Here is a 57,097-nt window from a genome sequence, read left to right as displayed (position 1 = left end):
CCGAAGTGGCGCAGGCCGACGAGATCGAGTAGTTGATGCCCTTGATCTTGAACGGCGTAGCCAGGCATGCCGAAACGGTGCTGCCCATGGTGCGCGTGACACGGTATGGGCCGACGCGCTTGACGCCTTTCTCGCGCAGGGTGTCCAGCGCTTCCATCTGGTTCAGGGTCGAGGCGCCGCCGGAGCCAGCCACCAGGCCGGTACGCGGGTTGGACACCTGCTCTTCGGTCAGGCCGGAATCCTTGATCGCGTCCTGCATGGCCAGGTAGGCGTAGGCAGCCGCGTGGCCCACGAAGCGGTAGACCTTGCGGTCGATCAGTTCTTCGAGGTTGAGGTCGATGGACCCGGAAACCTGGCTACGCAGCCCCATTTCCTTGTATTCCGGGTTGTAACGGATACCCGGACGGCTGTTGCGCAGGTTTTCGGTGACGGTAGCTTTGTCATTGCCCAGGCACGAAACGATGCCCAGACCAGTGATAACGACGCGGCGCATGCGAATAACCCTTAGAAATTGTCAGTGGAGGTGAACACGCCGACCCGCAGGCCTTCGGCGGTGTAGATCTCGCGGCCGTCAACGCTGACCGAGCCATCGGCGATGGCCATGTTCAGCTTGCCCTTCAGGACGCGTTTGATGTGGATGTTGTAGGTGACTTTCTTGGCGGTAGGCAAAACCTGGCCGAAGAACTTCACTTCGCCCGAACCCAGGGCGCGGCCGCGGCCTGGCAGGCCCTGCCAGCCGAGGAAGAAACCGACCAGCTGCCACATGGCGTCGAGGCCCAGGCAGCCCGGCATGACCGGGTCGCCTTCGAAATGGCAGGCGAAGAACCACAGGTCCGGGGTGATATCCAGCTCGGCGACCAACTCACCTTTGCCGTACTTGCCGCCTTCTTCGCTGATGTGGGTGATGCGATCGACCATCAGCATGTTCGGCGCGGGCAGTTGCGCATTACCTGGGCCGAACAGCTCACCGCGACTGCAGCGCAGCAGGTCTTCCCGAGTAAAGGCGTGTTGTTTGGTCATGCGAGCTCCTCAATAACCCCCTGTGGCAGGGGATGAATCTTCCCGACCGACCCGAATAACCAACGGCTTCGGGGCGGTAGCCTACAGGTAGACTATTGCGTTGTGGTGAAAGTCACAGCGCACCTGGTGAAAGAAGTACAGGTGTGCACTGAAACGTCTATTTTCAGGGCCGATGAAGGTCCTGTCCAGTGTTTAAGACTGCCGCACTTTAGCATTTATCGCCAGTCGCGGTTGTCTGGCCGGGTAACCAGCGTTGCAGCACGCGCTGCAGTTCGCTGCGGCGCAAGGGTTTGCTCAGGTAGTCATCCATGCCGGCGGCCATGCATCGCTCGCGGTCGCCGTCGAGCGCGTTGGCGGTCAGGGCGATGATCGGCAGGCCTGTGCCTTTGTCCAGTTGGCGAATGCGGCGGGTGGCTTCATAGCCATCCATGTGCGGCAACCGGCAGTCCATCAGCACCGCGGCAAAGCGCTGGCGGCCCACCAGGTCGACCGCCTCGAGGCCGTCTGCAGCGGTGCACACCGTCAGCCCCAGGCTGCGCAGCATGGCTTCTATGACACTCTGGTTGACCGCATTATCCTCGACCAACAGCACCTTTTTCTGCTCGGCAGCCGCCGCCGGCGGGTCGAGTGGGTGCGGCAGTGGCGCCGGCGCCTGGCTGGCCAGGGCCAAGGGCATCTCCAGGGTGAACGTTGAACCCTGGCCCACGTGGCTCTCACCGCGCAGCTTGCCACCCATGCGCTCGGCCAGGGTGCGGGCGATCGACAACCCCAGCCCGGTGCCGCCATAGCGGCGGGAAATCGAGCTGTCCGCTTGCTGGAATGCGACGAACATCATTTCCAGGCGGTCGCTGTCGATACCGATGCCGGTATCACGCACGCTGCAGGTCAGCCAGATCAACTGCCGATCGACCACCTGCCAGCGGGCCTCGACCTGCACCTGGCCGCGTTCGGTGAACTTCAGCGCGTTGCCCACCAGGTTCAGCAGGATCTGGCGGATGCGCGTAGGGTCGCCGTTCACCTGCAACTGGCCGATGTCGGCCGGCAGTTGCAGGTGCAGCCCAAGGCCGCGTTGCTGGGCGCTGTGCTGGAAGGACTGGACGCTGCTGGTGATCAGCTCGCCGAGGTTGAAGTCGATGTGCTCCAGCTGTAGCGCGGCGCGTTCGATGCGCGAGAAGTCCAGAATATCGTTGATGACTTTCAGCAGGTGCCCGGTGGACTCGCTGGCCACGGCGGTGTAATCGGCCTGTTCGTTGCTGAGCGGGGTGGTTTCCAGCAATTGCAGCATGCCCATCACACCGTTCATCGGGGTGCGCAGCTCGTGGCTCATCATCGCCAGGAAATCGGACTTGGCACGGTTGGCCTGTTCAGCCTCTTCGCGGGCCTGGATCAGCTCGGCGATGGTTTGTTGCTGTTCAGCGCTGGCCTGCTCCAGGGCGCTGGCCAGGTTGTTGATGTGGCGCGCCAGGTGGCCCAACTCGCTGTCGTCTACCACCGGCAAGGGCGTGTTGTACTTGCCTTGCTGGATGGCCTTGACCGCGTGGCCCATGTCGCTGATCGGCTTGGCCAGGCTCAGGGCCAGGCGGCGAGCCAGCAAGAAGGTGAACAGCAGGGCGAACAGCGCGAGGATGCCCGCCTTGATCACGATTTCCTGCTGGCGCTGGCTGAACGCGTCATCGGACATGCCGACGATCACCCGGCCCAGGTAGTCGTCCCCGATGGCCGGGGTGTTGGCTTTGCCCTGTTGCAGAAAATCGTTGTCCAGGCGTATCTGCTGCAGGCGGATGGGCGCCTGGAACACTTCGACCTGCTGCGCGCGGTTGGCGCTTTCGTCGGACTGCTCCACGTAGACCAGGATGTGGTTGCGGCTGTCCTGTACCTCCAGGAAGCGGACGTGCGGGATGCTGAGGGTGGCCCGCATGAGCCCCTCGAGCACTTCGTTGTTACCGGAAATCACCCCGTACTCCGACGCGGGTGCCAGCTGGTTGGCGATCAATTGCCCGGTGTGGTTGAGTTCCTGGCGCAGGTCCTGGATACGAACGAAGGTAAAGAAGCTGATCAGCAGCAAGGTCAGCAGCAGCGCGGGGCCAAGGCTGATGATCTGGGTGCGGGTGTGAATGTCCCAACTCAGGCGTTTGCTGCTCATGGGGTGGGTTCTCCTTCGGCCAGCACCTGGGCGGCGGCGTTCGGATCGATCGGTTCAAGGCCCAGGGCCCGGGCCACTTGCTGGTTGCCGCTGACGCTGTAGCGCTTGGGGTAGAGGCTGCGCGGCCAGCGCGCCGGGGGCTGGTCGAGCAATTGGTCGAGTTCCGCCAGCCAGTCGTCCTGGTCGCTGTAGGTGCTGGCCAGTGCGCCGGCGCGGACAAAACCGGCGTTGGGGCCGATCAGCGCCATCTGCCGGCCATAGCTGCTCAGCAGCAGGTTCTTCGCCGTCTTGGAGTTGTACAGGTCAGGGTCGTCCAGCCCCAGCAGGACATCGCTGTTGCCCAGCAGGTGCTGCAATGGCCGGTTGTCGCGAGGGTCGGACCAGTCCTGGGCCACGATTTCCAGGCCCAGCGGCCGTGCCGCATGGCGCAGTTCCTCGAGCAGAAACCCGCTGTGCTGGCCGTACAGCACGCCGATACGCCGTGCCTGGGGCAGCAAGTAACGCGCCAGGCGCAACTGACGGGCCGGTGGCGCGTCATTCCACAAGAAGGTGAGAAACGCCGGGCGCGACTTTCCCAGGCGCTGCTCAGCCTGAACCCGGCTGACGCGCATGACCAAGGCCGGTGGCCCGGCGGTTTCGCTCAGGCGCCAATCGAGGGCAGCGTTGTCGAGCAGGATCAGGCGCTGGTCGGCCTTGAGTTTGCCCGGTGATGGCAAGTCGGCGGTGGTCTGGAAGTGCACATGGTCGTGCGGCCTGCGGTTTTCCAGCGCCGCCACGAAGCTGCGGATGCCGGGCTGGTCCTCGGCGCCGATCAGCAGGATCTCGCTGGCCGACAATGGGCCCAGCGGCCACAGGCACAGTACCAGCAGGCGCAACAGCAGGCTCATCAGAACTCCAGCTCCGCGCTGACGCTCAGGCGGTGGCGGCTGTCGTAGCGGTTCTGGGCTGCCGTGGTCGGTTCATCGTCCAGGCGCTGTTGCCACAACGCCGCCAGCTCCAGGTTGCTGCCATATACCCGGAAACGCTTGGCCAGGCGCAGGTCCAGGCGCTCGTAGCGGTACGCATTAAGGGCATCGTCGCCGTAGTAGAACAGCGCGCTCGACCAGCCGGCACCCCAGTCGCGCATCCACCCGGCCGAGCCGCTGTTGCGGGCGCTGAGGCGGCGATCGTCGGGGTTGCTGGCCCAGGCATCGACATAGGCGTAGGTCAGGCGCAGACGGTCGCGCAGGGTCGGGCGCCAGTCCAGTTGTGCCTCGCTGCCGCTGAAGCGGGCCTTGTTGGCGTTGCTGGCGATGTACTGGTTGTTGCGCAGCGGCTCGCTGATCATGCCGGTGATCTCGTCGTAGAACAGCTTCACGTCCATGCTCAGGTCGATGTCGCTGAAATAGCCGTTGTAGCCCAGTTCGCGCGAGCGCATGCGCTCTTGCTCGAGGTCGCCGGGGCCGCGGGTCTTGACGAAGTATTCGCCGTTTTGCAGGCCGAATGCATTGGGCGTGAGGTTCTTGACCGTGTAGCTCCAGTTGACGTTGTTCTCGAACATGTCGGGCGAGCGCACGGCCTCGGAATACACCGCACGCAGGCCATGGCGCGGGGTGATCAGGTAGTTGACCGCCACACGCGGGGTCAGCGAGTTGCCGGACAGCTGCGAGTCCTCGAACATGGCGCCGCCCTGCAGGATCCAGTGCTCGTCGGCGCGCCATTCCAGTTGCCCGAACAGGCGCCAGGTCTGGTCGTCGACGCTGCCGTTGAAGTAGGTCTGCGAATCGGCCCGGTCATAGCGGTAGTTCATGCCGCTGAGCAGGCGCAGGCTGTCGGTCAGGCTCAGGGTGTCCTGGATTTCCAGGTCGTAGCGGGTTTCGCGGGTACTCTGGTCAACATCGCCGCATACCTGTTGCTTGCCGCCGTTCTGCCATTGCTCCTGCACTTTCTGCAAAAGCCCTTGCAGGGCCGGGTCGTTCGTGGCCAGGGGGGCACCTGTGGCAATGCCGCGCGCCACGCTTTCGGCAAAGTCCGGGTTCAGTTGCCAGAGCTGGGTCAGCTCGGGGCTGAACGACTGCACCGCATCACAGGCGCGCCACACTTGCTGGCGGTCAAAATGTTGCGCCGAGGCCTGAACATAAAGGCTGTGTTCAGCGCTGAATTCCTTGGTCCAGCGCAGCGAGCCGGCGTAGTCCTTGGCGTTGACGTCGGCGTTGTTGCCGGCTTCGTACTGCTGGAAAACCGGCTGGTAGGTGTAGGGCCGTTGATTGCTGCCTTCTTTGGCCGCAAGTTGCCATTCCAGGGTCTGGTCGGTGGCCAGGGTATGACTGGCGCTGAGGTTGAAGCGGTTCAAACGGCGGCTGTCGCGGTAGTCCTGGCCGAACTGGTTCTCGTCGAAGCCGTCGTCGCGCTGGCCCGATACCGACAGGCGCATGTCGCCGCCCTCCCAGCCGAAGCCGTGGCTAAGGTAATAGTCGTTGATGCCATCCTCGCCGCGGGTCAGTTTCATCCGCGTGCCATGGCTGTCGGCCGGGTTGCGGGTCAGGATGTTGACCACGGCCATCAGCGCGTTGGCGCCATAGCTGACCGTGTTCGGGCCACGGAACACCTCGATACGCTCGATATCCTCCATGGCCAGGGGAATGTCGCTCCAGTCCACCGTGGCCAGGCCGGCACGGTACACCGAGCGGCCATCGATCAGCACCTGCATGCGCCGCGCGTCATTGGCGTTGCTGCCATGGTAGTTGACCGTGGGCTGGTTGCCGGCGCCGTAGCCGATCATCATGCCCGGTACCAGGCGCAGCAGCTCGGGGATGTCACGGGCACCGCTGGCGCGGATCAGTTCGCTGTCGATGACGGTCATGCTGCCCGGCACCGCTGCCGGCGACTGTTTCAGGCGCGTGGCGGTCAGAACCTGGGGCAGGTCGGTGTTGTCGATGAACAGATCCTCGGCCACGGCCGGGCTACCGAGCAGGGCGGTCAGTATGAGCAGACGCGGGAAAGGGGGCGTGCCAGGGAACACAGAGCAGCCTTGTCTCAGGATGGAAACAGGCATGGTAACCGACCTTGGCGCAATTGCCAGTGACCCGCCTCAAGCTTCTGGCTGCAGGCATGCCGTGCCAGGCTTTTCTCGCTGCCGGTAGCTCGAAGCTTGCAGCTTGGCTTTATAATGCGCCGGTCGCCACTTAATTTATGGCTTTAACGGATTGAATATGACTGAACAGCAACCTGTTGCAGTTCTGGGCGGCGGCAGCTTCGGCACCGCCGTGGCGAACCTGCTGGCGGAAAACGGTGTGCCGGTGCGCCAATGGATGCGCGACCCGGCCCAGGCCGAGGCCATTCGTGTCAATCGTGAAAACCCGCGCTACCTCAAGGGCATTCGCCTGCACGACGGGGTGGAACCGGTCAATGACCTGCTGGCCACCTTGCAAGCCAGCGAGCTGGTGTTCGTGGCCCTGCCATCCAGCGCATTGCGCAGCGTGCTGGCGCCGCATGCCGAGCTGTTGCGCGGCAAGGGCCTGGTCAGCCTGACCAAGGGCATCGAGGCGCAGAGCTTCAAGCTTATGAGCCAGATCCTCGAAGAGATCGCCCCCCAGGCACGCATCGGCGTGTTGTCCGGGCCCAACCTGGCCCGCGAAATTGCCGAGCACGCGTTGACTGCCACGGTAGTGGCCAGCGAACACGAAGCGCTGTGCCAGCAGGTGCAAACGGTGTTGCACGGGCGTACCTTCCGCGTTTACGCCAGTGCCGACCGTTTTGGCGTGGAGCTGGGCGGGGCGCTGAAGAACGTTTATGCGATCATCGCCGGCATGGCCGTGGCCTTGGGCATGGGCGAAAACACCAAGAGCATGCTGATTACCCGTGCCCTGGCCGAAATGACCCGCTTTGCCGTCAGCCTGGGCGCCAACCCCATGACCTTCCTGGGCCTGGCCGGGGTCGGTGACCTGATCGTCACCTGTTCGTCCCCCAAAAGCCGCAACTACCAGGTGGGTTTCGCACTGGGGCAAGGCCAGAGCCTGGAGGAGGCCGTCACCCGCCTGGGCGAAGTGGCCGAAGGCGTAAACACGCTCAAGGTGCTCAAGGCCAAGGCCCAGGAGGTGCAGGTGTACATGCCGCTGGTGGCGGGCCTGCATGCCATTCTGTTCGAGGGCCGCACGCTGAACCAGGTCATCGAGCACCTGATGCGTGCCGAGCCCAAGACCGACGTCGATTTCATTTCCATCAGCGGCTTCAACTGAGCCGAACAGAGCAAGGAGCGGTACATGAACGATACCCCGGAGCGCGCCCAGCGCGAGTCGATCATCCTGCGGGTGCTGTGGATGCTGGTGTTCCTGGTGGTTTGGCAACTGGCTGAATTGCTGTTGGGCGGCCTGGTGCTGGTGCAACTGGTCTACCGCCTGGTGTATGGCGCACCCAGCGCCAGCCTGATGAATTTCGGCGACAGCCTGAGCCAGTACCTGGCGCAGATCGGCCGTTTCGGCACTTTCCATACCGACCAGAAACCCTGGCCGTTCGCCGATTGGCCAGCAGCGCGTGCGCCGGAAGGCGAGGCGCCGCACGCCGTAGCCCCGGCCCCGCACCCTGTGCGTGACGAGGAGCCCAAGCTGTGAAACTGTGGGTACTGCGCCACGGTGAGGCCGAACTGCGGGCCAACAGCGATGCCGAACGGCGCCTGACTGCGCATGGTCGCGAGCAGGTGGTGCGCAGCGCTGCCCACCTGCTGGGGCAGCCATTGCAGGCGATCATCGCCAGCCCTTATGTGCGGGCCCAGCAGACTGCGGCGCTGGTGCATGAGACCCTGGGGTTTGCCGAGCCGCTGCGCACCGTGCCTTGGCTCACACCAGAGGCCGATGTGCAGCAGGTCATCGGCGAAATCGAGCGGCTGGGGCTGCAGCATGTGCTGCTGGTCAGCCATCAGCCGCTGGTGGGCAACCTGGTCGGGCTGCTGCAGCATGGCCACCTGCAACAGCCAGCGGCCATGAGCACGGCCAGCCTGGCTCAGCTGGAAGGGGAATGGCCCCTGGCCGGGCTGATGACCCTGAAGGCGCTCAACGCCCCTGCCTGAGCTTGCGGGGGCCTGAGGCCCCCGCACATTCCGAGATGGCAACTGACATTTTTGCCAGTTGTCGCGCGCCTCGACTGCTTGATAGCGTTGCCCGAAAACCAGCAGTCAGGGAGCGATGCATGAGCGGTGCGATGTGGGAGCTGCTGTGCTCCCTGGACCTGCAACCCACCATAGACCAGGTTGACCAAGGCGTTTCGCTGGACTTCGCCCAGTACAGCCTGCTGCGCGAGGCTGCCGACGCCAAGTTCTACCAACTGATGCGCAAGGTCGAGGGTTATACGGTGCCGGGGCCGATCGCCCGGCAACAGAGCGAGCACGACCTGCAGACCCTGCAGGATGCCTGCCTGCGGGTATCCCATCTGCTGCAGTCCAGCTGCCTGGCCCTGCGCCGGCTGCAGCTGGATTACCAGGACCAGCGCCTGGCCCGTGAGGCGCTGCAGAGCCAACTGGCCTACATGCAGGCCTGCCTTCGCCGTTCACTGGAGAGTTTCGACCACGCTTCATGGCCTGATAGCCGCCGCCGATGACCTTTCCGGGCATTGCCGAACCGGCTCGCCATGCCGACAATGGGCCATCATTCCCGTCCGGATCAGGCGCCATGTCGCAGCAGATCTTTTTCGCCCATGCCAACGGTTTTCCCTCGGCCACCTACGGCAAGCTGTTCGCCGCGTTGGCGCCGGACTATCAGGTCCAGCACCTGGCTCAGCACGGCCATGACCCGCGCTTTCCAGTGGATGACAATTGGCAGAGCCTGGTCGATGAATTGCTGCACCACCTGGCGCAGCAGGAGCAGCCGGTGTGGGGCGTAGGCCATTCGCTGGGTGGGGTTTTGCACCTGCACGCGGCGTTGCGCTGCCCCGAGTATTACCGTGGGGTAGTCATGCTCGACTCGCCGGTGCTGACCCGTGCAGACCAATGGTTGCTGCGCACCGCCAAGCGCTTCGGCTTCATCGACCGCGTCACCCCGGCCGGGCGCACCTTGGGGCGCCGTCAGCTTTTCACGGACCGCGACAGTGCCCGTGAGTACTTCGCCGGCAAGTCCCTGTTTCGCCAATTCGACCCCGACTGCTTGGACGCTTACATAGAGCATGGCCTGCAGGCGATGGAGCAAGGCCTGCAACTGCGCTTCGACCCGGCCACCGAGATCAGCATCTACCGCAGTATCCCGCATACCAGCCCCGCCCCGGCGCGACAGTTGCAGGTGCCGCTGGCCATGGTGCGCGGTGACCGCAGCAAGGTCATCCGGCGCCACCATGCCCTGGCGGTGCGTGGCATGCCGCAAGGGGAGTACCACAGTGTGCCAGGGGGCCACATGTTCCCGTTGGAGCGGCCTGCCGATACCGCCAGCCTGCTCAAGGGCCTGTTCGACCGCTGGGGCCAGGCATGAGCGCGCAGGTCCAGGAAGTTCGCCTGAGTTTGGGCCACATCGAACTGGCCGCGCATCTGTTCGGGCCTGTGGACGGTCTGCCGGTGATCGCCCTGCATGGCTGGCTGGACAACGCCAACAGCTTCGCCCGCCTGGCGCCGCTGTTGCGCGGCTTGCGCATCGTTGCCCTGGACCTGGCCGGGCATGGCTATTCGGAGCACCGCCCGCCAGGGGCCAGCTATGCCCTGGCCGACTACGCCCACGATGTACTGCGGGTTGCCGAGCAACTGGGCTGGCAGCGTTTCGCCCTGCTGGGCCATTCGCTCGGCGCCATCATTGCGGTGCAAGTGGCCGGTGCGTTGCCGGAGCGGGTCAGCCACCTGGCCTTGATCGACGGCGTTATCCCACCCACCGGCGCCGAGCAGGATGCCGGTGAGCGCCTGGGCATGGCGTTGCTGGCGCAGCTGCGCCTGGATGGCAAGCGCAAATCGGTGTACACCACCCTCGAGCAAGGTGTGCAGGCGCGCATGAAGGGCATGGTCGCGGTAAGCCGGGAAGCGGCCGAACTGCTGGCGCAGCGCGGGCTGATGCCGGTGCCCGGGGGCTACAGCTGGCGCAGCGACAGCCGCCTGACCCTGCCTTCGCCGTTGCGCCTGAGCGACGCCCAGGCCATGGCCTACGTGCGCCGGGTGAATTGCCCGGCGCAACTGGTGATTGCCGCCGACGGGATGCTGGTGCGCCATACCGCATTGCTGGAGCAGCTACCCTTTGAGCAAATGACACTGCCGGGTGGCCACCACCTGCACTTGAACGATGAGCAGGGCGCGGCCCTTGTCGCAGACTGTTTCAATCGCTTCTTTGGCTTTGCTTGACTTGCACCGGACAAGTGTCGAGGCTTGGCGGGTTGAAAGGGAGACAACCATGCAATTGCCAGACAACCTGGAGCTTCACCTCGGCGCACGGCGCCGCCTGGGTCGCCGATGAACGCGCCCCTGTCCATCCGCACCGTTGCAGCTGCCTGCCTGGCATTGGCCAGCCCGCTGCTGTGGGCTGGCAGCCTGCCGGTGCCTGCAGACGCCAACGTGGTCGACCAGCGCCCGGCCGTGGAGCAGGAGCGCGTCTACCCGCTGGGCCCATTGCGCAAGATCAGCGGTCGCCTGCGGGTTGACGACAAGGTCGAAAGCCGTGGCCAGGTCAGCTCGGTCACCTACGAGCTGCCGGTCGAACGCACCGCCCGCGAAGCCTTCACCAGCGCCCGCGAGGCGCTGCAGCGCGACGGCGGCTACCCGCTGTTCTGGTGCCAGGGCCGCGATTGCGGCGAGGCCAGCCTGTGGGCCAACGAGGTGTTTGCCAATGCCCGCCTCAACGGGGGGGACGAACAACAGGCGTTCATTCTGCTGCGCCGTTCGGCAGAACAGGCCGACACCCTGGTTGCGTTGTACAGCGTTACCCGCGGCAACCGCCGTGCGTATTTGCATGTGGAAGAGTTCGTCGCCGACAGCCCGTTGGGCGACTTGCTGCCCACGGCGGCCACGGTGCTGCGTGAAATGCGCGATACCGGCAAGCTCGACTACCCGGACCTGGCGGCACCCCAGCCTGCCTGGGCCAACCTGCTGGCACGCAGCCTGAACCTCGACAGTACCCTGCGTGCCAGCCTCAGCGGCGTTCAGGCCGAAGCCTGGCGCGAGGCGCTGATCAAGGCCGGGGTGCGCAACGGTCGCCTTGAAGTGGGCACTGCGCCCACCACTGGCTTGCACCTTGAACTGATTCGTTGAGCGGGTGCTGCGATGGTCAACAATGATCGCCTGCTGGTCCAGATTCTGCTGCTGGCGTTGCTGGGGGCCGGCCTTTGGGTCATGGCGCCGTTCATATCGGCATTGCTGTGGGGCGCTATCCTGGCCTTTGCCAGCTGGCCGTTGATGCGCCTGCTCACACGGGTACTGGGGGGGCGCGAGACCCTGGCGGCCAGCCTGCTGACCATGGCCTGGATCCTGATCGTGGCGCTACCGCTGGTGTGGCTGGGTTTCAACCTGGCCGACCACATCCGTGATGCCACCGCGTTCGTCCGTGACGTGCAGGTCGACGGCCTGCCAGATGCCCCGGCCTGGCTGGGGGGCCTGCCGTTCGTGGGCGAGCGCCTGGTCAGCTGGTGGCAGTCGCTGGACCAGCAGGGGGCAGCCTTGCTGGCCTCGGTCAAACCGCACCTGGGGCAGGTTGGCAACTGGTTGCTGGCGCGCAGCGCGCAAATCGGCAGCGGCGTGCTGGAACTCACACTCAGCCTGGTGTTCGTGTTCTTTTTCTACCGTGACGGGCCGCGTTTGTCGGCGTTCGTGCTGCGCCTGCTGCACCGCTTGATGGGCGACCGTGCCGCGTACTACCTGGAGCTGGTGGCCGCCACCGTGCAGCGGGTGGTCAACGGGGTGATCGGTACCGCAGCGGCGCAAGCACTGTTGGCGTTGATCGGTTTTCTGATCGCCGGCGTGCCGGGGGCCATTGTGCTCGGCCTGGTGACCTTCATGCTCAGCCTGATTCCCATGGGGCCGCCACTGGCCTGGATCCCGGCCACCGCCTGGCTGGTGTGGAAGGGCGAGTACGGCATGGCGGTGTTCCTCGGTATCTGGGGCACGTTCGTCATCAGTGGCGTGGACAACGTGCTCAAGCCCTACCTGATCAGCCGGGGCGGCAACCTGCCGCTGGTCATCGTACTGCTGGGCGTGTTCGGCGGCCTGCTGGCGTTCGGCTTCATTGGCCTGTTCATCGGGCCTACCTTGCTGGCGGTCGGCTACAGCCTGTTGCTGGACTGGAGCCGTAACGCCGTAGAGCAACCGCCCCAGCACTAGCCTGTACGGGCCCGCTTCGCGCAGGCGTGCGCGAAGCGGGCCGCGCCGCCGCCTCGACACCCTGATCTTTACGCATTCTTTATACCCCTCGCTGCCCCTCCATCTCGTTCCTTTACACCCCTTCCTCGGACAATTCCCCAAAGCGGCCCAAGCCGCATCTCGGGGAGAACCACACATGAACATGCTCGACGGGCTGTCACTGCTACTGGCAGTGGCCTTGGCGTTTTATCTGCTGGTGGCGCTTTTGCGCGCCGATCGCGGCTAAGGAGCGGCCATGCACAGTTACGACTACGCCTTGCTCCTGGCATTCTTCGCCCTGGTGCTACTGCCGGCACCCTGGCTAGGGCGTTTCTATTTCAAGGTCATGGAAGGCCAGCGTACCTGGCTGTCACCCGTACTCGGCCCGGTCGAGCAGGCTTGCTATCGGCTGGCAGGGGTGGATGCCCGCCAAGAGCAGAACTGGCGCCAGTACACCCTGGCGTTGCTGAGCTTCAACCTGGCCGGCTTCCTGCTTTTGTTCACGGTATTGCTGTTGCAGGGCTACCTGCCCCTCAACCCGCAGCACCTGCCTGGCCAGGAATGGTCGCTGGCATTCAATACCGCCGTCAGCTTCGTCACCAATACCAACTGGCAGGCTTACAGCGGCGAGGCGTCGGTCAGCTACCTGAGCCAGATGCTTGGCCTGACGGTGCAGAACTTCGTCAGCGCCGCCACGGGCCTGGCCGTGCTGGTCGCGCTGTGCCGCGGTATTGCCCGGCGTAGCAGCGCAACGCTGGGCAACTTCTGGGCCGACATGACCCGCGCCACCCTTTACGGCTTGCTGCCGCTGTGCCTGTTGCTGGCGCTGCTGCTGGTATGGCAGGGCGTGCCGCAGACCTTTGCCGACTATGCCCACGCGTTGACCCTGCAAGGTGCCGACCAGAGCATCCCGTTGGGCCCGGCCGCCAGCCAGATCGCCATCAAGCAGCTGGGCACCAACGGCGGCGGTTTTTTCGGCGTGAACTCGGCGCACCCGTTCGAGAACCCCACGGCCTGGAGCAACCTGTTCGAGGTGGCATCGATCATCCTCATTCCGGCGGCCCTGGTGTTCACCTTCGGCCACTACGTCAAGGACCTGCGCCAGAGCCGCGCCATCCTTGCCTGCATGCTCGCATTGTTCCTGATTGGCGGCAGCACGGCGCTGTGGGCCGAGCACCAGCCCAACCCGGCGCTTGCAGGCGAACAGGTCCAGCAGAGCGGCCCCATGGAAGGCAAGGAAAGCCGCTTCGGGACTACTGCTTCGGTGCTGTGGACCGTGACCACCACTGCCGCATCCAATGGCTCGGTCAATGCCATGCACGACAGCCTCAACCCGCTGACTGGCATGGTGGCGATGGTCAACATGATGGTCGGTGAGGTGATTTTTGGCGGCGTCGGCGCGGGGCTGTACGGCATGTTGCTGTTCGTGTTGATCGCCGTGTTCCTGGCCGGGCTGATGATCGGTCGCACGCCGGAGTACCTGGGCAAGAAGCTGCAGGCCCGTGAGGTGCAGTTGCTGGTGGCCACGCTGCTGGTGATGCCGCTGGGTGTGCTGGTGCTTGGCGCCATCGCTGCCAGCCTGCCGGGCCCGGCAGGGGCGGTCAGCAACCCGGGGGCGCATGGTTTCAGCCAACTGCTGTACGCCTACACCTCGGGTGCCGCCAACAACGGCTCGGCGTTCGCCGGGTTCGGTGCCAACACGGTGTACCACAACCTGATGATCGGCCTGGCCATGCTGATAGGCCGCTTCGGCTACATCCTGCCGGTACTGGCCTTGGCCGGCAGCCTGGCGGCCAAGAAGGCCGCGCCCCTTGGGCTCAACAGCTTCCCCACCCACGGCCCGCTGTTCACCGGCCTGCTGCTGGTGACCATCCTGCTGGTCGGTGGCCTGACGTTTCTGCCAACCTTGGCCCTTGGGCCGATCGCCGAACATTTGAGCCTGGGTTTTTGAGGATCGACCATGAATATGCCCATTCCTGAAATGAAAGCCCGGCACAGTGCCAAAGACCAGACCCGGTTTGCGGCGCTGTGGCGCCCAGCGCTGGTACAGGCCTTGGTCAAGCTCGACCCACGCCAGTTGCAGCGCTCGCCGGTCATGCTGGTGGTGGCGGTGACTGCGCTGCTGACCACGGTACTGTGTTTTGCCCCTGGCAGTGGCGTCAGCCGCGGCGTGGCCGTGCAGATTGCCATGTGGCTGTGGTTCACCGTGTTGTTCGCCAACTTTGCCGAGGCCCTTGCAGAAGGGCGCGGTAAAGCCCGCGCCGACAGCCTCAAGGCCGGCAGCCAAGGCTTGACCGCCCAGCGCCGTCAGCGTGACGGCCACTATGAAACGGTAGCTGCCGGCGCCTTGCGCAAAGACGATGTGGTGCGTGTGGTGGCCGGTGAAATGATCCCCGCCGATGGTGAGGTGCTCGAAGGGATCGCCGCGGTCAACGAGGCAGCGATCACGGGGGAGTCGGCGCCGGTCATTCGTGAATCCGGTGGCGACCGCTCGGCCGTTACCGGTAACACCCGGCTGGTTTCCGACTGGCTGCTGATCCGCATCACCAGCAACCCGGGCGAGTCCACCCTGGACCGCATGATTGCCCTGGTCGAAGGTGCCAAGCGGCAGAAAACCCCCAATGAAGTCGCCCTCGACATCCTGCTGATCGGGCTGACGCTGATCTTCCTGATCGTGGTGGTGACCTTGCAGCCATTCGCCCACTTCGTCGGCGGCAGCCTGCCGCTGATCTTTCTCGCTGCCTTGCTGGTGACGTTGATCCCCACCACCATCGGTGGCCTGTTGTCGGCCATCGGCATTGCCGGTATGGACCGGCTGGTACGGTTGAACGTGATCGCCCGCTCGGGCCGTGCCGTGGAAGCGGCCGGGGACGTGCATACCCTGATGCTCGACAAGACCGGCACCATTACCTTCGGCAACCGCCGTTGCAGTGCGCTGCACGCCGCGCCGGGCGTAACCGCACGGGAACTGGGGGAGGGCGCCCTGCTGGCCTCGCTGGCCGACGATACCGCAGAAGGCAAGTCGATCGTCGAGTACCTGCGTCAGTTGCATGACGTTGTCGAACCCCCTGCCGGGCACTACGAAGCCGTGGCATTCAGTGCCGAAACGCGCCTGTCGGGCATCGACTTCCAGCAGCGCCGCTACCGCAAGGGGGCCGTCGATGCGGTGCTGGCATTCGTCGGCATGCAGCGCCTGGACATGCCGCCAGCGCTGGCCCGTGAGGTTGAACGCATCGCCCAGAGCGGTGGCACGCCCTTGCTGGTGTGCCTGGACAAGCGCCTGCTTGGGGTGATCCACCTCAAGGACGTGGTCAAGCCTGGCATCCGCGAACGCTTCGCCGAATTGCGCAAGCTGGGTATCCGCACCGTGATGGTGACCGGTGACAACCCGTTGACGGCTGCCGCCATCGCAGCGGAGGCCGGGGTGGATGATGTGCTGGCCGAGGCCACGCCGGAGAAAAAGCTGGCGCGCATTCGCCAGGAGCAGAACGACGGCCGCCTGGTGGCCATGTGCGGCGACGGTGCCAACGACGCCCCGGCGCTGGCCCAGGCCGACGTGGGCATGGCCATGAATGACGGCACCCAGGCGGCGCGCGAGGCGGCCAACATGGTCGACCTGGACAGCGACCCGACCAAGCTGCTGGACGTGGTGCAGGTCGGCAAGCAGTTGCTGGTGACCCGGGGGGCGCTGACCACCTTTTCCATCGCCAATGACGTGGCCAAGTATTTCGCCATCCTGCCGGCGCTGTTCGCTGCCATCTACCCGCAGTTGGGGGTGCTCAACCTGATGCACCTGGCCAGCCCGCAAAGCGCGATCCTCTCTGCCATCGTGTTCAATGCCCTGATCATCGTCGTACTGATTCCTTTGGCGCTACGGGGTGTGCGGGTCCAGGCGGCCAGCGCTGCCCACCTGTTGCGGCGCAACCTGTTGATCTACGGGCTGGGCGGCATCGTGGTGCCGTTTGCCGGCATCAAGCTGATCGATCTGTTGCTCAACGCCCTGCACCTGGTCTGAGGAGGCCACCATGAACGCTTATCTACGCCCTGCCTTGAGCCTGGCCTTGACGATGACCTTGATCACTGGCGCGCTATACCCGCTGGCGGTGACCGGGGTCGCCCAGGTGGCTTTCCCGGTACAGGCCAACGGTAGCCTGGTGCGCGATGACCACGGCCAGGTGCGGGGTTCGGCCCTGATTGCCCAGAACTTCCAGGGCGATGGCTGGTTCCATTCACGGCCTTCGGCAGGCGCCTACGCCACCGTGGCCAGCAGCGCCAGCAACCTTGCGCCGAGCAACCCGGCGCTGGTGGAGCGGGTCCAGGGCGATGCGGCGCTGCTGTACCAGGCCCAGCAAGGGCCGGTACCGCAGGCGCTGCTGACCACCTCGGGCAGCGGCCTGGACCCGCACCTGCCACCGGCGGCGGTGGCCTACCAGATTCCCCGGGTCGCAGCGGCGCGGCAGTTGCCCGTGGCGCGCTTGCAAGCCTTGCAGGAAGAGGCCACCCTCAGGCCATTGATCGGCCCGCCGGTGGTCAATGTGCTGGCGTTGAACCGGGCCCTGGAAAAACTCGCCAGCAAGAGCAAAGGATGAAACATGAGTGATTCCGCGCGTGCAGACGCGTTGTTGGCTACCCTGCCGCGCACCGGCCGTGGCCGGCTGAAGGTGTTCCTCGGTGCTGCGCCGGGGGTGGGCAAGACCTTCGCCATGCTGCAAGCCGCGCATGCCCAGCAACGCCAGGGCGTGCAGGTAGTGGCCGGGGTGGTCGAAACCCACGGCCGTGGCGAAACCGAGGCGCTGCTTGCCGGCTTGTTGCAGCAGCCCATGCTGCGCAGCCAGTATCGGGGGGTCACCCTTGAGGAAATGGACCTCGACGGCCTGCTCGCGTGTGCGCCAGCCTTGGCACTGGTCGATGAGCTGGCGCACACCAACGCCCCCGGCAGCCGCCACGCCAAGCGCTGGCAGGACGTGCAGGAGCTGCTGGCCGCGGGCATCGACGTGTACACCACGGTCAATGTGCAGCACCTGGAAAGCCTCAACGACAAGGTGCGCGACATCACCGGCGTGCACGTGCGCGAAACCTTGCCTGACTGGGTGCTGCAGGAAGCCTTCGAGCTGGTGCTGATCGACCTGCCACCGCGTGAGCTGCTGGAGCGCTTGCGTGAAGGCAAGGTGTACGTGCCCGAGCAGGCGCGGGCCGCCATCGATGCGTTTTTCTCGCAAACCAACCTCACCGCTCTGCGCGAACTGGCCATGCAGACGGCCGCCGCCCAGGTCGATGCCGACCTGGCCCATGGCTACCGCCAGCGCGGGCAGGCAGCCCCCGCGTTGCGCGGCCGGCTGCTGGTCGGTGTGGCTGGCGATGACCAGGCCGAGCGCCTGGTGCGTCACGCCAGCCGCGTGGCCCAGCGCCGCCACTTGCCGTGGAGCCTGGTGCACGTGGACAACGGCCGTTTGCGTGACGAGGCAGCCCGCCAGCGCCTGCAGGCGGCCCAGCAACTGGCCGAGCGCCTGGGAGGCGAAGTGGTGTTGCTGCGTGCCGGTGAAGTGGCGCGCACGCTGATCCAGCATGCGGCTGAGCGGCGCGCCAGCCTGGTACTGGTCGGCCAGTCGCGCGACCGTGTGCACCGGCGCTGGTTCGGTGCAGGGGTGGCTGCCCGGCTGTTGCGTGAAAGCCATGGGCTGGAAATCAACGTGCTGGACCGCGATGTACAGCCCTCGGCGCCACGTTCGGCGGTGCGCCGGGTGTGGGTCTGGCGGCACTACCTGCTGGCGTTGCTGGCCACCGGGATGGCCGCAGGCCTGGCTTGGGCGGTGTCGAGCGTGCTGGCACTGCCGAACATCTCGCTGGTGTTTCTGGCCGCGGTGCTGCTGGTGGCGGTACGCAGCAGCCTGGGGCCAGCCCTGGCCTGCGCGGCACTGTCGTTCCTGGCGTATGACTTTCTGTTCATTCCGCCCAATTTCTCGTTCAGCATCCAGCGCGAAGAAGATGTGCTGACGCTGGTGTTCTTCCTGCTGATGGCCGCCCTTACCGGCAACCTGGCCGCCCGCCAGCGCCGCCAGTTGCAGGCGCTGCGCGAAACCCAGGCGCAGACCAGCCAACTGCTCGACCTGTCGCGCAGGCTGACGGTGGCCACTGACCGCCAGGCCGTGTTCAACGCCGCCGGGCAGCACCTGGGCGGCTGGCGCGACCTGCAAGTGTGCCTGCTGCAGCGCACTGCCGATGGCCAGCTGCAGGTGGCCAGCGGCGAGCACCAGGGCTTCAGCGCCACCGAGCGGGCCGCCGCCGATTGGGCCTGGCAACACGGGCAGGCCGCCGGGCACGGCAGCGACACCCTGCCGGAGGGGCGCTGGTGGTGGTGGCCACTGGCGGTGGATGAGCAACCGCTGGCGCTGTTGGGCGTGCGCCCACGTTCAGGCCAGCCGCTGAGCGACCCGCGTCGGCGCCTGCTGATCGCCCTTGGCCAGCCGCTGGCCCAGGCCCTGGCCCGAGCCCGCCTTGCCGAACAACTGGAAGCCGCGCGCTTGCACGGCGAGACCGAGCAGCTGCGCAGTGCCTTGCTGGCTTCGGTGTCCCACGACCTGCGCACCCCATTGACGGCCATGCGCGGCAGCATCGACAGCTTGCTGGCGCTGGGCGAAGCGATTCCGCTCGACGACCGCCGCGAGCTGTTGGAGGGCACCCGCGACGAGGCCGAGCGCCTGGACCGCTACATCCAGAACCTGTTGGACATGACACGCCTGGGGCACGGTGGCCTCAAGCTGGCCCGCGACTGGGTGGCGCCGGCCGATATCGTTGGCAGTGCGCTCAACCGCCTGCGCGTGGTGTTGGCGCCGCTTCGCGTGCACACCGACGTGCCCGGCGATCTGCCGCTGCTGTTCGTGCATGCGGCATTGATCGAGCAGGCATTGGTCAATGTGCTGGAGAACGCTGCGCGTTTCTCGCCGGCCAATGGTCGGCTGGAACTGCGGGTGGCGGTGCAGGACGAGCGGCTGTGCCTGACCGTGAGCGACCAGGGGCCGGGCATTCCCGTGGCCGACCGCGAAAAGATCTTCGACATGTTCTACACCGCCGCCCGCGGCGATCGCGGCGGGCAGGGGACTGGCCTGGGCCTGGCCATCTGCCAGGGCATGATCGGTGCCCATGGCGGGCAGATTCTGGTGGGCGAAGGCATTGATGGCCAGGGCACCGGCATCACTTTATGCTTGCCGCTGCCCCCGCAACCTGCAGCCGAAAGTGAAAGCCCATGAGCCAGCCCGCCACCCTGTTGGTTATCGACGATGAACCGCAGATCCGCAAATTCCTGCGTATCAGCCTGGCCTCGCAAGGCTACAAGGTGCTCGAGGCGGCTACCGGTGCCGAAGGCTTGGCCCAGGCGGCCCTGGGCAAGCCGGACTTGGTCGTGCTGGACCTGGGCCTGCCTGACATGGACGGCCAGCAGGTGTTGCGGGAGCTGCGGGAATGGAGCTCGGTCCCGGTGTTGGTGCTGTCAGTGCGTGCCAGTGAGCTGCAGAAGGTCGATGCGCTGGATGGTGGGGCCAACGACTATGTGACCAAGCCCTTCGGTATCCAGGAATTTCTCGCCCGGATCCGTGCGTTATTGCGCCAGGTGCCGCAAGCCGGGGGCTCGGAAGTGAAGGCCAGCTTCGGGCCGTTGACGGTGGACTTCGCCTTTCGCCGGGTAACCCTGGAGGGCGTGGAGGTGGCGCTGACACGCAAGGAGTACGCGCTGCTGGCGTTATTGGCCGGGCACCCGGGGCGAGTGATGACCCAGCAGCAGTTGCTCAAGGATATCTGGGGGCCCAGCCATGTGGAGGATACCCATTACCTGCGCATCGTGGTCGGGCACCTGCGCCAGAAACTAGGCGATGACCCTACGGCGCCACGCTTCATTATCACCGAGGCGGGGGTGGGGTACAGGTTGGTGGCGCCTGTTGCCTAGCGGTAAGTCGCGCTGGTTGCGGTTGGATCACGCAGCGCCGACCACGCGGCTGCCTGGGGTGGAACAGGGTCTTCGCCCGGTGAATTGAGCATCGGGTGACTTCAAGGGGCTGTTCTTGACTCCAGGTCCATTTCGGCTGGCCATTCCACTTTAGGGGCAAGACGCAGGGCGAACTCACACCAGAGTACGTCGTTGTGATCCTTCGGCTCCCCAGGTGGGGGTAAGGCGCTGGGGCCATGCTGCATGTAAGTGCAGACGTAAGCCCAGGCATGCTGATCCGCCCCCATGGTACTCAGGGGAAACCGGTCGATGACGTTGTTCGTTCCGGGTGCGACGATGGACAGCATGACCCCACATTTGAAACTGGGCGCACCGCTTCCCGGCAGGCCACGCTGAAACCAGCGCTCGGCGCGCACTTGCGACCAGTCGTAGCAGACTGGCTCGACTCTCCAGGTTCCAAAGGGGTTCCACCAACAGTATTTAAAGTTGTAGGCGTAGATTTTTTTTCGTTTCCGATTGAAACGAATGGGTTCGTCACGGGGGGGGGAAAGACTGATTCGAATGAAAAAAACGGATCCCCATATTCCGCTGACTAATGAAAAAATGCTAACAATCATGAGTTCAAAATTAAAATGATCGAGGACTTCTAATATGTCGATGGGTAGGTATGCGGTGAAAATAATCGGGGGTAGTGAGATTATTACCATTAGTTCCCTGGCTCCAATTGTAGCTCTAGCTATTTCGAGATAGATAGGATCTTGGTGATTTGGGGATTGATAACCTAAGCCTGGCTCACTTGTGCAGGGGGCATCGGGCAGGGGAAGGTCTTCCGTCCAACCAGCGCAGGGAGGGTTTAGTAGCGGGCGGGGCATTAGAAGATACTCCAGGCAGAATTAATTTTATTCTCCATTGTTATCACTTTTGCATAGTTTGATTTGTCGTGTCTGTTGGGCCAATAGGTCAGCGTCAGCTCTACCCCCTCTATGTTGTGGTTGTCCAACAGTGGGAGTGAACCAGTGATGCTAATGGTTCTGTCGAGGGGTCTGAATGTAAAGTGCTGATCGAGCCTTACAGGCTCAGCGAGGACACCTTCTAAAGCTCTTGGATTGTATTCGATTATCCCATTGCCTGAGCTATAAGCAGCGATGCGGCGTGGTCCGCCAGCGCGTGCTGGGATTATTACAAGATACCATTCGTACTCCGTCAAGTCGGAGGTCGGCTTCGGCAGACTGAGATCTACGTCTAGATAGAAACCTGCCGCCACAGCATTTCCGTCATTGAGCATCGTTTCTGCTACATATGGCGTTTTTGCGGTGTGAGAGGATTGAAATCTCGTTTCGATAGAAACGTGAGCGTATAGACCAATGACTGCTGCATTGAATGCGCTAACTGCGTTGTCGATGTCTCGTTCGTCGATCCAGCGTCGATGGCCTTCTGGCTTTCCCCATCTACTGTGTCGTGCCCATAGCTCTAACAATGAAGACTCAAGGTTTTTTGCCTTTGTCGCTAGTGTGTAGGCAGCCAGTCCAAGTAAAACACTAATGCCTATTACGATGAGAGGTGAGCTTGCCGATAAGGCGCTAAAAATACCGGCGCTAGCAGAGAATCCTGCTGCTGCGGCTGCGCGATTGTAGAAGAAGTTCGCTGACTCATCACCTTCACGGCCAGTTCGAAGGCCGGCATTCCAGTACTGCACGGCATCCATAACACCAGCCATCGCCGCGATGCCGCCGCCGTACCGCGCCATACTGATGCCCAAACCCGCCGTTAGTATCTGCCCAGGGCGCTGTGTACGTGCGAATACCTGCGCAACAACCAGTCCTGCGGCCTCAACACTGGCACCCAGCACCCCCAGCGATGAAGACCAGACCGCCGCCTGCGCCTCGGGGTTGTGCTGATGGGTCTGCTGTAACGCCCGGTAGTTTCTACGCAGGCTGTCCTGCTGAAACCACAGCCCGCCCAGCGCAAGCAGCAGGCCGACGCTGCCCGTACCGGTCGCCGCATCCCGCAGGCTACGCATTGCATCGCTGGCCACGCTTTGCGCCGCCATCGAACTGATCTGCAGCCCGGCAGACACCTGTGCCTTTACCGAGGCTGCACCGATCGCCACAGTGCGCACCAGCGCGCCGAAACCTTCGGCCGTCGACGTTTTCAGCTGGACCAACCGTGCCTGTAATTGCTCGGCGCTCTCGAAGGTCCACAGCACCACGTCGATCATCTGGTTGCGGTTACCGACCGCGGCGATATTGATTGCGCCGCTCAGCACCATGGCGCGGACCTTGCGCCCCACAGGGTCGCGGAACTGCTGGTCGACCTGCTGCAGAAATGCATCGGTACGGATTTGCAGGGCCTCGTCGAGCACGCTCAGGTACTCGCCGACAGTCAATGAAACGCGCAGCGGGGTTACGTGCTGCCCGGCATACAGCGCGAAAGCCGCCCGGTGCACATGGCCGACCAGGGTGCGGCTGCGTTCGCTGAGGTGCTGGGCGAGCGTATTCCCTGCGCTGGTGGTCGCGGCCAGCAGTTGACCGACGGCATCCTGCAGCGGCTTGACCATCAGCAACTGGCCCTCGGGGGTGCCAGCGAGGGCTTTGATGATGTCGTAGACCTTGCCGAAGTCGTCGCCTGACAAGCCGCCGATCACGCGCTGCAGCAGCGTCTGGTTCCTGGCCATCAGCGCCTGGTACAACAAGCTGTGCTCGTCTTCCAGCAGGTGCTGCCAGACGAGCTGCGTCATACCCAGCGGCTGACCTTCCTCGGGCATCAGTTCGCTAGGGCCCCCGGCTAGGCAGTCGGCCATCATCTGGATGAAGTACTCGACCGAGACCGGGTCGGCAGCGTCGTAGTCGAAGCGACCGATCTGGTGAAACGCCGGCTGGGCGTAGTGCAGCGCGTACAGCTGGCCAACCTGGTCGATCATCGACTGCCAGTGGTTCAGTTCACGGTCGTAGCCAGCCTGGAACGCCGCGCGGGCGCTTTCGTCGTAGCGCGCTTGCAAGCGGTCCCGGGCCTGCTCCCGGTTGCGAGCGGTGTTGCGGCGGGTCTGCCTTGCGATATCCACTGGCGGCAGGTGCGCCTTGATGCCGACGGGGCTGTCGTTCCACTGTTCGACCTGGCGTGCCTCACGCTCAGCTGCCTCGGCGCCCTGTGCGGCGGCCGTGGCAGCATGCAGTTGCTGGATGCCCAGCAGCGCCTGGGAGGTGAAGTACTCGAAGTGCCGCTGCGGCTGCGCGCGCCATGCCTGCATGGCCTGGACCCAACCTGTGCGCTGGGCGTTCAGTTCCACCACCATGCCGACGGGGTCGGGCAAGGTCAGCGCCAGCACACCGTTTGGCAATTGTTCCCGAGCAATGACGGTACGCAGATAGTTGTGGGTTTCGGACCACCGACCCAAACGGCTGTAGAAGCCGTGAGCACTCGTGAACCGGGCCGATGAAAAGGTGGAGAACTCGAGCACGCCCTCCATGCCGAAGCGGAAACTGTCGGTCATGGCGATGCCGAGGCTGGCGGGGTCGTTGCGTGCACGGTGCAGGTCGACTTCGACGAAGCGGGCGAGGGTGGCCGGGTCTGACTGGGCGATGCCTTTGCGGTAGCGGTCGAGCACGGTGCGCGGCCACGGATCGTTGGCGAAGGCAACCCAGGCGGTGCGGTACAGCGACGTGTCGATGTTGATGAACGAGGCGATGACGTCATGGCCTGCGGTGGCACACCATTTGGGCAATGGCCTGGGCGGCCCCAGCGGCATCTGCGATACCGGAAACCGCTGCAAGGTGGCATCGGCCGCCACTGCGTAGGCCTGCCAGGTGGCCTGGTCGAGCAGAACGTAAACGTAGCCCTGGCGCAACAGGCGGAGCTGGTCGGTGTGCATCGGGTGGTAGGTGATTTCGCTGTCACTGGCCCAGCGAAACAGGTGCCCGGCATCGGGGCGCGGGGCATAGGCCTCGCGCAGCAGCAGGATGGGCAGGCCAATACGCCCGCAGGCGTTGCAGCCGCCGTGGCTGTTGGGGATTTCTTCCTGCATGGCGGCATGGATGGTTGCACTGATGCTCATGAGTAGCCTCCTGCCTGCGGCAGGTCGGCAACGATGCGTGCCCAGGCACTGTCGCCGTAGCGGGCGAAGCAGGCGGCCAGGCGTTGCTGGCCAGCCACCGCCTGTGCCACGTCGCGCTGGATGGTCGGGTGCTGCAGCAGCAACGGGTGGACCATGAGCAGGTGCAGGCACATGCACTGGATATCGCCACGGTCGCGCAGGCCCTGCTTGAAGGCCCTGATCATCAGGTTCATGACATGGACGGGCGCGTTGGCCGGCAAGCCGGATGAGCCTGGGCATTGGCCACGGGTGGCGCCAGTTTGCGCGGTCGCCAGGCGATGCCAGGCACTGAGCAGTTGAATGATCTGTGGCGCGACGTTCTGGGTTGCGCGGACTTCACGGGTGATGCGCAGCTCGCCAGCCGGCGATGGCCGTTCGAGCACCGTGCAACTGCCGCAACCATCGGGATGCAGCCAGCTGCGAATCGGCCCGAGTACTGCGCCAGCATTGTTCAGGGTGACGCGCAGCAACGCCAGCCTCACGGGTTCGTACCAGGCCGTGATGCCATGCGGGGCGGGCTGATGCAGCACATGGCACTGCTGGCTGATATGCCGGGCAATGGCTTCGGCGGGTTGATCGCTGAGCAGCCAGGCACACACGTAGTGCCAGGTGGCTGTAGCCTCACGGGCGGCGTAGGTTGCGCTCAATGCGGCCAGAGCGCCGCACGCCTGGCCGGGGCGGGCCAGCCGCACCAGCGCAGGCCAGCGTTCAGGGGCCTGCACCAGGCCGCTGCTGTCGATGCGCGTTACGGCGTCACTGCCCAGCGCCTTGGCCAGCATGGCGATGTCCAGCGGGTGCCCGCTCTGGCAGCCAGCGAAGGGGGCCAGCAGCAGGTAAAAGGCTTCATCGGGGTGGCGGTGCCGGTGCGCGAAGTCATCCACCGACTGCTGGTAGCCGCGTGCGGCTTGGCTCGACATGAGAAGTTCCTTTTCTTCTGGATGGCGAGCGCGAATCTAGCGAGGAATCGCTTCAGTGGGCAGTTACTGGAGTCTTAGCGGGCTGTAAGAATTTTCTTTTTTTTGAATCAGGCCGCACCGTGCCGCCGGCACCCCTTGGCCTGCCCGGCGCTGGGCGAGCGCCGTTCAGGCCCTGGGCGGCTCTGCCTCGAAGCACTGGCGCATGACGTCCAGATAACGGCGGGCGCCCAGGCCCAAGGGGCGTGCCTTGAGCCAGATGATGTCCACCCACAAGCGCAGGCGGCTGGCCATGTTGTCGAAGCGCACTTCGGCCAGCGCGCCGGATGCAATCAGCGGTTCCACCAGGGGTTGTGGCAGGTATGCCCAACCCAGCCCGGACTGCACCAGATCCAGGGTGGCCAGGTAGCTGTCGGTCAGCCAGATGCGCCGCGACAGCACCATGCGCGGGTCTGAGCCGGTGGGCTTGCCCGAAGCCACGATGATTTGCCGTTGCTCGGCGAAGGCTTCTTCGGGCAGCGGCGTGCCGCTGTTCTGCCCGGCCGGATGGCGCGGCGAGGCCACCGCAACCAGCAGCTGGCTACCGGCTTCGAGGAATGACTCGCGCTCATCGATGCCTGGCCGCTCGAACACCAGTGCCAGTTGCACGCTGCCTTCGTGCAGCAGGCGAATGGCCTCGGTCTGGGTGGCCGAGCGCACTTCCACTTCCAGGCTGGGAAACGCCTGGGCGAGGGTTTCCAGTGGCTGGCTCCAGCGCCCGGTCTGCAGTTCGGGCGCCATGGCGATGGTCAGGCGTTTCTCCAGGCCCTTGTGCAATTGCAAGGCCTGGGCGTCGAGCAGGTTGAGCTGGCAGATCACTTGCCTGGCTTGAGGCTCCAGGGCCAAGGCGGCGCTGGTGGGCAGGGCCTTGCGCGTTGCCCGGTCGAACAGCGGCAGGTCCAGTTCGGCCTCGAGTTGAGCGATTGCCATGCTCACCGCGGACGGCACCCGCCCCAGCTTGCGGGCGGCGGCGGAGAACGAGCCGGCATCCAGCACTGCGAGAAAGATTGCCAGGGATTCGCTGGAGAAGGCCATGTTCGCTGAACCTGATGTGGGGGCGTTGGTAGCCAATGGTAATGGATGGGGTGGCCCAGTGGAGCATTCGGGTTTTACGGTGCTTGCGGGAAGGAGCGCCGCCGCCGCGCGCGGCGCTCCACCTCGCAGGTTCGCAAAGGCGCTCAGAACCTGCGCGTGCTCATCAGCTCATCCAGCACACGGGCAGCGACGCGGAACGGCATCGACATGTGGTCCTCGCCGGCTTCGAGCTGGAAGTCACTGCGCAGCCCATATTGCGACAACGCCTCAAGCCTGGTTTGCAAGGCCCGGGCATCCTGAATCTCCTGTGCCATTTCGCGGTCACCCATCAGCAAGGTCAGGCTGCTATGGGTCAGCACCAGCTGCCCGGCATGCGCCTTTTGGCTGAATGCCCGTTCATGCGCCAACAGGTAGCGGTCCCGCCACCACAAGCTGGGGCTGATGGCGACCACATGCTGGAACAGCTGTGGGCGGGTGAACAAGGTATAGACGCCGAACATGCCGGCAAACGAATGCCCGACCAGGCTGCGCTGGTCCTGATCGACCTTGAAGCGCGCATTCACCCTGGGCATCAGACGCTGTTCGATGAAGTCGAGAAACAGGTCCTGACCGCCTTGTGGCGGGGTGTTCCGTTCCGGCGGCTGTGGCGGTGACAAGTCGAACGCGCGCCGTTCGAAATCCAGCGGCGTCGCGCTTGGGTAGCCGATTGCGACCAGGACCGACCCGCGCAGGCGCTCCTGCGCGCGCTTGGCCGCGTGAAACGCCGGGAAGTAGGCGTTGCCGTCCAGCAGGTAGATAACCGGGTAGCCGCCGGTCCACGGTACATCGCCCTCCGGCAGGCTGATCATGATCCGGTATTCCCGCCCTGCGGCGCTTTTCATCGTCCATTGCTCGGTGCCATCCAGGGCCACCGGCTGCGCATGGGCAACCTGGGCGAGCAGCAGCGCCGCCAGCCCGGCAAACAGTGTGCGTAGCATGCGTAGCCCCCTTACCAGCGGTAGCTCAGGCTGGTGACCACGCTGCGCGCTTCACCCCGGTAGCAATAGCCTTGTTGGCAGTTGATGTAACGCTTGTCGAACAGGTTGCGGGCATTCAAGGCCAGGCGCACGCCGTCCAGGCCACCGCCGAAGTCGTAGTGCACGCCGGCATCGACCAGGGTGTAGCCCTCGTTCTTCACGGTGTTCTGAGCGTCGCCGTAGTTGCTGGCGGTGTAACGTGCGCCACCTGACACCCCCAGGCCCAGCGGCAGGCGGTAGTCGAGCCACAGCGAGGCCAGGTGGCGCGGAACGTCGAGCGGCTGCTTGCCTTCGTTGCCATCGTTGCTTCGGGTGACTTTGGCGTTGTTGTAGCTGTAACTGGCAGTCATCTTCAGCCGCTCGCCCAGGTCCGCCACTGCCTCCAGTTCCAGGCCCCTGGACACTTGCTCACCGGTGGCAATGCTGTTGATCGGGTTGGCCAGGTCGCGGGTCAGCACGTTCTTCTGGGTCAGGTGGTAAAGCGAGGCGGTTAGCAAGGTCGTGCTGCCGGGCGGTTGGTACTTCAAGCCCGCTTCGTACTGTTCACCCTCGGTCGGCTTGTACGCACCACTGCCGCTTTGCGGCTGGAACGAGGTGGCGTAGCTGGCATAAGGTGCGATGCCGTTGTCGAACAGGTAAAGCACGCCGACCGAGCCCGTGGTGGCCGAATCGCTGGTCTTGCGGTTGATGCCGCTGAGGTTGTCACTGCGGCGCACATGCACCACGTCGCGGCGCAGGCCGGCCGACAGGCGCCATTGGCCCAGGTCCACCTGGTCCTGCAGGTACAGGCCGGTGCGTTGTTCCAGGCCGTCTTCGTCTGCCAACGGCGTGCCGGGCCTGGCCACAGGCTGGTGGTAGTCGGGGGCGAAGCGGTCGATCGAAGGTGCCGGGCCACTGGCATACAGCAGCGAGGTGTCGATCCAGCCATAGTCCAGGCCGGTCAGCAGCGTGTGGTGCAGCGCACCGGTATCGAAACGGCTGACCAGGCGGGTGTCCGCCGACAGTGTCGACATGTCTTCGTATACCCCCACCGCATAGCGGTCGAGGATGTGCCCCTCACGCTCCTGGTAGGGTTGCAGGTACTGGTTGGTGGTATCGACCTGGCCGTAGCGCAGGTTCTGCTGCACGCTGAACGTGTCGTTGAAGGCATGCTCGAATTCGTAGCCGAAAGTCCATTGGCGTTGCTGCAGCTTGTCGAAGTATTCGTCGCCTTGCCAGAAGTTGGTCAGGTGCTTGCCTTGTTGGTACAGCATTGGCGAAGCGGCGGTTTCGCGTTCCTGGTAGCGCGCCAGCAAGGTCAGGCTGGTGTCCGGGTCGAGCTGCCAGGTGAGCGAAGGGGCGATCATGCGCACATCGTTGTTCAACTGCTCGATGTAGTTCTCGGCATCGCGGTAAACCCCGACCACCCGGTACAGCACATCGCCTGCCGGGTCCAGCTTGCCGCCCAGGTCGAACTGGCCTTGCTGGTGGTTGTAGTTGCCTGCCTGCACCTGCACTTCGTTGCGAGCCTGCAGGCTGGGGCGCTTGCTCACGCGGTTGATCATGCCACCCGGGCTGATTTGCCCGTACATCACCGACGACGGGCCCTTGAGTACCTCGATGCGTTCCAGGCCATAGGCCTCGGTCTGGTACAGCGATAGCCAGCCGCTGCCGGGCTGGCGCAGGCCGTCGAGGAAGTCGGCAGCCATGGTGGTGTCGAAACCGCGGACGCTGATGGTGTCGAAGCGTGGGTCCAGCCCCGAGGCCCCCACCCGCACGCCAGCGGTATAGGCGACGGCATCCTCGACGCGATCAACCTTTCGGTCGGCCATCTGTTCGGCGGTTACCACACTGACGCTTTGCGCGGTCTCCAGGATCGGGCGGTCCGTCTTGGTCGCGCTGCTTGCATTGCTGGCGAAATAACCGGGTACGGGGGCGAAAGCGCTTTGCGAGGCGCTGGCATCGATGCTGATCGGCTCCAGTTGCAGGCCGGTATCCTCGTGCGCGGGCAGCACCACATAGCCCGAGCTGGTTTTTTGCGGCACCAGGCCGCTGCCCTCGAGCAGTTGCGCCAGGCCGTCATCCAGGGAACCTCCGCCGGCAAGGCCTGGGCTGTTCAAGCCCTGGACGGCTGCCGGCGAGAACGACAGGGTGATACCCGAGCGCTCGGCAAAGCGGCTCAAGGCCTGCCCCAAGGGGCCTGCCGGTACGCTCGGCGCGGTGGCCGGCGCGGCATGGCTGCTGGCAGCCAGCAGCGACAGCGCCAGGCACACGGCGCGGGACAAGGGGCGAGAGGGGAAGGGCAGGCGGACAGGTAACATGCGAGGGTCCATTCAGGGAGCGATCTGCCCTAACCGGATCAAACGGCAAAGTCCGCCATTTTTTTTCAAGCCTGCGCCACCACGCGCACCCACCAGCGGGTACGTTGCTCAACGCGCACCGGCAGCAGGTGGGTGAGGTTGCCGAGCAGAACGTCTGGCTGGTCCAGGCGAAAGACGCCGGACAGGCGCAGGTCGGCGAGGCGCGGTTGGCAGTGCAGCCAACCGCGGCGGTAACGCCCGGCTTCGAAAAGGAAATCGGCCAGGCGGATGTCGTCGACCACCAGCAAGCCGCGCGCCCATGCGAATGGGTCCAGGGGGCCGGGGCCCAGGCGGGTGAGCTTGCCAGGGTAGAGTGCCAGGCCCTGGCCGGCAGCCACGTGCTGCTCACCGGCGGCGGTTGTCACCCGCACTTCGCCGTGCTCGACATGCAGTTCACTGTAACCTTCACGCTCGCGCAGCGCCGCCCGTGCCTGCCTGGCGTGGCACAGCCCATGGGCGCATTGCACGCGCCAGTCATGGCCATCGACCAGCAACTCGCCGCTGCGCAAGCGAGCCTCGCGCTGGCTCACGTCCACGGCACTGTCGGTATTGAGCTGCAGTTGCAGGTCAGTCGCCAGCTGCCACTGTCGGCGTTGCCCAACCTCGGTGGCAAAGTCACTGCGCCAGGCCTGTGGCGTGTTGGCGAGCAGCAGCGTGGCGCTGCCTGCGGCAAGCCCCAGGCCGAGCAGCTTCATGGCACGCCGGCGGCTCAGGTCCACTTCGGCCTGGCGCAGCACGGCAGCCGTGTGAGTGGCGCCGGGCAACGGCTCGGCATGAAAGTGCCCGCAGACCTGCTGCATGCGCCGCCAGGCCAGTTCGTGGCGGGCATCGCGCAAGCGCCAGGCCTGGCACTGCTTGAGCAGTTCGATATCCCCCGGCTGGCGGCGCAGGCGCAGCTGCCATTCGATGGCCATGCGCACGATGTTTTCCGGCAGGCGCTCTGCGCTGGCCGTCACTCGAAGCACACCCGGTAGCAGTGCAGCAGCGCCTGGGCGACATGGCGCTCCACCGTACGCCCGGATACCCCAAGCTGTTCGGCAACCTGCGCGTGCGTCAGGCCGGCCAGCTGGTAAAGCAGAAAGGCTTCGCGCACAGCCGGCTTCAGCCCATCGAGCAGCTGCGCGATACGCTCCAGGCATTGCAGTGCTTCGTGGCGTACAGCCGGTGAGGGGTAGCTGGCATCGGGCAGTTGTGCCAAGGCTTGCAGGTAGGCACGCTGCAGGGCATCGCGCCGCCAGTGGTCCACCACCAGGCCACGGGCGATGCGCGCCAACAATGCACGAGGGGCTCGGGCGCTGATCGGTTGGTTGCGCACCAGCAGGCGTACGAAGGTGTCCTGGGCCAGGTCTGCCGCCTGCTGCGAACAGCCCAGCGAACGCCTCAGCCAGGCGTGCAACCAACCGCGTTCGTTGTGGTACAGCGCTTCGAGCGGAATGATCGCATCCGTTTCATGCATAGCCATGCAGCGCCCCTGAAGCGAAAGGATGAAAGAAAAGCGCGCACCTTAAACGCGAATCGTTCCCAATTCAACTTTTTCCGAGGGCTGGGGCTGCAGCGTGGGAGCGCAGGACTCCCACCGAGGGCGGGGGAAAATCAGAGGTCGATGGCTTTAGCGGCGATGCGTGCCTGGTCCAGCAACACGTTCAGCTCGGCGACCTGTTGGCGCAATTGGTCACGTTCGTCTTTGAGTTTACGCAGCTCATCACGGCGCACGGAGACATAGAGGGTCTGGGTTGGGGTTGCAGGCATCAAGGTACCCATGAGCACACCTCGCGGTTTTGGCTGGTGACAATTCAAAGCGTAGACGCTTCTCGCGGGCGCATTTTGAATTCTTTCACAAGCCTTGGGAACTTTTTTGTTTATCGTGGTCTTGCCGTTCGTCGCTGAACCCTCGGGCGGCATGCTGGACTAACCTGAACAGCTGGACTGTTGTCATCTATTTCGAAAGGGGAGCATCGGCTCATGCAACTGGGAATCGTCGGGCTGGGCCGCATGGGCGGCAATATCGCAAGGCGCCTGATGCGCGCTGGCCACCGCACCGTGGTGCACGACCGCAACCGCGAGGCGGTTACCGGCCTTGAAGGCGAGGGCGCCCAGGGCGCACACGACCTTGGCGCGCTGGTGCAAAAACTGAAAGCGCCACGCGCGGTATGGGTGATGCTGCCGGCTGGCGAGCCGACCGAGCAGACCATCGCGCAACTGGCCGAGCTGCTGGAGCCGGGCGATGCCATCATCGACGGCGGCAACACCTTCTACAAGGACGACATGCGCCGCGCCGCCGAGCTGGCCAAGCGTGGCCTGCATTACCTGGACGTAGGTACCTCTGGCGGGGTATGGGGCCTGGACCGCGGCTACTGCATGATGATCGGTGGCGAGAAGGACGTGTTCGAGCGCCTGGAACCGCTGTTCAAGGCGTTGGCACCGGGTGTAGGCGACATTCCGCGCACCCATGGCCGCAGCGGCGAACACCAGCGCGCCGAGCATGGTTATATCCACGCTGGCCCACCGGGCGCCGGCCACTACGTGAAAATGGTGCACAACGGCATAGAATACGGCCTGATGCAGGCCTATGCCGAAGGCTTCGACCTGCTGCGCAGCAAAGGCGGCAACGAACTGCCGGAAGACCAGCGCTTCGACCTTGATGTGGCCGAAATCGCCGAGGTATGGCGCCGGGGCAGTGTGGTCACCTCGTGGCTGCTCGACCTTACCGCCGACGCGCTGGTGGCCGACCCGCAGCTGTCGCAGTTCAGTGGCTCGGTGTCCGACAGTGGCGAGGGCCGCTGGACCATCGATGCCGCCGTGGAGCAGGCAGTGCCGGTGCCGGTCCTGTCCAGCGCATTGTTTGCCCGTTTCCGCTCGCGTCAGCAGCAGGGCACCTACGGTGACAAAGTGCTCTCGGCCATGCGCCTGGGCTTCGGTGGCCATGTCGAGAAAAAAGACGAATGACTAAAAAGAGCACTCCGGCCGCACCCCCCTGCACGCTGTTTCTGTTCGGCGCCAATGGCGACCTGGTCAAGCGCTTGCTCATGCCTGCGCTGTACAACCTCAGCCGCGACGGTTTGCTCGACCGCAACCTGCGCATCGTTGGCGTTGACCACAACCCTGCCACGGCCGAGGAGTTTGCCGCACGCCTGCATGCGTTCATGGCCGAGCGGGACAAGGGCGGCGAAGGCGCCGCCCAGTGCCTGGACGAAAAACTCTGGGCGCGGCTGGCCAAGCGCCTGGACTACCAGACGGGCGATTTCCTCGACCCGGCCACTTACCAGGCGCTGGGCAAGCGCATCGACAAGACCAGCCACGGCAACGCCATCTTTTACCTGGCCACCTCGCCGCGTTTCTTCCCTGAAGTGGCCCAGCGCCTTGGCGAGGCCGGCTTGCTCGACGAGTCTGCCGGCGGCTTTCGCCGGGTCGTGGTGGAGAAGCCGTTCGGCACCGACCTGGCCAGTGCCGAGGCGCTGAACGCCTGCCTGCTGAAGGTGATGGGCGAGCGGCAGATCTACCGTATCGACCATTACTTGGGCAAAGAAACGGTGCAGAACATTCTGGTCAGCCGGTTCTCCAATGGGTTGTTCGAGTCGTTCTGGAACAACCACTACATCGACCATGTGCAGATCACCGCCGCGGAAACCGTCGGTGTCGAGACGCGGGGTGGCTTCTACGACGCCACCGGCGCCTTGCGCGACATGGTGCCCAACCACCTGTTCCAGCTGCTGGCCATGGTTGCCATGGAACCGCCGGCAGCGTTCGGCGCCGACGCCGTGCGCGGCGAAAAGGCCAAGGTGATCGGCGCCATACGCCCGTGGTCGGCGAAGATGGCGCTGAAGCATTCCGTGCGGGGCCAGTACAGCGCCGGCAAGCAGGGGCGCAAGCACCTGCCCGGCTACCGCGAGGAGGCCAACGTCGCGCCCGACAGCCAGACCGAAACCTACGTGGCGCTGAAGGTGATGATCGATAACTGGCGCTGGGCGGGGGTGCCGTTCTACTTGCGTACCGGCAAGCGCATGAGCGTGCGTGACACCGAGATTGCCATCTGTTTCAAGCCGGCACCGTACGCGCAGTTCCGCGAGTCGGAGCTGGAGCGGCCCAAACCCAACTACCTGAAAATCCAGATTCAGCCCAACGAAGGCATGTGGTTCGACCTGCAGGCCAAGCGCCCCGGGCCGGAGTTGGTAATGGAGAACGTCGAGCTGGGCTTTGCCTACAAGGACTTCTTCAAGATGACCCCGGCGACCGGCTACGAGACCTTGATCTATGACTGCCTGACCGGTGACCAGACCCTGTTCCAGCGGGCCGACAACATCGAGAACGGCTGGCGTGCCGTGCAGCCGTTCCTCGACGCCTGGGCCCAGGGGGGCGAGGTGCACGAGTACCCGGCGGGTGAAGATGGCCCCGACGCGGGCAATGACCTGCTGAGCCGGGACAAGCGGGAATGGCACCGATTGGGGTAACAGGTTTTTCGGCGTGTGCCGGCCGCTTCGCGAGTGACCCCCCTCTGACAGGGGCTGCACAACCCCTTGGGCGGTGGGGCCCTGTGGGGCGGGTTGACAAGCGAAAGGGCCAGCACAGGCAACCACTTTAAGGAAACGCGATGCCCGCCCACATAGAAGATTACGCCCTGTTGGGCAATTGCCGCAGCGCCGCCCTGGTCAGCCGGGATGGCTCGCTCGACTGGCTATGCCTGCCACGCTTCGACGCCCCGGCGGTGTTCGCCGCCTTGCTGGGCAGCGAAGAAAACGGCCGCTGGCGCCTGGCCCCTTGCGACCCGGTCGAGCACTGCAGCCGGCAGTACCTGAACGACACGCTGGTGCTGGAAACCACGTGGGTCACTGCCACTGGCCGGGCCCGCGTACTCGATTTCATGCCACTGGGTGACGTCAACGCCGTGGTGCGCATCGTCGAAGGCCTCTCGGGCGAAACCAATTTCGAAATGGACCTGGTCATGCGCTTCGACTACGGGCGCAGCGTGCCATGGGTCGAACGCCTGGACCCGCTCACCCTCAGCGCGGTGGCCGGCCCCGACCGCCTGATCCTGTGCAGCACCGTACCGCCCCATGCCCGCGACCACCACACCGGCGCGCGCTTTCGCGTGGCGGCCGGCCAGCGCCAGGTGTTCAGCCTGCGCCACCAGCCCTCGCACCTGCCGGTGCAGCCCGGCTGCGATGCCGACGCGGCCCTGGCCCATACCTGCGAGCACTGGCAGGCGTTCGCCGACCGCTGCCCTCAGGTTGGCCCCTACAGCGCACTGGTCCGTCGCTCGTTACTCACCCTGAAAGCCATGACGTATGCCCCCACTGGCGGCATCGTTGCGGCCGTCACCACGTCGTTGCCGGAACAACTCGGCGGCGAGCGCAACTGGGATTACCGTTTCTGCTGGCTGCGCGACGCCACCATGACCTTGCTGGCATTCATGAACCTGGGCTATTTCGACGAGGCCCAGGACTGGCGCGAATGGCTGCTGCGCTCGGTGGCCGGCAACCCCGAACAGATGCAGATCATGTACGGCCTGGGTGGCGAGCGCGACCTGCAGGAATACACCTTGCCCTGGTTGCCGGGGTACGAGCACTCGCAACCGGTGCGGGTGGGCAATGCCGCATCGGCCCAGGCGCAGCTGGATATCTATGGCGAACTGGCCGATGCCATGAGCCAGGCAATCAAGGGCGGCTTGCCGCGCCATCCGCGTAGCGCCGCCATCTCTCGGCTGATCCTGCCCTATGTGGAGCGTATCTGGCGCGAGCCGGACGAAGGTATCTGGGAGGTGCGCGGCGGCCGCCAGCAGTTCGTGCACTCCAAGGTGATGGCCTGGGTGGCGTTCGACCGCGCTGCCGGCTTGGCAGACACCACCGAAGAAGGCCGTGAGCATGGCCAGCATTACCGCCAGGTGGCCGACCAGATCCGCCGTGAAGTGTGTGAGCAAGGGCTCGACAGCAGCGGCAGTTTCTTCGTTCAGGCCTATGGTTCGCACGAGATGGACGCCAGCCTGCTGCAGATCGCCCTGACCGGCTTCCTGCCTGCCGATGACCCGCGCTTTCTGCGCACGCTGGAACAGATCGAGCAACGCTTGCTGAAAAACGGGTTGCTGATGCGCTACGACAGTGACAGTGCCGGGGATGGCCTGACCCCGGGCGAAGGTACGTTCCTGGTCTGCTCGTTCTGGCTGGCCGACGTCTACATCCTGCTGGGTCGGATGGCGCAAGCGCAAGCGTTGTACGAGCGTTTGACAGGCCTGTGCAACGACGTGGGCCTGCTGGCCGAGCAATACGACCCGGCCTGCCAGCGCATGCTTGGCAACTACCCGCAGGCGTTCAGCCATATCGGCATCATCAATACCGCCCTGAACCTCCAGCAGGCCCGCTGCCCGGCCCGCGACCGGGCCAGTTGCGGTTGAGCCGGCTGCACCGAATTTGTGCACGCTCCGGCAACCGAGCGGGGTAGACTAGGTCAAATCTCATTCGGCAAGGAGCGTCCATGGGTATCCGCGGTTCGGATCGGCAGATCGACAACATCGAGTTCAATGTCAGCGATATCGCACGCAGCAAGGCGTTCTATGGGCATGTCTTCGGCTGGCGCTTCACCGACTACGGGCCAACCTACAGCGAATTCAGCGACGGCCGCCTGACGGGCGGCTTTACCACGGGTGAGCCGGTGCGCCCGGGGGGGCCGCTGATCATCCTTTACGCCGATGACCTGCAAGCCACGCAGCAGCGCGTGACCGCGGCGGGGGGCAGTATCAGCCGCGCGACCTTTGCCTTCCCCGGGGGGCGGCGTTTCCATTTCATTGACCCGGACGGTCATGAACTGGCGGTGTGGACGGCTCAAGCCTGATGGCCAATCACAAGATCGAAATTCGCCGGCGCAACGTTGGCAAGATCCTGCAAGCGGCGGAAAAGGTGTTCGCCGAAAAAGGCTACGGCGCGACCTCCATGGGCGATATCGCCGAGCAGGCCGAACTGCCGCGTTCCAACCTGCATTACTACTTCAGCACCAAGGACGATCTGTTCCGTGCGGTGCTGCAGGACCTGCTGGATGTGTGGAAGCAGGACGCGCTGTGTTTCGAGAATTTCGACGACCCAAGGGTGGTGCTGACCAGCTACATCCGCGCGAAAATGGGGCATTCGCGGTCACGGCCGCTAGGCTCGAAGATCTGGGCCGAGGAAATGCTGCATGGGGCACCGGTGCTGGGGGGCAACCTGGATGACAGCCTGGTGCCGTGGGCCAAGCTGAAGGAGGCGAAGATCCGCCGCTGGGTGGAGGAGGGGCGCATTCTGCCGGTCGAGCCCTCGGCGCTGCTGTACATGATCTGGGCCTCGACCCAGCATTACGCCGACTTCGGTTACCAGGTGCAGTTGCTCAACGGCGGCGATGAACTCTCGGACCTGGCGTTCGAAAGTGCGGTGCAAACGGTGACCAGTGTGATCCTGCGGGGGATTGGCCTGGAGCCGTGACCGGCCATGCCTGCCGCGCACGGTCTTTTTGCTGTCCACAAAAAGGCCGTGCCAGTGCGGCAGGCGCCGGTCTACATCAGCTCGCTTCGCGGTAGGGGTTGCGCGGGTCCTGGGTCCAGTTCAGGTAAGGCTTGCCAGTGTCCTGCGCCTGCATGTCGATGCAGTTCTCCACCGGGCAGGTGATCTGGCACAGGTTGCAGCCCACACATTCTTCCTCGATCACGCTGTAGGCATGCGTACCGTCTGCCTTCAGCGTACTGGCGATGGCCTGGTGCGAGGTGTCCTCGCAGGCGATGTGGCAGCGACCGCAACCGATGCACGCCTGCTGGTCGATATGCGCCACCGACTTGTAGTTGATGTCCAGGTACTTCCAGTCGGTGGTATGCCCTACCGCCTGGCCACGGAACGCCTCGATGTTGGCGTGGCCGTGCTGGTCCATCCAGCGGGCCAGGCCGTCTTTCATGTCTTCGACGATGCGAAAGCCATGCAGCATGGCCGCCGTGCACACCTGCACCGCGCCGCTGCCCAGCGCCATGAATTCGGCCGCGTCGCGCCAGTTGCCGATGCCGCCGATGCCGCAGATCGGCAGGCCATGGGTGGCCGGGTCACGGGCAATCTCCGCCACCATGTTCAGGGCGATCGGCTTCACCGCCGAGCCGCAGTAACCGCCATGCGTGCTCTGGTCACCGACGATGGGGTGGGCGACCATGCGGTCAAGGTCGACGCTGGTGATCGAGTTGATGGTGTTGATCAGCGACACCGCATCGGCCCCGCCGCGATGCGCAGCCCGTGCCGATTGGCGGATGTCGGTGATGTTCGGCGTCAGCTTGACGATCACCGGCAGCGAGCAGTGCTGCTTGCACCAGCGGGTGACCATTTCCACGTACTCCGGCACCTGGCCGACCGCCGCGCCCATGCCGCGCTCCGGCATGCCATGCGGGCAGCCGAAGTTCAGCTCGATGCCATCGGCGCCGGTGGCCTCCACCAGCGGCAGGATGAACTTCCACGACGCTTCCTCGCACGGCACCATCAGCGACACGATCAACGCGCGGTCGGGCCAGTCCTTCTTCACCTGGGTGATTTCGCGCAGGTTGATTTCCAGTGAACGGTCGGTGATCAGTTCGATGTTGTTGATGCCCTGCACCTGGCGGTTGGCGCCGTAATGGGCCGAGTAGCGCGACGAGACGTTGACCGCGGCCGGGTCTTCGCCAAGGGTCTTCCACACCACGCCACCCCAGCCGGCTTCAAAGGCGCGGACCACGTTGTAGGCTTTGTCGGTGGGCGGCGCGGACGCCAGCCAGAACGGGTTGGGGGCCTTGATCCCGGCGAACACGATAGACAAGTCGGCCATTACGCTGCCTCCACGTTGAGCATGAGTTGGGCATGGATGGCTTCGGCGGCCACTTTGCCGTGTTGTACGGCCTGAACGGTGAGGTCCTGGCCCAGCGCGGTGCAGTCGCCACCGGCGTATACCCCTGGCAGGCTGGTCTGCATGTTCACGTCAACGCGAATACGCTCACCGTCGCGGGCCAGTTGTGTGGCCACAGGGTCGGCGAGGCTGCTGTCGTCGAAACGCTGGCCGATGGCCTTGAAGATCGCGTCGGCGGCCAGTTCGAAGGTTTCGCCGGTGTCGCGCAGGCGGCCGTCGGCCAATTCGGTACGGGCAAAGCGCATGCCGCGTACGTTGCCGGTATCATCCAGCAGCACGCTGTCGGGGCGGGCCCAGGTGTGCAAGCGCACCTGGTTGGCCTTGGCGATGTCCTGCTCGTGCCCGGTGGCCCCCATGTCGGCGTGGCCACGGCGGTACACCAGGTTGACGTCGCGGGCACCCAGGCGGCTCATTTGCACCGCCATGTCGATGGCGGTGTTGCCAGCACCGATCACCAGGCAGCGCTCGGCCAGCGGCAGTTGGCTGAGGTCGTCTGCCTGGCGCAACTCGCGGATGTAAGCGGTGGCGGCGAGCAGGCCGGGGGCCTCTTCATCGGCCAGCCCCAGCTGGCGCACGGCATTCAGGCCCAGGCCAAGGAACACCGCATCGTATTGTTCGCGCAGTTCGCCCAGGCTGAGGTTGCCCCCCAGGCGCTGGCCATGGCGCAGCTCGATACCGCCGATGCCCAGCAGGAATGCCACTTCCCGCTGGGCATAATCGTCAACCAGCTTGTAGCGGGCGATGCCGTATTCATTGAGGCCACCTGGCTTGTCACAGGCTTCGAACACCACCACGTCATGGCCATGCATGGCCAGCCGGTGTGCGCATGCCAGCCCCGCAGGGCCAGCGCCGACCACCGCAATGCGCTTGCCCGTGGCCGGTGAACGCTGGAACGGGTGGTCGCTGAACTGGGCATTGTCCAGGGCGTAGCGCTGCAACTGGCCGATCAGTACCGGGGCGCATTCCTGCGCGTTGTTGCGCACACACGCTTGCTGGCACAGGATTTCGGTCGGGCAGACGCGGGCACAGCTGCCGCCGAGAATGTTGGCCGACAGAATCCGTTCGGCAGCGCCTTGCAGGTTCTCGTCGCTGATGCGGTGGATGAATGACGGGATGTCGATTTCGCTGGGGCACGCGTTGACGCAGGGCGCGTCGTAGCAATACAGGCAGCGGGCGCTTTCCACGGCGGCCTGGCGTGCGGTGAGGGGTGGGGCCAGGTCGCTGAAGCACTCGGCCAATTGGTCGGCGCCGGCCCGGGGGCGCGGCAAATGGTTCAGGGCGTCGATCACGGTTGTAGCCTCTCTATTTTTTTAGGGTTCAGGCGACAGCTGTTGTGGTGGGATCGGGGGCCGCTGTGCGGCCCATCGCGACGCAAGGCCGCTCCTACAAGGGACCGCGCATTCCTGTAGGAGCGGCCTTGTGTCGCGATGGGCTGCGCAGCAGCCCCAATGGCTTCAGCGCTGAACGGGCGTCGGCCGCTGCTGGTCGGCCCGACGCTCCAGCACCTCATACACCGACGGATACGCCGGCCGCTCCACATAGCGCCCCGCGCCCGCCTCGGCGCGCAGGTCGCCATCAGCCCAGACCACTTTGCCCTGGCTGATGGTGTGGCTGGGGACGCCACGTACAGTGCGGCCTTCGAAGATGTTGAAGTCCACCCGTTGGTGGTGGGTCTGGGCCGAGATGGTGCGCGTGCCTTGCGGGTCCCATAGCACCAGATCGGCATCGGCCCCTACGCGGATGGCGCCCTTGCGTGGGAACAGGTTGAAGATCTTCGCCGTGTTGGTAGAGGTCAGTGCCACGAACTCGTGCATCGACAGGCGCCCGCTGTTGACCCCGGCATCCCACAGCACCGCCATGCGGTCTTCGATGCCAGCGGTGCCATTGGGGATGCGGCTGAAGTCATCCCGGCCCATGGCTTTCTGTTCGGCGCAGAAGCAGCAGTGGTCAGTGGCTGTGGTGTGCAGGTTGCCCGCCTGCAGGCCGCGCCACAGCGCCTCCTGGTGCTCGCGCGGGCGGAACGGTGGGCTCATGACGTAGCCGGCGGCTGTGGCCCAGTCCGGGTCACGGTAGACGCTGTCGTCCAGCAGCAAGTGGCCAGGCAGCACTTCGCCGTAAACCGGTTGGCCCTTGGCCCGCGCATAGGCGATTTCATCCAGCGCCTCGCGGCTGGAAATGTGCACCAGGTACAGCGGTGTACCGAGGGTTTCGGCAATGCGGATGGCGCGGCTGGCCGCCTCGCCTTCAACCTGCGAAGGGCGTGACAGGGGGTGTGCTTCCGGCCCGGTCAGGCCCTGTGCCAGCAGCTTTTTCTGCAGGTGGAACACCAGCTCGCCATTTTCGGCATGCACGGTGGGCACTGCACCTAGCTGCAGGCAGCGCTCGAAGCTGGCCACCAAGGTGTCATCGGCCGCCATGATGGCGTTCTTGTAGGCCATGAAGTGCTTGAAGCTGTTCACCCCATGCTTGGCCACCAGTTCGCCCATCTCTTCGGCCACCTGCTCGCTCCACCAGGTGACGGCGACGTGGAAGCCATAGTCGCTGGCACTTTTCTGGGCCCAGCCGCGCCAGGTGTGAAAGGCCTCCAGCAGTGACTGCTGCGGGTTGGGAATGACGAAGTCGATGATCGATGTGGTGCCGCCCGCCAGGCCGGCCGCGGTACCGCTGAAGAAGTCTTCGCTGGCCACGGTGCCCATGAACGGCAATTGCATATGGGTGTGCGGGTCGATGCCGCCCGGCATCAGGTATTGCCCGCTGCCGTCGAGGATCTCGCAATCGGTCGGCGCTTCCAGGCCAGGTCCGACTGCACGGATCAGGCCATCGGCACACAGCACATCGGCGGGGTAACTCTCTTCGTGGGTAACAACGGTGGCGCCACGGATCAACAGGGACATGCCGTTTTCCTCGCAGGCTGACCGGTCTTGGCCGGTTCTTGGAATTTTCGGAAGCAGGGCGGGCAGGGGTTAATCCTGTCATGCCTGACAAGATTCGAGGCTAGATGCTGATCCTGAATTCAGCAAGAAAATTTCCTATTTATTTTGTGGTTTTTAAATCATTGATTTAAATGAATTAAATATTTAGAGCCCGCTGAATTCGGGGCCTCCAGGGTTTTTGACTAACTTGACAAGATAGAAAATTGGTCGAGATTTCTAAGGCACTCATACGCGTGTGTACTCCGGCCATCGAATTAGCCCGATGAGCAGACAACTCGAAAAAGTCTGGAGAAAGGCCCATGCAACAGAGCAGATCGCAAGTGGTCGAGCAGGATGGCCTGTTCGAGCTGGCCGAGGGCAGTGATGTTCTCGACAGCCCGCGCTACAACCACGACATCGCCCCGACCAAGGTGCACCAGCGCACCTGGAACAAATGGCACATCACGGCCCTGTGGGTAGGCATGTCCATCTGCGTGCCAACCTACACCCTCGGCGGCGTGCTCACAGCCTACTTTGGCCTGAGCGTTGGCGAGGCGCTGCTGGCGATCCTGCTGGCCAACATCATCGTGCTGATCCCGCTGACCCTTAACGCGTTCCCCGGCACCAAGTACGGCATCCCGTTTCCGGTGCTGCTGCGCTCGTCGTTCGGCATTCTGGGCTCCAACGTGCCGTGCCTGATTCGCGCCGTGGTGGCCTGCGGCTGGTTCGGGATCCAGACCCTGTTCGGCGGGCTGGCCATCCACCTGTTCCTGGGGTCGGTGTTCGACGGCTGGAAGGCCCTGGGCGGTGTCGGCGAGGTGATCGGGTTCATGATCTTCTGGTGCCTGAACCTGTGGGTGGTACTGCGGGGCGCCGAGTCGATCAAGTGGCTGGAGACGCTTTCGGCGCCGCTGCTGGTGGCCGTTGGGCTGGGCCTGCTGGTGTGGGCCTTGCCACACATGTCGATGACCGAACTGCTGGCGCAACCGCCCAAACGCCCTGAAGGCGCCAGCGTGGTCAGCTACTTCTGCGCTGGGCTCACGGCCATGGTCGGCTTCTGGGCCACGCTGTCGCTGAACATTCCCGATTTCAGCCGCTATGCCCGCAGCCAGAAGGACCAGATCCTCGGGCAAATCTTTGGCCTGCCGCTGACCATGTTCCTGTTCGCGGCCTTGGGCGTGGTGCTGACTGCGGCCTCGGCGTCGCTGGTGGGCGAAACGGTGTCCGACCCGGTCAGCCTGATCGGCAAGATCCACAGCCCGTTCTGGGTCGCCCTGGCCATGGCGCTGATCGTGATCGCCACCCTGTCGACCAACACTGCGGCGAACATCGTGTCGCCGACCAACGACTTCCAGAACATCGCCCCGCGCCTGATCGGGCGCAGCCGTGCGGTGTGGCTGACCGGCTTCATCGGCCTGGCGCTGATGGGCCACGAGTTGCTGAAGAAACTGGGCTGGATCGTGTCCGACCTGAGCCTGGAAAGCGTGTACTCCAATTGGTTGCTGGGCTACTCCAGCCTGCTCGGGCCGATAGCCGGGATCATGGTGGTGGATTACTTCCTGATCCGCCGGCAACAGCTGGACCTGGCCGGGCTGTACCGCGACGACGTGTACCCGGCGTGGAACTGGGCTGGCTTCGCCGCCTTCGTGCTGCCCGTGGGGTTGACGATGCTGGCGATCGGCAACAGCAGCTTCAGCTGGTTCTACGACTATGGCTGGTTCACCGGCTCGCTGCTGGGGGCGGCGTTGTACTACGTGTTCGCCGGCTTGGCGGCGCGCAGCCCGGCGCGGCTGGTCAAGCCCTTGCCCTGAGACCGTGTCTGCTTCTTCGCGGGCATGCCCGCTCCTACAGGTACTACGCAGTACTGGAAAACCTGTGGCGATCTGGTGGGAGCGGGCATGCCCGCGAAGAGGCCCGAACAGACAACAAAAAAGCCTGAAGGAGAAACCCGTGACCCCTTTCCAAGACATCCTCAAGACCACCGCCCACCACATCGACAGTGCCCGCCTCTGGCAATCGCTGATGGACCTGGCCCGCCTCGGCGCCACGCCCAAGGGGGGTGTCTGCCGCCTGGCCCTGACCGACCTCGACCGCCAGGCCCGCGACTTGTTCGTGCAGTGGTGCGAGGCGGCCGGTTGCACGGTCAGCGTCGATGCCGTGGGCAATATCTTCGCCCGTCGCCCTGGGCGTAACCCCAAGCTGCCACCGGTGATGACCGGCAGCCATATCGATACCCAGCCCACTGGCGGCAAGTTCGACGGCTGTTTCGGCGTGATGGCCGGGCTGGAAGTGCTCCGTACCCTCAACGACCTGGGCGTGGAAACCGAAGCACCGCTGGAGGTGGTGGTGTGGACCAACGAAGAAGGTTCGCGCTTTGCCCCCTGCATGATGGGGTCGGGTGTGTTCGCCGGCAAGTTCACCCTGGAAGAAACCCTGGCCAAGCGCGATGCTCAGGGCACCAGTGTGGGCGAGGCGTTGAACGCCATTGGCTACGCCGGCCCACGTGCGGTGCTGGGGCACCCGGTGGGGGCATATTTCGAAGCGCATATCGAGCAAGGGCCGATACTCGAGGACCAGGCCAAGACCATTGGGGTGGTCCTCGGTGCCCTTGGCCAGAAGTGGTTCGACCTGACCCTGCGCGGCGTCGAAGCCCATGCCGGCCCCACCCCCATGCACCTGCGCAAGGATGCCCTGGTGGGTGCCGCCGCGGTGGTCGAAGCGGTCAACCGCACAGCCCTCGGCCACCAGCCGCATGCCTGCGGCACGGTGGGTTGCTTGCAGGCCTACCCGGGCTCACGCAACGTAATCCCGGGCGAAGTGCGCATGACCCTGGACTTCCGTCACCTTGAGGGCGAGCAACTGGATGCGATGATCGCCGAGGTACGAGGGGTCATCGAGGCGACCTGCGCCAAGCATGGCCTGAGCCACGAACTGGTGCCCACGGCGGACTTCCCGGCATTGTACTTTGACAAGGGCTGTGTCGATGCCGTGCGCGATTCGGCCAAGGCCCTGGGGTTGCCGCACATGGACATCGTCAGCGGGGCAGGGCATGACGCGATCTTCCTTGCCGAGCTGGGGCCGGCGGGGATGATTTTCGTACCGTGCGAGAACGGCATCAGCCACAACGAAATCGAAAACGCCGCACCCGATGACCTGGCGGCGGGTTGCGCGGTGTTGTTGCGGGCGATGCTGGCTGCTTCGCAGGCGATTGCCAGCGGCCGCCTGGCAGCTTGATCAGGCGTAAGGTCCGCTCCTTCACTGGTCGTGTTTGGCCATAGATCGGCGGAGCCACACCGTCCGTTTGTAGGAGCGGGTTCACCCGCGAACACCGGCGTAGCCGGTGCCAGCCACCGCGCTGGATTCTTCGCGGGCGCGCCCGCTCCCACACAGGCCGCGTCGCGCTTACGAATTCAGTTCTCTGCGCGACAGCGCAGCCCGTAGTGCTGTGTTATCTCCTACAGGGCTGGTTCCAGGTAGCCGTCACGGCCGATGTGATAGCGCTGCAGGTCCTGCGCCAGCACCAGCCGGCCGCGGTAGTGGGCCAGTGCCTCATCACGCACGTCGTTGATGCTCGGGCTGCGCCTTGGGTCGCTCTGATAGCGGGCACTGAAGTGCGTCAGCACCAGGTTGCGCACGCCTGCCGCCTCGGCAAAGCGCGCCACTGCCGCCGCAGTGCTGTGCCCAAAGGTGACCCCGGTCCGCTCCACCACCGCCTGCGTGAAGGTTGCCTCATGCACCAGCACATCGGCGCCACGGGCGGCGTCGGCGAGCAATTGCGGGTTGTCATTGTCACCACACACGATAATCCGCCGGGGCGGGCGCGAGCCACGCAGGTATTCATTGCCATGCAGCAGCTGCTCGCCGAATTGCACGGTACGCCCCTTGGCCAGCTCGCCCCACATCGGGCCACGCGGTATGCCCTCAGCCTCCAGGCGCAGGGTGTCCAGGCGGGGTTCAGGGTTGAGTTCGGTAAACACGAAACCTACGCTCGGCACCCGGTGCGACAAGCGCACCGCTGCAACCTGCAGGGTCTGGTTGCGCCAGCCCTGCCAATCTTCCACGGCCAGCAGGCGCAGCTCGAACGGCAGGAAGGTATCACTGGCGGCCAGGCCTTGGCGTAGCCAGCCATGCAGCGCGGCAGGCAAGACAATATCCAGCGGTTGGTTACGGCCACTCATGCCGGCACTGGCGAGCAGCCCGGGCAGGCCAAAACAATGGTCACCATGAACGTGGGTAATGAAGACCGCCTGCAGGTCGCGAACCGACAGCGGCGTGTGCAACAGTTGGTGCTGTGTGCCCTCGCCGCAGTCGACCAGGTACCAGTGACTACCACTGGCTTCGACTACGGCGGTGGCGCTGACATTGCGGGCTTTGGTCGGCACCCCGGCGGAGGTACCGAGAAACAGCAGATCCATGTTGCGGCTCCTTGTGCCAGTCCAGTCGCGCAAAATCGCGCAATACGCAGGGCCTCGTTCCTTCGAGACGAACAACGCCGCACACCTTAGCCGGATTGCCGCAGGCCGTCGATTGCCCGCTAGTCAGCCTGCCGCCAGACCAGCTTGCTGGTGTCGTAGCCTTGCTCGCGGGCAATGTTCAGCAACTGTTCGCGCTGCTGGTCGGTGACCGCAGGGGTGCGCGACAGCAGCCACAGGTACTCACGGTTGGGGTGGCCGACCAGTGCCACGCGGTAATCCTTGTCGTGGTACAGCACCCAGTACTCACCCTTGGTCAGGCCAGGGGCCAGGCGGCTGAACCAGTTGTCGAAGCGTACCCACAATTTGTCAGTCCTGCCCGGCTGCTGGGCTTCAGCGATGCCTTTGGCTTCGTTCACCTCACCGTCCTTTTCCTTGCAGCGGTTGGTCACGTCGATACGGCCATCGGCGCGTAGCCCATAATGAGCCTCGGACTGTACGCAATTACGCTGGAAGAACATCGGCAGCCGCGCCAGTTCGTACCAGGTGCCCTGGTAGCGTTGCAGGTCCACCTGCTGGGTGCGCGGCGGTGCAGGGTGGTCGTTGCCGGCGCAGCCGAGCAAGGCAAGGGTCATGCAGGAAAGCAGCAGCGTGGTGCGTAGCGCCATGGTTGATCTCCTTGAAACGGATGAGTGCTTACCTGGGGTTCGATCCCGCGGCGGGGCAAAAGTTGTATGCGCAACCCATTGTCTGCTCCAGCTGGGTTACCATCCACGATGGTGAACCATCCAACCCTAGGAGTTCCGTTCGTGACCGAATACACCGCATTCAAGGTCGAGCTGACCGATAGCATCGCCCACGTTCAGATCAACCGCCCGGAGAAGGTCAACGCGATGAACGCGGCCTTCTGGGAAGAGATCGTTGATATCTTCCAGTGGATCGACGACACCGACGCCGTGCGTGCGGTGGTCATCAGTGGTGCCGGCAAGCACTTCTCGGCCGGTATCGACCTGATGATGCTGGCCTCGCTGGCCGGGGAGATGGCCAAGGACGTGGGCCGCAATGCGCGCTTCCTGCGCAAGACCATACAGCGCCTGCAAGCCTCGTTCACCGCCGTGGACAGCTGCCGCAAACCGGTACTGGCCGCGGTGCAGGGCTATTGCATCGGTGGCGCCATCGACCTGATCTCGGCCTGTGACATGCGTTACTGCAGCAGTGACGCGCAATTCTCGATCAAGGAAATCGACATGGGCATGGCCGCCGATGTCGGCACGCTGCAACGTTTGCCACGTATCATCGGCGACGGCATGATGCGTGAGCTGGCGTTCACCGGGCGCAATGTCGCGGCGGACGAGGCGCTGCGCATCGGCCTGGTGAACCGGGTCTATGATGACCACGCCGCGCTGCTGGACGGGGTTTTTGCCATCGCCCGCCAGATTGCTGCAAAATCGCCGATCGCGGTGGCGGGCACCAAGGAAATGCTCAGCTACATGCGCGACCACCGCATCGACGATGGCCTGGACTACATCGCCACGTGGAACGCCGCGATGCTGCAGTCCGAAGACCTGCGCGTGGCTGTGGCCGCGCACATGAGCAAACAGAAACCGACGTTCGCCGACTGATCGGGCCGGCGCACGCGCAGTAAAGGAAACCCGAGATGTCAGCACGCTGGACTACCGCAGTACTCGACCCTCAGATCACCGGCGGGCTGGCCGTGGCGCGCAGCCCGGAAGGGTTTCTGCACGACGCCAACGGCGCGCTGTTCCCTCGTGACTGGCTCAAGCGCCAGGGCCTGGATGTGCTGTGCGAACACGGCATTGGCCACTTCGACGGCCAGCCTGTGTTCCTGCTGGAACTGCGCGCTGCCAGCGACGTGCCCGGTTGCAACTGGCGCGGCCTGCGGGCGTTCATGCTGGAGGGTGACTTCGACACCTACATGGTTCTGGGTTATGCCGCACAGATCGGCACCTGGGCTCGCGAGCACCGTTTCTGCGGCAGTTGCGGGCAGGCGATGACACAAATCCGCTGGGAGCGCGCGATGTACTGCCAGCCTTGCGACCTGCGCAGCTACCCGCGTATTTCGCCGAGCATGATCGTGCTGGTGACCCGTGGCGACGAAATCCTGCTGGCACGCTCGCCGCGCTTCGTCACGGGGGTGTACAGCACCCTGGCAGGCTTTGCCGAGCCGGGCGAGTCGGCCGAGGACTGCCTGGTGCGCGAAGTGCGTGAAGAAGTGGCGGTAGAGGTGCAGAACATCCAGTACGTCGGCAGCCAGTGCTGGCCGTTCCCGCACTCGATGATGCTGGGCTTCCATGCCGAATACGCGGGTGGCGAGATCGTCATGCAGCCGGACGAGATCGAGGACGCCCAGTGGTTCAGCGTGCACGACCTGCCGCCGCTGCCGGCTGGGCGCTCTATTGCGCGCTACCTGATCGACCTCTATGTCGCTCGCCGCTTAGGCCTGCCCGAACCAGTGCTGCCACGCTAGGCGCACGGTCAACGCCAGCACCACGGTGATGAACACCGGGCGGATGAACTTGCTGCCGCCGCTGATCGCCGTGCGTGCGCCAAAGAAGGCGCCGACCATCACCGACAAGCCCATGCACAGGCCGACGATGTAGTCGACCTGCCCGGAAATGATGAACACCGTCAGCGCCGCGATGTTGCTGACGAAGTTCATGCTGCGCGCCACGCCGCTGGCGCGAACCAGGTCGATGGGGTACAGCAGCAGGGTGCTGACCGTCCAGAACGCCCCGGTGCCGGGGCCGGCCACGCCGTCATAGAAACCCAGGGTAAAGCCCTGCGGCGCCTGCCATTTTTTTCTGATCGGGGCATCGACGTCCAGCGGTGCCTTGGGCGTGCCGCCGAACAGCAGGTACACGCCACAGGCGAAGACGATGACCGGCAGCATCTTGTTCAGCCATTCGGCTGGCATGTAGTGGGCCACTACGGCGCCGATCAATGCCCCGACCAGGGTGGCCAACAGCGCCGGCCGCCACTGCGCCGGGTGGAACAGCTTGCGCTTGTAGTAGGTGAAGCTGGCGGTGGCCGAGCCGAAGGTGGAGCTGAGCTTGTTGGTGCCCAGCACCAGGTGTGGCGGCATGCCGGCGGTGAGCAGCGCCGGGGTGGTGAGCAGGCCGCCGCCACCGGCGATGGCATCGATGAAACCGGCGACGAAGGCGACCAGGGCCAGAATCAGCAGGGTGAGGGGTTCTACGGTGAGTTCGAAGGGCATGGGAGGCTTCAAGCTGAAAGGCCGGGGTGCGGCAAATGGACAGATAAACGGGCATGATAAGCCCTCGTCCCTTAGGTTGTCAGTGTCAGCCTGCTTGTGCGGGAGGTGATTGATTGGGACCAACCTCGGACAAAACGGGCCGGTACTGACACTGCAAACATTCAGGTTGCCGCTTTTTTCCGCGGCTGCCTTGGCTTGCCAGCCGCTGCTTTGCCCCCGGCCGCTTTGCTTCTCCCGCCACCCCGGCGCTTCTTTTTCCACGGCGGTGCCGCCCCGGCTGCAGGCCCGCTGATGGTCATGCGCATACCCTGGCAACGTTCTACCAGCTTGCCCATCCATGCCGACTGCCGGGCGACGAACTCTTCCAGGCTCATCTCGCCGCTCTGCACCATGTCCAGCGCCTGCTCCCAGATGGCCGTGGTGCCCGGATCAGCGATGGCGCGCGGTACGGCATTGATCAGGCTGAACGCTGCTGGCGTGGCCGACAGTGCCTTGCCGTTCTTCACCAGATAACCGCGATCGAGCAGGCCTTGGATGATGCTGGCGCGGGTGGCTTCGGTGCCGATACCGGTGGTTTCCTTGAGCTTCTGTTTCAGCCGTGGGTCGTCGACCAGCTTGGCCACGTTCTTCATCGCCTTGATCAGGTCGCCTTCGGTAAACGGCTTGGGCGGCTGGGTCCATAGGTCTTTCAGCTGCGAGCCCTGCACGTTGCAGTCCTGGCCTTCGCGCAGCATTGGCAGTACTTGGGCGGGTGGTGCCTCACGGCCTTTGGTTGGGGTCAGCGCCTCGGGTAGCGCGCGGCGCCAGCCCGGTTCGACGATCTGCTTGCCCACCGCGCGCAGGGCATGGCCCGCGCAGTCGAAGTCGGCCTGGGTGCGGTCGAACTCGTGGTTGGGCAGGAACTGCGCCAGGTAGCGGGCGCGGATCAGGGTGTACACCGCCTTGTACTTGGCTGGCAGGCGCGCCGGGTCGCTGGCAGCGGCAGTGGGGATGATGCCGTGGTGGGCACTGACCTTGGCGTCGTTCCAGGCCCGCGAGCGGCGTTGCGGCTCGAGGTAGGGCTGCAGGGGCGCCAGGCTGGCATCGGCCCGTTGCAGGGCGGCGAGGATGCCTGCTGCCTCGGCGTGCTGGCTTTGCGGCAGATAGCCACAGTCGCTGCGCGGGTAGGTGATCAGCTTGTGGGTTTCGTACAGCGCCTGGGCGATGTCGAGGGTTTCCTGGGCGCCGAGGCCGAATTTTTTCGAGCACAGCTCTTGCAGGGTACCGAGGTCAAAGGGCAATGGCGCTGCTTCGCGCACGCGCTCGGTGGCCACCTTCATGGCCCTTGCGGTGGCGGCCTGGCCGATATCGGCAGCCGCTCGTTGCGCCAGTGCCTGGTTCAGGCAGCGCCCCTGGTCGTCACAGGCGTCTTCCGGCGCCCGCCATTGCGCGTTGAACCCCTGGCCGGCATGTTCCAGCTGCACGTCGATAGCCCAGAACGGCACCGGCACGAAGTTCGCGATGCTGCGGTCGCGGTTAACCACCAGGCGCAGGGTGGGCGTTTGCACCCGGCCCACGGGCAGCACGCCCTGGTAGCCGGATTGCCGGCCCAGCAGGGTGAACAGCCGGCTCATGTTCATACCGATCAGCCAGTCGGCGCGGGAACGGCCCAGCGCCGAGTGGTACAGGTTGAAGGTTTCGTGGCCGGGCAGCAGGCGCGCCAAGGCCTTGCGGATGGAGGCGTCGTCCAGCGCCGACAGCCACAGGCGCTGCACCGGGCCACGGTAGCGACAATGCTCGACCAGCTCACGGGCGATCATTTCCCCTTCACGGTCGGCGTCGGTGGCAATTACCAGCTCGCGCGCTTCGCCAAGCAGGCGCTTGACCGCCTTGAACTGGCTGGCGGTCTTGGGTTTGACCAGCATTTTCCATTTGTCTGGAATGATCGGCAGGTCGGCCAGGTTCCAGCGCTTGTAGCGTTCGTCGTAGCTGTCGGGCGGGGCGGTTTCCAGCAGGTGGCCGATGCACCAGGTTACGCAGACGTCGGTGCCTTGCCAGCAGCCGTCGCCCTTGCGGGTGGCGCCGAGCACTTTGGCGATGTCTTTTGCCTGGGAGGGTTTTTCGCAGAGGAACAGGCGCATGGCCGGGAACGCTTCATCGGGGAATGATGAGCACTAGGATGCGCAACCAGGGGCGCGGAGGCAAGTTTTATCTGGATGGATGTACAGGTTTCTTGGTGCTTGAAATTTTCACGATCCCTGTGGGAGCGGCCTTGGTGGGGCGCCGCACGGGGGAAAGGGCTGCGTAGCAGCCCCAGTAATATCAGCCACGGAGTAGAAGCGTGGGGCCGCTTTGCGGCCCTTTCGCGACACAAGGCCGCTCCCACTAGGCCGCTCCCACAAAGGCCGCTCTCACAACTGGGAGTCAGGGGCGCGAGTCGCGCACCATGTCCACGTGCGGGATGCCGGCTTCGAGGAACTCTTCGCTGACTACGCGGAAGCCCAGCCGCTCGTAGAACGGCGTGGCGTGGACCTGGGCGCTGAGCATCTGCTGCTTCAGGTCACGGTTCTGCGCTTCGACGATCACCGCATTCATCAGTGCGTCACCCACCTTCAGCCCGCGCCAGTCCTTCAATACCGAAACCCGGCCGATGGTGCCATCGGGCAGCAGGCGGGCGGTGCCGATCGGATAGTCCCCTTCCAAGGCCAGAAAGTGTACGGCGGTCGGATCTTCCGAGTCCCATTCCAGCTCAGGCGGCACGTGCTGTTCGGCGATGAACACCGCTTCACGGATACGGCGGATGTCGGCGTTGTCCTTGTGCCAGTCGGCGAGGCGCACACGAATCTTATTCATTGGCGAATCCCAGGCTTCCTTGTTTGACCAGCTGCTGTACCAGCATAAGGCCATCTTCATCCTGCAGCCATTCGCCGAGGTTGTCGATGTGCAGGGCGTCGGCCGCGCACACCAGTTTCAGCAGCTCGCGCAGCTTGCCAGGCAGTGGGCAGCTGCGGCCGCTGGCGAACAGCAGCAGGTCGTCTTCGAATTCCGACCAGGCCAGGCGGGCACTCGGGTTGCGGATCAGGATGGCGCCTTGCTCCAGCGCATCGACCAGTTCCTCTTCGCTCAGCTCTTCACCGACGATCTGTTCGGGGTAACGCGGTTCGGTCATGAACTGGCCAAACCAGGTCAGCAGCAGGTCCTTGTCGTTCATGTGCTTGTCGAGCAGCGCCTTGAGGCGGTCGAGGGCGTCATGCTGGATCTGATGCGGGTCGCTGGCAGGCTGGGCGTCGGCGTCGCTGTAGCGTTCTTCGTCGGGCAGGAACTGGCCGAGGAAGTCGGTGAAGTGGGTGAGTACTTCGGCGGCGCTAGGGGCACGGAAGCCAACCGAGTAGGTCAGGCACTCGTCCACGGCAACACCGTAGTGAGCCAGGCGTGGTGGCAGGTACAGCATGTCACCTGGCTCCAGGGTCCATTCTTCGCCTTGCTCGAACTCGGCCAGGATACGCAGGTCGGCATGCTCCAGCAGCGCACTGTCGCTGCTGCACATCTGGCCGACCTTCCAGTTGCGCTGGCCGTGGCCCTGCAACAGGAACACGTCGTAGTTGTCGAAGTGCGGGCCAACGCTGCCACCAGGGGCAGCGAAGCTGATCATCACATCATCGATGCGCCAGCTGGGCAGGAAGCGGAAGTTCTCCAGCAGCTCGGCGACTTCCGGAACGAACTGGTCTACGGCCTGTACCAGCAGGGTCCAGTCTTTTTCCGGCAGCTCGGCGAAGGTGTCTTCGGTGAACGGGCCACGGCGCAGTTCCCACGGGTGGGCGCCATGTTCCAGCACGATACGCGACTCGACTTCTTCCTCCAGGGCCAGGCCAGCCAGCTCGTCGGGGTCGATCGGGCTGATGAAGTCCGGGAAGGCCTGGCGCACCAGCAGCGGCTTTTTCTGCCAGTAGTCGCGCATGAATTCGCGGGCCGAGATGCCGCCGAGCAGCTGCAGTGGAGTATCAGGATTCATGTTCAACCTATTGAAAAAACGTAATTTTCGTACGGGAAAAAAACGCCCGGCCAGGCCGGGCGTTGTATGCGGCGGTCCGCTTAGACGCGTTTGGCCTGGGCTGCCGCGTTACCGATGTAGGTAGCAGGGGTCAGCAGCTTGAGCTCGGCCTTGGCTTCGGCTGGCATGTCCAGGCCGTCGATGAAGGTCAGCAGCGCTTGTGGGGTGATGCCCTTGCCACGGGTCAGCTCTTTGAGCTTTTCGTAGGGGTTTTCGATGTTGAAGCGGCGCATCACGGTCTGGATCGGTTCGGCCAGCACTTCCCAGCAGGCGTCCAGGTCGGCGGCGATGCGGGCTTCGTTCACTTCCAGCTTGCCGATGCCTTTGAGGCTGGCTTCGTAGGCAATGACGCTGTGGGCGAAGCCCACGCCCAGGTTGCGCAGCACGGTGGAGTCGGTCAGGTCACGCTGCCAGCGCGAGATTGGCAGTTTGCTGGCCAGGTGCTGGAACAGGGCGTTGGCGATACCCAGGTTGCCTTCGGAGTTTTCGAAGTCGATCGGGTTGACCTTGTGTGGCATGGTCGAAGAGCCGATTTCGCCGGCGACGGTCTTCTGCTTGAAGTAGCCCAGCGAAATGTAACCCCATACGTCACGGTCGAAGTCGATCAGGATGGTGTTGAAGCGGGCGATGGCGTCAAACAGTTCGGCGATGTAGTCGTGCGGTTCGATCTGGGTGGTGTACGGGTTGAACTGCAGGCCCAGCTCGTCTTCGATGAAGGCACGGGCGTTGGCTTCCCAGTCGATCTGCGAGTAGGCCGACAGGTGGGCGTTGTAGTTGCCCACGGCGCCGTTGATCTTGCCCAGCAGCGGTACGGCGGCAACCTGGGCGATCTGGCGCTCCAGGCGGTACACGACGTTGGCCAGTTCCTTGCCCAGGGTGGTCGGCGAAGCCGGCTGGCCGTGGGTGCGCGACAGCATCGGCACGTCGGCGTGAGCGTGGGCCAGGGCACGAATGGCCTCGGCGATCTGGCGCATCAGCGGCAGCAGCACGTCGTCACGGCCAGCACGCAGCATCAGGGCGTGGGACAGGTTGTTGATGTCCTCGCTGGTGCAGGCGAAGTGGATGAACTCGCTGACCTTGGCCAACTCAGGCAACTGGGCGGCCTGCTCCTTGAGCAGGTATTCGATCGCCTTGACGTCGTGGTTGGTGGTGCGCTCGATTTCCTTGACGCGCTCGGCGTGCTCAAGCTTGAAATCGCTGGCCAGGGTGTCCAGCAGGGCGTTGGCCTCGGCGGAGAACGCCGGCACTTCGCCAATTTGCGGGTGGGCGGCCAGGCGCTGTAACCAGCGCACTTCGACCAGGGCGCGGAAACGGATCAGGCCGAATTCGCTGAAGATGGGGCGCAAGGCCTGGGTTTTGCCGGCGTAACGGCCGTCTACAGGGGAAACCGCAGTGAGCGAAGAAAGCTGCATGGGGTGTTCTCGGACAGTCAGGCTTTTGGAAGGGCGCATATGATACATGAAAAAGGCAGGCGGCGAGCTTCAAGCTGCAAGTAGCAAGTAAAAGCCGACGTGCTGCTTCTGCTTGCTGCTTGTAGCTTAGAGCTTGCAGCTTACCCTCGCATCATGTCGTACAGCTCGTTCAGCAGTTTGCGCCGGCTGAACACCAGTTGCCAGCGGTGCCCGCCCAGCTGGCGCCACAGGCGCGCGGCGCGGATGCCGGCGAGCAGCAGGGCGCGGATTTTTGAGGCGTTGCTGGCCTGCTGCAGGAAGCGCATGTCGCCGTGTACCTGGATGCGCTGGCGCAGGGTGCTCAGGGTGTCCTGGTACAAGGCTCCGCTGGAAGCGATGACATTTTCGTGAACCAGGCCGAAATGATCGGCCTGCGACTGGATTTGTGGCAGGCGGTTGCCGATGGTGTCGAGCAGGTCGCCACGCTTGTTCAACTGGCGCTCCAGGCCCAGCATCGACAGGGCGTAGCGCAGGGGCTCGCGCTGCAGGCTGCTGGGGTCGCGCTCCAGGGCGCCGACCAGCGCGCGATAGCCATCGCGCAGGTTCAGGTCGTCGCCGCCGAACACTTCCAGGGTGTCTTTGGGGTCGCGTACCAGCAAGCTGCCCAGCATGCAGCCGATGTTGGCCTCGCTGGCCTGGCCGGTGCGGGCGATGCGGTCAACCAGTACGGCTGCCTGGAAGACGCCGCCCAGGGCAATCAATTGCTCGCGCAGTGTGCTCATGCCCGCGGCCTCCACGGCTCGGCCGCCTCGATCACGCCACCACCCAGGCACACCTCGCCATCATAGAACACCACCGACTGGCCCGGCGTCACGGCGCGCTGGGGCTCGTCGAACACGGCGCGGTAGCCGCCATCGGTCAGCGCCAGGGTGCAGCGCTGGTCGCTCTGCCGGTAGCGTACCTTGGCGGTGAGCTGGCGCGGGCTGCTCAGGTCCACCGGGTTGACCCAGAAGATTTCCGACGCGAGCAGGGCGCGGGAGAACAACCATGGGTGTTCGTTGCCCTGGCCAACCACCAGCACATTGCGGGTCAGGTCTTTGTGCAGCACGTACCAGGGCTCGTCACCGGCGTCCTTCAGGCCGCCGATACCCAGGCCCTGGCGCTGGCCGATGGTGTGGTACATCAGGCCATGGTGGCGGCCGATCACCTCGCCTTCGGTGGTTTCGATGTTGCCTGGCTGGGCGGGCAGGTACTGCTTGAGGAAGTCGCTGAAGCGGCGTTCACCAATGAAGCAGATGCCGGTGGAGTCCTTTTTCTTGGCGGTGGCCAGGCCGTGTTTTTCGGCAATGGCGCGGACCTCGGGTTTTTCCAGTTCGCCCACCGGGAACAGCGTGCGGGCGATTTCCTTGCCGCCAACGGCGTGCAGGAAATAGCTCTGGTCCTTGTTCGGGTCCAGGCCTTTGAGCAGTTCGGTAACGGCGCCGGTGTCGCGGCGGCGTACATAGTGGCCGGTGGCAATCAGGTCTGCACCCAGCGACAGGGCGTAGTCGAGGAACGCCTTGAACTTGATTTCGCGGTTGCAGAGGATGTCCGGGTTGGGCGTGCGGCCGGCCTTGTACTCTTCGAGGAAGTGCTCGAACACGTTGTCCCAGTACTCGGCGGCGAAGTTGGCGGTGTGCAGCTTGATACCGATGCGGTCGCACACGGCCTGGGCGTCGGCCAGGTCTTCACGGGCGGTGCAGTATTCGGTGCCGTCGTCTTCTTCCCAGTTCTTCATGAACAGCCCTTCCACCTGGTAGCCCTGCTCGATGAGCAGAAGGGCGGAGACGGAAGAGTCCACGCCGCCGGACATGCCGACGATGACGCGGGTCTTGGCGGGGTCTTTGAGTGCTGGGCTGGTCATGGGTACCGGTGTGTATCAAGGGGGAAAAACGCCGATTCTATCAAAGCCGCGGCGCTACGTCAGTCGCGCAGCAGCGCAAGGCTGTGCAGCGGGCCTGCAAGGTAGTCGTCCAGGCAGCGCGGCACCAGCTCGCTGCGCCAGCGGGTGGGGTCGGCCAGCAGCTCTTCGCGGGTCAGCCAGACAGCGCGGACGATGTCGCTGTCCAGGGCCAGGTCGGCATGGTGGCGCACGGGGCGGGCGGCAAAGCAGATGCGCTGGTAGGTCACGCCGTTGCTGGGCGCAGTGTACAGGTAGATGCCGACCACGCCGGTGAGCTCGACTTCCCAGGCGGTTTCTTCCAGGGTTTCGCGCAGGGCGGCCTGGGGCAGGGTCTCGTTGGCTTCCAGGTGCCCGGCGGGCTGGTTGAAGACGTGCCGGTTGGCTTTGAATTCCTCGACGAACAGGAATTTGCCGTCCTGCTCGACGATGGTGGCGACGGTGATGTGGGGTTGCCATGACACGGTCGATTCTCTCCCTAAGTAGCAAGTAGCAAGTGGCAAG

Annotated in this window: 50 protein-coding genes (1 of these 50 cut by a window edge); 23 read left to right on the top strand and 27 right to left on the bottom strand. The window is 64.5% G+C overall.

Annotation, left to right across the window (positions count from 1 at the left end):
• The 5 genes from fabB to GYA94_RS03015 all read right to left on the bottom strand — a co-directional run.
• A protein-coding gene (fabB, locus tag GYA94_RS03035) for a beta-ketoacyl-ACP synthase I (RefSeq protein WP_029887743.1) crosses the window boundary here: on the bottom strand, positions 1-493 show its start. It extends 728 nt beyond the left edge of the window; the window shows 493 of its 1,221 coding nt (coding positions 1-493); it begins with the start codon at positions 491-493; its stop codon lies off the left edge, out of view.
• 11 nt (positions 494-504) lie between these two features.
• The gene (fabA, locus tag GYA94_RS03030; RefSeq protein ID WP_008089108.1) at positions 505-1,020 is read right to left on the bottom strand and encodes a 3-hydroxyacyl-[acyl-carrier-protein] dehydratase FabA; all 516 of its coding nucleotides are present in this window, start codon (positions 1,018-1,020) and stop codon (positions 505-507) included.
• Between the two features lie 208 nt (positions 1,021-1,228).
• Complete coding sequence (locus GYA94_RS03025; protein WP_161891766.1) at positions 1,229-3,163, bottom strand: ATP-binding protein; 1,935 nt, start codon at positions 3,161-3,163, stop codon at positions 1,229-1,231.
• Positions 3,160-4,050 (bottom strand): hypothetical protein, encoded by an 891-nt coding sequence (locus GYA94_RS03020; protein WP_054911501.1) that lies wholly within the window; start codon positions 4,048-4,050, stop codon positions 3,160-3,162. The genes GYA94_RS03025 and GYA94_RS03020 overlap by 4 nt, the downstream gene beginning before the upstream one ends.
• On the bottom strand, positions 4,050-6,197 hold the full coding sequence (locus tag GYA94_RS03015; RefSeq protein ID WP_174824168.1) for a TonB-dependent receptor plug domain-containing protein: 2,148 nt from the start codon (positions 6,195-6,197) through the stop codon (positions 4,050-4,052). The genes GYA94_RS03020 and GYA94_RS03015 overlap by 1 nt, the downstream gene beginning before the upstream one ends.
• A gap of 157 nt (positions 6,198-6,354) precedes the next feature.
• On the opposite strand from GYA94_RS03015, the gene GYA94_RS03010 reads away from it, so the two are divergent.
• From GYA94_RS03010 to GYA94_RS02945, 14 genes are all read left to right on the top strand, one after another.
• The gene (locus tag GYA94_RS03010) at positions 6,355-7,380 is read left to right on the top strand and encodes an NAD(P)H-dependent glycerol-3-phosphate dehydrogenase (protein WP_161891765.1); all 1,026 of its coding nucleotides are present in this window, start codon (positions 6,355-6,357) and stop codon (positions 7,378-7,380) included.
• 24 nt (positions 7,381-7,404) lie between these two features.
• Positions 7,405-7,752, top strand: a complete 348-nt coding sequence (locus tag GYA94_RS03005; RefSeq protein ID WP_029887739.1) for a DUF4389 domain-containing protein — start codon at positions 7,405-7,407, stop codon at positions 7,750-7,752.
• Positions 7,749-8,207 carry a phosphohistidine phosphatase SixA gene (sixA, locus tag GYA94_RS03000; RefSeq protein WP_110676116.1) on the top strand — a complete coding sequence of 153 codons (459 nt, stop codon included), beginning with the start codon at positions 7,749-7,751 and terminating at the stop codon, positions 8,205-8,207. The genes GYA94_RS03005 and sixA overlap by 4 nt, the downstream gene beginning before the upstream one ends.
• Before the next feature lie 131 nt (positions 8,208-8,338).
• Entirely contained in the window at positions 8,339-8,734 is a 396-nt protein-coding gene (locus GYA94_RS02995) for a hypothetical protein (protein ID WP_110676169.1), read from the top strand.
• 71 nt (positions 8,735-8,805) lie between these two features.
• The gene (locus tag GYA94_RS02990) at positions 8,806-9,594 is read left to right on the top strand and encodes an alpha/beta fold hydrolase (protein WP_161891764.1); all 789 of its coding nucleotides are present in this window, start codon (positions 8,806-8,808) and stop codon (positions 9,592-9,594) included.
• Positions 9,591-10,445, top strand: a complete 855-nt coding sequence (locus tag GYA94_RS02985) for an alpha/beta hydrolase (RefSeq protein ID WP_161891763.1) — start codon at positions 9,591-9,593, stop codon at positions 10,443-10,445. The genes GYA94_RS02990 and GYA94_RS02985 overlap by 4 nt, the downstream gene beginning before the upstream one ends.
• A 108-nt stretch (positions 10,446-10,553) precedes the next feature.
• Complete coding sequence (locus tag GYA94_RS02980; RefSeq protein WP_110676112.1) at positions 10,554-11,348, top strand: DUF4892 domain-containing protein; 795 nt, start codon at positions 10,554-10,556, stop codon at positions 11,346-11,348.
• 12 nt (positions 11,349-11,360) lie between these two features.
• Complete coding sequence (locus tag GYA94_RS02975; RefSeq protein ID WP_047149931.1) at positions 11,361-12,413, top strand: AI-2E family transporter; 1,053 nt, start codon at positions 11,361-11,363, stop codon at positions 12,411-12,413.
• A gap of 175 nt (positions 12,414-12,588) precedes the next feature.
• On the top strand, positions 12,589-12,678 hold the full coding sequence (gene kdpF / locus GYA94_RS02970; protein ID WP_033690477.1) for a K(+)-transporting ATPase subunit F: 90 nt from the start codon (positions 12,589-12,591) through the stop codon (positions 12,676-12,678).
• A gap of 9 nt (positions 12,679-12,687) precedes the next feature.
• Positions 12,688-14,382, top strand: a complete 1,695-nt coding sequence (gene kdpA / locus GYA94_RS02965) for a potassium-transporting ATPase subunit KdpA (RefSeq protein WP_161891762.1) — start codon at positions 12,688-12,690, stop codon at positions 14,380-14,382.
• A gap of 9 nt (positions 14,383-14,391) precedes the next feature.
• Positions 14,392-16,446, top strand: a complete 2,055-nt coding sequence (kdpB, locus tag GYA94_RS02960) for a potassium-transporting ATPase subunit KdpB (protein WP_161891761.1) — start codon at positions 14,392-14,394, stop codon at positions 16,444-16,446.
• Between the two features lie 10 nt (positions 16,447-16,456).
• A complete protein-coding gene (gene kdpC / locus GYA94_RS02955) occupies positions 16,457-17,020 on the top strand; it encodes a potassium-transporting ATPase subunit KdpC (protein ID WP_110676105.1) in 564 nt (187 codons plus the stop codon).
• 3 nt (positions 17,021-17,023) lie between these two features.
• Positions 17,024-19,678 (top strand): DUF4118 domain-containing protein, encoded by a 2,655-nt coding sequence (locus tag GYA94_RS02950; protein ID WP_161891760.1) that lies wholly within the window; start codon positions 17,024-17,026, stop codon positions 19,676-19,678.
• A complete protein-coding gene (locus tag GYA94_RS02945; protein ID WP_161891759.1) occupies positions 19,675-20,370 on the top strand; it encodes a response regulator in 696 nt (231 codons plus the stop codon). Before GYA94_RS02950 ends, GYA94_RS02945 begins: the two co-directional genes overlap by 4 nt.
• A gap of 101 nt (positions 20,371-20,471) precedes the next feature.
• On the opposite strand, the gene GYA94_RS28525 is transcribed toward GYA94_RS02945, so the two are convergent.
• The 9 genes from GYA94_RS28525 to GYA94_RS27585 form a co-directional block, all read right to left on the bottom strand.
• Positions 20,472-20,987: a DUF6708 domain-containing protein gene (locus tag GYA94_RS28525; protein ID WP_308936446.1), complete on the bottom strand. Its 516-nt coding sequence runs from the start codon at positions 20,985-20,987 to the stop codon at positions 20,472-20,474.
• 254 nt (positions 20,988-21,241) lie between these two features.
• On the bottom strand, positions 21,242-24,421 hold the full coding sequence (locus GYA94_RS02940; RefSeq protein ID WP_161891758.1) for a T6SS effector BTH_I2691 family protein: 3,180 nt from the start codon (positions 24,419-24,421) through the stop codon (positions 21,242-21,244).
• Positions 24,418-25,377 (bottom strand): hypothetical protein, encoded by a 960-nt coding sequence (locus GYA94_RS02935; RefSeq protein ID WP_110676094.1) that lies wholly within the window; start codon positions 25,375-25,377, stop codon positions 24,418-24,420. The genes GYA94_RS02940 and GYA94_RS02935 overlap by 4 nt, the downstream gene beginning before the upstream one ends.
• A gap of 165 nt (positions 25,378-25,542) precedes the next feature.
• A complete protein-coding gene (locus GYA94_RS02930; protein ID WP_161891757.1) occupies positions 25,543-26,448 on the bottom strand; it encodes a LysR family transcriptional regulator in 906 nt (301 codons plus the stop codon).
• A gap of 143 nt (positions 26,449-26,591) precedes the next feature.
• Positions 26,592-27,425 carry an alpha/beta hydrolase gene (locus tag GYA94_RS02925; RefSeq protein WP_054911512.1) on the bottom strand — a complete coding sequence of 278 codons (834 nt, stop codon included), beginning with the start codon at positions 27,423-27,425 and terminating at the stop codon, positions 26,592-26,594.
• Positions 27,426-27,436: 11 nt separating this feature from the next.
• Positions 27,437-29,764: a TonB-dependent siderophore receptor gene (locus GYA94_RS02920; protein WP_236184267.1), complete on the bottom strand. Its 2,328-nt coding sequence runs from the start codon at positions 29,762-29,764 to the stop codon at positions 27,437-27,439.
• Between the two features lie 65 nt (positions 29,765-29,829).
• Complete coding sequence (locus GYA94_RS02915; protein ID WP_161891756.1) at positions 29,830-30,759, bottom strand: DUF4880 domain-containing protein; 930 nt, start codon at positions 30,757-30,759, stop codon at positions 29,830-29,832.
• Positions 30,756-31,265 carry a sigma-70 family RNA polymerase sigma factor gene (locus GYA94_RS02910; protein WP_082416093.1) on the bottom strand — a complete coding sequence of 170 codons (510 nt, stop codon included), beginning with the start codon at positions 31,263-31,265 and terminating at the stop codon, positions 30,756-30,758. The genes GYA94_RS02915 and GYA94_RS02910 overlap by 4 nt, the downstream gene beginning before the upstream one ends.
• Positions 31,266-31,396: 131 nt before the next feature.
• Positions 31,397-31,564 carry a DUF6026 family protein gene (locus GYA94_RS27585; RefSeq protein WP_009683150.1) on the bottom strand — a complete coding sequence of 56 codons (168 nt, stop codon included), beginning with the start codon at positions 31,562-31,564 and terminating at the stop codon, positions 31,397-31,399.
• Between the two features lie 201 nt (positions 31,565-31,765).
• Between GYA94_RS27585 and gnd the strand changes: the two genes are divergently transcribed.
• The 5 genes from gnd to GYA94_RS02885 all read left to right on the top strand — a co-directional run bounded on the left by gnd (position 31,766) and on the right by GYA94_RS02885 (position 37,245).
• Complete coding sequence (gene gnd, locus GYA94_RS02905) at positions 31,766-32,749, top strand: phosphogluconate dehydrogenase (NAD(+)-dependent, decarboxylating) (RefSeq protein ID WP_029887475.1); 984 nt, start codon at positions 31,766-31,768, stop codon at positions 32,747-32,749.
• Positions 32,746-34,251 carry a glucose-6-phosphate dehydrogenase gene (gene zwf / locus GYA94_RS02900; protein ID WP_161891755.1) on the top strand — a complete coding sequence of 502 codons (1,506 nt, stop codon included), beginning with the start codon at positions 32,746-32,748 and terminating at the stop codon, positions 34,249-34,251. Before gnd ends, zwf begins: the two co-directional genes overlap by 4 nt.
• A gap of 140 nt (positions 34,252-34,391) precedes the next feature.
• Positions 34,392-36,188, top strand: coding sequence for a glycoside hydrolase family 15 protein (locus GYA94_RS02895; protein WP_161891754.1), 1,797 nt, complete (start codon positions 34,392-34,394; stop codon positions 36,186-36,188).
• An 80-nt stretch (positions 36,189-36,268) separates the two neighbouring features.
• Positions 36,269-36,625, top strand: a complete 357-nt coding sequence (locus GYA94_RS02890) for a VOC family protein (RefSeq protein WP_054904232.1) — start codon at positions 36,269-36,271, stop codon at positions 36,623-36,625.
• Positions 36,625-37,245 carry a TetR/AcrR family transcriptional regulator gene (locus GYA94_RS02885; protein ID WP_110676082.1) on the top strand — a complete coding sequence of 207 codons (621 nt, stop codon included), beginning with the start codon at positions 36,625-36,627 and terminating at the stop codon, positions 37,243-37,245. The genes GYA94_RS02890 and GYA94_RS02885 overlap by 1 nt, the downstream gene beginning before the upstream one ends.
• Before the next feature lie 76 nt (positions 37,246-37,321).
• Here the strand turns inward: GYA94_RS02885 and preA are convergent, their stop codons facing one another.
• The 3 genes from preA to hydA form a co-directional block, all read right to left on the bottom strand.
• Entirely contained in the window at positions 37,322-38,596 is a 1,275-nt protein-coding gene (preA, locus tag GYA94_RS02880) for an NAD-dependent dihydropyrimidine dehydrogenase subunit PreA (protein WP_054911519.1), read from the bottom strand.
• Positions 38,596-39,963 carry an NAD(P)-dependent oxidoreductase gene (locus GYA94_RS02875; RefSeq protein WP_161891753.1) on the bottom strand — a complete coding sequence of 456 codons (1,368 nt, stop codon included), beginning with the start codon at positions 39,961-39,963 and terminating at the stop codon, positions 38,596-38,598. The genes preA and GYA94_RS02875 overlap by 1 nt, the downstream gene beginning before the upstream one ends.
• A 165-nt stretch (positions 39,964-40,128) precedes the next feature.
• Positions 40,129-41,568, bottom strand: coding sequence for a dihydropyrimidinase (gene hydA, locus GYA94_RS02870; protein ID WP_009683141.1), 1,440 nt, complete (start codon positions 41,566-41,568; stop codon positions 40,129-40,131).
• A gap of 338 nt (positions 41,569-41,906) precedes the next feature.
• Between hydA and GYA94_RS02865 the strand changes: the two genes are divergently transcribed.
• Both GYA94_RS02865 and GYA94_RS02860 read left to right on the top strand, forming a co-directional pair.
• Positions 41,907-43,397 (top strand): NCS1 family nucleobase:cation symporter-1, encoded by a 1,491-nt coding sequence (locus GYA94_RS02865; RefSeq protein ID WP_161891752.1) that lies wholly within the window; start codon positions 41,907-41,909, stop codon positions 43,395-43,397.
• A 139-nt stretch (positions 43,398-43,536) separates the two neighbouring features.
• Entirely contained in the window at positions 43,537-44,820 is a 1,284-nt protein-coding gene (locus tag GYA94_RS02860) for a Zn-dependent hydrolase (RefSeq protein WP_029887470.1), read from the top strand.
• Between the two features lie 221 nt (positions 44,821-45,041).
• Here GYA94_RS02860 and GYA94_RS02855 read toward each other — a convergent pair whose 3' ends face one another.
• Positions 45,042-46,001 (bottom strand): ribonuclease Z, encoded by a 960-nt coding sequence (locus GYA94_RS02855; RefSeq protein ID WP_161891751.1) that lies wholly within the window; start codon positions 45,999-46,001, stop codon positions 45,042-45,044.
• A gap of 119 nt (positions 46,002-46,120) precedes the next feature.
• Positions 46,121-46,666, bottom strand: coding sequence for a lipocalin family protein (locus tag GYA94_RS02850; RefSeq protein WP_054911522.1), 546 nt, complete (start codon positions 46,664-46,666; stop codon positions 46,121-46,123).
• A 141-nt stretch (positions 46,667-46,807) separates the two neighbouring features.
• Between GYA94_RS02850 and GYA94_RS02845 the strand changes: the two genes are divergently transcribed.
• Positions 46,808-47,620, top strand: coding sequence for a crotonase/enoyl-CoA hydratase family protein (locus GYA94_RS02845; protein ID WP_161891750.1), 813 nt, complete (start codon positions 46,808-46,810; stop codon positions 47,618-47,620).
• Between the two features lie 35 nt (positions 47,621-47,655).
• Positions 47,656-48,486, top strand: coding sequence for an NAD(+) diphosphatase (gene nudC / locus GYA94_RS02840; RefSeq protein ID WP_110676072.1), 831 nt, complete (start codon positions 47,656-47,658; stop codon positions 48,484-48,486).
• Here the strand turns inward: nudC and GYA94_RS02835 are convergent.
• From GYA94_RS02835 to GYA94_RS02800, 8 genes are all read right to left on the bottom strand, one after another.
• Complete coding sequence (locus GYA94_RS02835) at positions 48,454-49,233, bottom strand: TSUP family transporter (protein WP_110676070.1); 780 nt, start codon at positions 49,231-49,233, stop codon at positions 48,454-48,456. The genes nudC and GYA94_RS02835 overlap by 33 nt on opposite strands.
• A 161-nt stretch (positions 49,234-49,394) precedes the next feature.
• Entirely contained in the window at positions 49,395-51,353 is a 1,959-nt protein-coding gene (locus GYA94_RS02830; protein ID WP_161891749.1) for a DNA topoisomerase III, read from the bottom strand.
• Between the two features lie 283 nt (positions 51,354-51,636).
• Positions 51,637-52,065, bottom strand: a complete 429-nt coding sequence (locus GYA94_RS02825; RefSeq protein WP_009683126.1) for a GNAT family N-acetyltransferase — start codon at positions 52,063-52,065, stop codon at positions 51,637-51,639.
• Positions 52,058-53,224: a ribosomal protein uL16 3-hydroxylase gene (locus tag GYA94_RS02820; RefSeq protein WP_029887823.1), complete on the bottom strand. Its 1,167-nt coding sequence runs from the start codon at positions 53,222-53,224 to the stop codon at positions 52,058-52,060. Before GYA94_RS02820 ends, GYA94_RS02825 begins: the two co-directional genes overlap by 8 nt.
• 80 nt (positions 53,225-53,304) lie before the next feature.
• Positions 53,305-54,675: an adenylosuccinate lyase gene (gene purB / locus GYA94_RS02815; RefSeq protein ID WP_009683124.1), complete on the bottom strand. Its 1,371-nt coding sequence runs from the start codon at positions 54,673-54,675 to the stop codon at positions 53,305-53,307.
• A gap of 140 nt (positions 54,676-54,815) precedes the next feature.
• Positions 54,816-55,436, bottom strand: a complete 621-nt coding sequence (gene hflD, locus GYA94_RS02810; protein ID WP_029887825.1) for a high frequency lysogenization protein HflD — start codon at positions 55,434-55,436, stop codon at positions 54,816-54,818.
• Positions 55,433-56,557, bottom strand: a complete 1,125-nt coding sequence (gene mnmA / locus GYA94_RS02805; RefSeq protein WP_161891748.1) for a tRNA 2-thiouridine(34) synthase MnmA — start codon at positions 56,555-56,557, stop codon at positions 55,433-55,435. The genes hflD and mnmA overlap by 4 nt, the downstream gene beginning before the upstream one ends.
• Positions 56,558-56,616: 59 nt before the next feature.
• Positions 56,617-57,057, bottom strand: coding sequence for an NUDIX hydrolase (locus tag GYA94_RS02800; RefSeq protein ID WP_029887827.1), 441 nt, complete (start codon positions 57,055-57,057; stop codon positions 56,617-56,619).
• Positions 57,058-57,097: the final 40 nt, after the last annotated feature.

This window comes from Pseudomonas juntendi, from assembly GCF_009932375.1.
Classification (GTDB): domain Bacteria; phylum Pseudomonadota; class Gammaproteobacteria; order Pseudomonadales; family Pseudomonadaceae; genus Aquipseudomonas; species Aquipseudomonas juntendi.
The sequence above is the reverse complement of the archived record's forward strand: the minus strand, read 5'-3'. Positions and strand labels throughout refer to the sequence as shown.

What these genes read in the sequence shown, in the direction of transcription:
- mnmA (WP_161891748.1), bottom strand. Translation starts at nt 56,557, where the DNA reads ATGACCAGCCCAGCACTCAAAGACCCCGCCAAGACCCGCGTCATCGTC.
- GYA94_RS02990 (WP_161891764.1), top strand. Translation starts at nt 8,806, where the DNA reads ATGTCGCAGCAGATCTTTTTCGCCCATGCCAACGGTTTTCCCTCGGCC.
- GYA94_RS02855 (WP_161891751.1), bottom strand. Translation starts at nt 46,001, where the DNA reads ATGGATCTGCTGTTTCTCGGTACCTCCGCCGGGGTGCCGACCAAAGCC.
- GYA94_RS02885 (WP_110676082.1), top strand. Translation starts at nt 36,625, where the DNA reads ATGGCCAATCACAAGATCGAAATTCGCCGGCGCAACGTTGGCAAGATC.
- GYA94_RS02890 (WP_054904232.1), top strand. Translation starts at nt 36,269, where the DNA reads ATGGGTATCCGCGGTTCGGATCGGCAGATCGACAACATCGAGTTCAAT.
- GYA94_RS02995 (WP_110676169.1), top strand. Translation starts at nt 8,339, where the DNA reads ATGTGGGAGCTGCTGTGCTCCCTGGACCTGCAACCCACCATAGACCAG.
- GYA94_RS02950 (WP_161891760.1), top strand. Translation starts at nt 17,024, where the DNA reads ATGAGTGATTCCGCGCGTGCAGACGCGTTGTTGGCTACCCTGCCGCGC.
- GYA94_RS02975 (WP_047149931.1), top strand. Translation starts at nt 11,361, where the DNA reads ATGGTCAACAATGATCGCCTGCTGGTCCAGATTCTGCTGCTGGCGTTG.
- gnd (WP_029887475.1), top strand. Translation starts at nt 31,766, where the DNA reads ATGCAACTGGGAATCGTCGGGCTGGGCCGCATGGGCGGCAATATCGCA.
- GYA94_RS02985 (WP_161891763.1), top strand. Translation starts at nt 9,591, where the DNA reads ATGAGCGCGCAGGTCCAGGAAGTTCGCCTGAGTTTGGGCCACATCGAA.
- GYA94_RS02835 (WP_110676070.1), bottom strand. Translation starts at nt 49,233, where the DNA reads ATGCCCTTCGAACTCACCGTAGAACCCCTCACCCTGCTGATTCTGGCC.
- kdpF (WP_033690477.1), top strand. Translation starts at nt 12,589, where the DNA reads ATGAACATGCTCGACGGGCTGTCACTGCTACTGGCAGTGGCCTTGGCG.
- GYA94_RS02825 (WP_009683126.1), bottom strand. Translation starts at nt 52,065, where the DNA reads ATGAATAAGATTCGTGTGCGCCTCGCCGACTGGCACAAGGACAACGCC.
- GYA94_RS02865 (WP_161891752.1), top strand. Translation starts at nt 41,907, where the DNA reads ATGCAACAGAGCAGATCGCAAGTGGTCGAGCAGGATGGCCTGTTCGAG.
- GYA94_RS02820 (WP_029887823.1), bottom strand. Translation starts at nt 53,224, where the DNA reads ATGAATCCTGATACTCCACTGCAGCTGCTCGGCGGCATCTCGGCCCGC.
- zwf (WP_161891755.1), top strand. Translation starts at nt 32,746, where the DNA reads ATGACTAAAAAGAGCACTCCGGCCGCACCCCCCTGCACGCTGTTTCTG.
- GYA94_RS02930 (WP_161891757.1), bottom strand. Translation starts at nt 26,448, where the DNA reads ATGGCCTTCTCCAGCGAATCCCTGGCAATCTTTCTCGCAGTGCTGGAT.
- GYA94_RS03020 (WP_054911501.1), bottom strand. Translation starts at nt 4,050, where the DNA reads ATGAGCCTGCTGTTGCGCCTGCTGGTACTGTGCCTGTGGCCGCTGGGC.
- nudC (WP_110676072.1), top strand. Translation starts at nt 47,656, where the DNA reads ATGTCAGCACGCTGGACTACCGCAGTACTCGACCCTCAGATCACCGGC.
- GYA94_RS02945 (WP_161891759.1), top strand. Translation starts at nt 19,675, where the DNA reads ATGAGCCAGCCCGCCACCCTGTTGGTTATCGACGATGAACCGCAGATC.
- GYA94_RS03015 (WP_174824168.1), bottom strand. Translation starts at nt 6,197, where the DNA reads ATGCCTGTTTCCATCCTGAGACAAGGCTGCTCTGTGTTCCCTGGCACG.
- kdpB (WP_161891761.1), top strand. Translation starts at nt 14,392, where the DNA reads ATGAATATGCCCATTCCTGAAATGAAAGCCCGGCACAGTGCCAAAGAC.
- GYA94_RS02980 (WP_110676112.1), top strand. Translation starts at nt 10,554, where the DNA reads ATGAACGCGCCCCTGTCCATCCGCACCGTTGCAGCTGCCTGCCTGGCA.
- GYA94_RS02925 (WP_054911512.1), bottom strand. Translation starts at nt 27,425, where the DNA reads ATGCTACGCACACTGTTTGCCGGGCTGGCGGCGCTGCTGCTCGCCCAG.
- hflD (WP_029887825.1), bottom strand. Translation starts at nt 55,436, where the DNA reads ATGAGCACACTGCGCGAGCAATTGATTGCCCTGGGCGGCGTCTTCCAG.
- preA (WP_054911519.1), bottom strand. Translation starts at nt 38,596, where the DNA reads ATGGCCGACTTGTCTATCGTGTTCGCCGGGATCAAGGCCCCCAACCCG.
- fabA (WP_008089108.1), bottom strand. Translation starts at nt 1,020, where the DNA reads ATGACCAAACAACACGCCTTTACTCGGGAAGACCTGCTGCGCTGCAGT.
- GYA94_RS02935 (WP_110676094.1), bottom strand. Translation starts at nt 25,377, where the DNA reads ATGTCGAGCCAAGCCGCACGCGGCTACCAGCAGTCGGTGGATGACTTC.
- GYA94_RS03010 (WP_161891765.1), top strand. Translation starts at nt 6,355, where the DNA reads ATGACTGAACAGCAACCTGTTGCAGTTCTGGGCGGCGGCAGCTTCGGC.
- purB (WP_009683124.1), bottom strand. Translation starts at nt 54,675, where the DNA reads ATGCAGCTTTCTTCGCTCACTGCGGTTTCCCCTGTAGACGGCCGTTAC.
- GYA94_RS02910 (WP_082416093.1), bottom strand. Translation starts at nt 31,265, where the DNA reads ATGGCTATGCATGAAACGGATGCGATCATTCCGCTCGAAGCGCTGTAC.
- GYA94_RS02830 (WP_161891749.1), bottom strand. Translation starts at nt 51,353, where the DNA reads ATGCGCCTGTTCCTCTGCGAAAAACCCTCCCAGGCAAAAGACATCGCC.
- GYA94_RS03005 (WP_029887739.1), top strand. Translation starts at nt 7,405, where the DNA reads ATGAACGATACCCCGGAGCGCGCCCAGCGCGAGTCGATCATCCTGCGG.
- GYA94_RS02920 (WP_236184267.1), bottom strand. Translation starts at nt 29,764, where the DNA reads ATGTTACCTGTCCGCCTGCCCTTCCCCTCTCGCCCCTTGTCCCGCGCC.
- kdpC (WP_110676105.1), top strand. Translation starts at nt 16,457, where the DNA reads ATGAACGCTTATCTACGCCCTGCCTTGAGCCTGGCCTTGACGATGACC.
- GYA94_RS27585 (WP_009683150.1), bottom strand. Translation starts at nt 31,564, where the DNA reads ATGGGTACCTTGATGCCTGCAACCCCAACCCAGACCCTCTATGTCTCC.
- GYA94_RS28525 (WP_308936446.1), bottom strand. Translation starts at nt 20,987, where the DNA reads ATGATTGTTAGCATTTTTTCATTAGTCAGCGGAATATGGGGATCCGTT.
- GYA94_RS02895 (WP_161891754.1), top strand. Translation starts at nt 34,392, where the DNA reads ATGCCCGCCCACATAGAAGATTACGCCCTGTTGGGCAATTGCCGCAGC.
- GYA94_RS02940 (WP_161891758.1), bottom strand. Translation starts at nt 24,421, where the DNA reads ATGAGCATCAGTGCAACCATCCATGCCGCCATGCAGGAAGAAATCCCC.
- hydA (WP_009683141.1), bottom strand. Translation starts at nt 41,568, where the DNA reads ATGTCCCTGTTGATCCGTGGCGCCACCGTTGTTACCCACGAAGAGAGT.
- kdpA (WP_161891762.1), top strand. Translation starts at nt 12,688, where the DNA reads ATGCACAGTTACGACTACGCCTTGCTCCTGGCATTCTTCGCCCTGGTG.
- GYA94_RS03025 (WP_161891766.1), bottom strand. Translation starts at nt 3,163, where the DNA reads ATGAGCAGCAAACGCCTGAGTTGGGACATTCACACCCGCACCCAGATC.
- GYA94_RS02850 (WP_054911522.1), bottom strand. Translation starts at nt 46,666, where the DNA reads ATGGCGCTACGCACCACGCTGCTGCTTTCCTGCATGACCCTTGCCTTG.